This window comes from Rheinheimera pacifica, from assembly GCF_900108485.1.
Classification (GTDB): domain Bacteria; phylum Pseudomonadota; class Gammaproteobacteria; order Enterobacterales; family Alteromonadaceae; genus Alishewanella; species Alishewanella pacifica.
Genome location: NZ_FNXF01000006.1, coordinates 1 through 56,861, shown reverse-complemented (window position 1 = coordinate 56,861; position 56,861 = coordinate 1). Strand labels below are relative to the sequence as shown.

Sequence of the window (56,861 nt, the reverse complement as noted above, 5' to 3'; positions counted from 1 at the left end):
CAATCAGCCACTCGGCCATGGTTTCACCAGGGTGTTGGCGCGCGGTGATCCAGATTTTCTTTTTGCCTTCTTCCGGCTCACCGACAATTAACAGGCTCATATCACGGCCGTCAAGCGTTTCACCGAGCTCAACTAACTGACAATTGTAGTCAGACTGTGCCTGATGCAGTAAATCCATATGGCGCTCGTAGCTGTATGGCGCAAAATAAGCGAAATACACAGATTGAGCTTCCGGGAAGTGCTTAATGGTTAGCGCTTTACCATCATATTCGGTGTCTACCCGAAACCAGGTTTGCCGATCGTAAGAGGCTACTGCCTGATAATCTTTCCAGCCGTTCGGATAAGCAGAATCACCGGCATTGGTAATGGTAAGGGTATGCAGCTGTGCATGTTCAGTGCTTAAGCGAAAATGAAACCACTGGTAAAAGTCAGATTGATTGTCTTTGCGAATGGCCAGCTGAATATTATCCGGAGAATCAGCCTGTAGTACTTCAATGTTACCGCTGTCAAAATTGCTGGTAATTTTCATAAATCGGGTCCGTAGGCGTAAAGGGTGAAAGACTAACACAGGTGCTGCCTGGCGCAACTGACCTGAGCTACAGTGTAAAGGATTCTAACAGGTTAAGCGCAAAGAAAAAGCCGCTAAAAAGCGGCTTTTCGATAAAGACACAGATTAACGCGCTACCGGCAGCGTTGGGTACTTAATTCCTGCCATGTCATTCATTACCCGGATCACCTGGGTGCTGTAACCGAACTCGTTGTCATACCAAACGTACAACACACAACGATCACCATCCACAATAGTGGCCTGCGAGTCGACTACGCCAGCGTAGCGTGAGCCAACCAGATCAGAGGATACAATTTCGGTAGACGCCGTAAAATCAATCTGATCCTGCAGTTCAGAAAACAGTGACGTACGCTGCAAAAAGCTGTTCATCTCGTCACGGCTGGTTTCACGCTTTAAATTCAGCGATAAAATAGCCATAGACACATTTGGCGTAGGTACACGAATAGCATTACCGGTTAACTTACCTTTTAACTGTGGTAAAGCCTTGGCCACAGCACTGGCAGCGCCGGTAGAGGTTAATACCATATTCAGCGGTGCGGCACGGCCACGGCGCTCAGCACTGTGGAAGTTATCGATCAGGTTTTGATCGTTGGTGTACGAGTGCACGGTTTCAACATGGCCGTTACGGATACCAAACTCATCTTCCAGCGCTTTTAACACCGGCGTAATGGCATTGGTGGTACAACTGGCAGCAGAGACAATTTTGTGCTCCGGCAAAATCATATGCTGGTTTACACCATAAACGATATTAGGCACCTCACCTTTAGCCGGCGCTGTCAGCAATACCTTGGCCGCACCTTTACTGCTAAAGTGAATGCTCAGCTCTTTGTCGTCTTTCCAGATACCGGTGTTATCTACCACCAGCGCATCGCTGATACCGTATTGGGTATAATCAACCAGCTCTGGTGAATTAGCGTAAATCACTTTAATAAAGGTGCCATTGGCTTTAATGCCCTGGTTTTCTTCATCTACCGTGATGCTGCCGTTAAAAGGGCCATGGATAGAATCGCGGCGCAGCAAGCTGGCGCGTTTTTCCAAATCACCCTTTTTACCACCGCGTACCACTATGGCACGCAAACGCAGTTTAGTACTCGGGCCAGAGCGTTCCAGCATTAAGCGGGCTAACAAACGGCCAATACGGCCAAAACCGTACAGCACCACATCAACCGGTTTTACCTGATCTTCGTGATCCAACAACTCTGCCAGCTCACGTTCTAAATACTGTTCCAGCTCAGTGCCGTTAGCGGCATTTTTATAGATATAGCCGTATGCCAGCTTACCAATATCCACCCGGCCCGGTGCCAGGTTCATTTTGCTGATCGCTTCGAGCAGCGGAAAACTTTCACGTAGCCGCAGTTTTTGCCCTTCGAACCGCTCAACGCTTTTATGCGCTTTAATAATGTCGATAGTAGTGGCATTTACCAGCGGGCGGCCGTACACCACCACTTCAATGCCTTTATTACGATACAGGCGGCCAATAATGGGTTGCATATTTTCGGCATATTCCTGGCGTTCCTGCCAGCTCTTCTGATACTGCTCTGCGTGCGATAGGGTCATGTGTAGAGGCCTTTTACTTCAGTAAGATGAATTAATCGGTGATGCCAAAGCACGGTCTGCGCCGCTGATTGCTCTAACGGCGCGTATTGTAATAGAAGTTGAAAGCTTACGACAACAGTTACAAAAATTTTATTCTGTTTTGCCGCTGAAGGTTAAAGACACGGAGTTAACGCAGTAGCGGTTGCCGGTAGGTGCCGGGCCATCTGTAAATACATGGCCTAAATGCGCATCGCAGTTAGCACAGACTATTTCTGTACGCACCATGCCATGGCTGGTGTCACTCTGGTATTTTACCCTGCCCTCCAGCGCCTGATAAAAGCTGGGCCAGCCACAACCGGCATCAAATTTGGTTGCTGATGAAAACAGCTCAGCCCCGCAACAGACACAGTGATAACTGCCGGCTTGCTCATTGTGCAGTAACTCGCCGCTAAACGGATATTCGGTACCTTTAAGCCGGGTAACCCGGTATTGCTCATCGGTTAAGCGCTCACGCCATTGCTGCTCTGTTAATTTTTCAGTAAGTTTCATTGTCGCTCCTCTTGCTGCTGTTGTTTCATTTCCAGCCGCCATTCACGGGTTAACTGCATACGCCGGCGCGGATAAGGATCACCGGGTACAATCAGGCTACCAATTCTGTCCAACCTGAAGTGGCGAAATTCATTGCGCAGCTCACACCAGGCCACCAGCATACGGCGGCTATCAAAAAATGCCAGCATAATAGGCCACACAGTACGCTCGCTGGCAGTACCATCTTCACGAATATAGCTTATCTGCAACCGCCGTTCGCGGCGAATAGCCTCGCGTACCTGGCGCAAAAACGCCGCACCTTTGTCAGCAAGGGCCGGAAAAGCCAGCAAACCTATGTCATTAATACGGTCACGCAAATCTGTTGGTGCTGCAGCAGCCACTTTTGCCAGCACATTACGTGCTGCGGTTACCAGCTCATCGTCACCCTGCACCTCTACCCAGCGCAGGCCAAGAGCCAGTGCTTCCAGCTCGGCCTCATCAAACATTAACGGTGGCAGAAAAAAACCGCTGCGCAGTAAATAACCAATACCGGCTTCACCATCAATACCGGCGCCCAGAGTTATCAGTGTTTGAATATCACGATATACAGTACGCACTGATACCTGTAATTGTTCGGCCAGTACCGCTGCCGTTACCGGATGGCGGTAATGGCGTAATTTATCCATTAAACGAAACAAGCGTTCAGTTTTATCCATAACAGAGCTTTTTTTCAGTGTTTTTTTCAGTATAACCCGTCCTACTGACAGAAGGTGTCAGCATAACGCTGTAGCGTGCTAATACGTGATGACGTTATTGCGCAAATACGATAACACTATTCAGGCTACAGCAGCCGGTGCTGATTAAATTCTGTTTGCGCTGGCTCTGCTCTTAGCCTTGAGTTAGCATAAGCGCCCAGAAAAATAGCAGAGACACCTATGCTATGCGGCCACTCTACCGTCACCCTGTCAGCGTTTTACTCGCATTTTCTATCCTTGCGGTACTGAGTTATCAGTTAATTTTGCAACAATTATTGCGTCATAACCAACAGATAGCGCTGCAGCATGGCTATGAATTTAACCAATACCTGAACCAGCAAATTCAGCGCTTCAGTACCCTTACCGATACGCTGGCCAAACGGCCTGAACTACGCGGACTGTTATCAGCTCCCCAGCCTGAGCCACAGCAAAAACTCGATGTCAGCATTTTGCTGTCTGACTTTAATCTGGCCAGTGGCAGCGCTTCGGTGTATTTAATGGATAATACAGGGTTGGTACTTAGCAGCAGTAATTATGATCAACCCGTGCACTTTGTTGGTTATAACTTTGGTTTCAGGCCTTATTTTATTGAAACCTTAGCCCAGCAACGCAGCTATATTGATTATGGTTTGGGTTGGATCTCAAATGAACGTGGCATCTACTTTGCTGCCACAGTAACCGATACACAGTTAACCCAGCCCGGCGTGTTAGTATTAAAACTCAATATGGATCAAATTGAGCAGGCTTATCAGGCTATTGCCGGCCAAAGCAAATTGATTTTTATGCTGGTGGATCAACAAAAAACCGTGCTGGCCAGCAATCACAAACCCTGGCACCTTAGCCACTTTGGTACAGAGGACGTAAAACTACCCACTCACCCCGGCAGAGTGTTGACAGCGCTAAAAGTACGGCAACAGCACAATTTATGGCAACTACTGGCCGAGCCTCATAGCAAACCGGCGCAATTTACCGAATACGCCGTAGCGGCAAAAGATAACCTGCAGCTGCCCTGGCAGTTATTAATGTTACAACCGGCAGCCCCACTGCGGCTGCAGGCTTTGCAGCTTACAGTGAGTATTGGCTTGCTGTTTGCTGTCCTGGTATTGCTGGGTATTTATCTGCGTAACCGTCGTTTGCAACAACGCCAGCAAGCACGCATTTTTGCCCGGTTAGAGCAAGCAGTAGCAGAGCGGACCCAGTCGCTGCAGCACTCTAACCAGGAGCTGCGGCAAACTCAGGAGCAATTGTTACAGGCGGCTAAACTGGCCACTATCGGCCAGCTAAGTGCCTCTATTAACCACGAAATAAACCAACCGCTAACCGCCATGCACAGTTATTTGCAAACCTCGCAAAAAATGCTCAGTAAAGGCATGTACCCACAACTGGCCGACAACCTGGAGAAAATTTCACAGCTGTTACTGCGCTTAAGCCACATTGTGCAACAATTTAAAAGCTTTAGCCGCAAAGCGCCAAATCAGCCACAGGCGGTTAAGCTGGAGCAACTTCTGCTAAATGCACTGGGTATAGTGCAACCGGCTATTAATCAGCACCGGGCCAAGGTTAAGCTGCTAAACAACAGCACAGCCTATGTTAGTGTCGATCCGCTGCAACTGGAGCAAGTGTTGGTGAATTTGCTTGGCAATGCCCTGCAAGCCATGGAACATCTGGCTGAACCCTGTTTACAGGTTCGGATCAGTGAACAGGACGATATTGTTATATTACAGATCAAAGATAACGGCGCCGGTATTCAACCCCATAACATGGCTCATCTGTTTGAACCTTTTTTTACCACCAAACAAGGTAATGGCCTTGGCCTGGGATTATCTATTTCACGCCAGATTGTGCAAAGCTACAACGGCCAGCTTAGCATTGACAACCACCCAGAGGGCGGCGCTATCGTGTCGTTAACCTTACCAAAGCTGCCGGCGGAGCACCTTAATGTCACAGCATGAAGTTCTGATAGTAGATGATGAAGCCAGCGTACTGGATGCGCTGGCGCAGGGTTTACAGCTCGAAGGCTGGCGCTGCGAAACTTTCGAGCGTCCGGTGGCCTTACTGGCTAAGCTCAGCCGTAATTTTACCGGTGTAGTGCTAAGCGATCTGAATATGCCGGATATGGACGGTTTATCGCTGCTACAGGCAGTAAAAAGTATCGATGCCGATATTCCGGTGATCCTGCTTACCGGTTATGGCGATGTCAGCATTGCCGTGCAAGCTATGCAACTTGGGGCCTACAGCTTTATTGAAAAACCGGTTAACCATGCTGAATTGCTAAAGGTGTTAGCCCAGGCCCAGGAACAACGCCGCTTGTGCCTGCAAAATCGTTTACTGAGTGAGCAACTCAAACAAAGCCGCCATGGCCGGTTACAGCTTATCGGCGACAGCCCTGCAATTAATCAAATGCGCAGCATGCTGGATTTAATGCTTGATGCACCCGCAGATGTGCTGATCGAAGGTGAAACCGGCAGTGGTAAAGAGTTAGTTGCCCGCTACCTGCATGATAATTCTGCGCGCAGTGATCATAACTTCGTTGCCATTAACTGCGGCGCAATACCCGAGCAATTAATTGAAAGCGAGCTGTTTGGCACAGAAGCCTGTGCCTATACCGGTGCCGATAAAAAACGTATCGGTAAATTTGAGTTTGCCAATGGCGGCACCTTGTTTTTAGATGAAATTGAAAGCACACCGTTAAGTGTACAGGTGCGCTTACTACGGGTATTAGAAGAGCGTAAAGTCACGCCGCTGGGCGCCAATCATAGTATTGCGTTAAATATCAGAGTGATTGCGGCCAGCAAAACCGATCTGGAGCAACTGAGCCAGCAAGGTAGTTTCCGGCTGGACTTATACTACCGGCTTAACCTGCTCAAAGTAGCTATAGCCCCACTGCGGCAAAGACTGAGCGATATTCCGCTGCTGTTTAAACACTTTGCTATTATTGCCGCCTCGCGTTATCACAAGCCTTATGTGCCATTAGATCAACCTGCGCTGGCTATTTTGCAGGCTCACTCCTGGCCAGGTAATGTCCGTGAGCTGCGTAACCTTGCCGAACGTTATGTACTGCTGGGTGCAGAAGCGGCATTTATTCAACAAGGATTATCTCTGCCAGACACCGTTGGCAGTGCTATGGGCCTGGCAGAACGGGTCGCATTTTTTGAACAGATGCTGATTGAGGATGCCCTCAGCGCCACCAAGGGCAGTATAAAACACACCATGACAGCACTTAATCTGCCACGTAAAACCCTGTACGACAAAATGCGTAAGTATGGCCTTAACCGCGATAACTTTACCGACGACGACCTTAGCGACTAACTACAACAGCCATGGGTGGAATTCCACCCATGGCACTAAGCTGCTGTCACCAAAGCCACCCAAAATCAACGCTTAAAATATACCATCTGTTTGATTATTAAAGAATTAAACAAATGGCAGCCTTCTTGCTATCTGCTGTTGCCAACAATAAAAAATAATGACGAGGATTGTATGCAACAGGCAACTAAAATCGCTATTACCAGCGCCGTATTAATATGCCCGGCCGCTGCTGCCAACACCGTTTCTGTCACTGTGCCCACCGTCAGCTTTTATGGTAAAGCCGAAGTACAACTGGCCCATACCGATAAAGGTTTATTGCGCTACACCGAACAGGGCAGCCAGCTGGACACGCCGTTCAGCCGCTTTGGCCTGCGTGGCGAGCAGCAACTTAATGAACATGTCACCGCGTTTTTTACCTATGAAGTTGACGTGCGCGGCTTTGACGAGAAAAACACGCAAAGCCCGTTTGCTGCGCGCAATACCTTTATTGGTATTAAAGGTAACTTTGGCCAGCTGATTGCCGGGCGCAACGACACCCGGTTAAAAACCAGTGAAGGCGGAGTAGATTTATTCAACGAAACCAGCGCCGATATTGCGCAAATATTGCCAGGCCAGGACCGCCTGGGCGACAGCCTGACGTATATTTCACCGCTGTACAACCAATGGCAGATCTCGGTTACCTACGTGCTGGGCCAGGACAACGAGCTGCAGGACGGCAAAGATGGCGGTGCAATAAGCCTGAGCTACGGTGACAGCAAACTAAAGCAGCAACCGTACTTTATTACGCTAACTCAGGCACAGAGTTTAAATGGTTTAAACGCCAGCCGGTTAATGTGGCAGCAACAACTGGCAAATTTTACGCTTGGCGCTCTGCTGCAATACAGTAAAGAAACGGATGCACAGCGCTCTGGTACCGGCGGTTATATCAGCCTGCAATACGCTATGGGCGATTGGCTGCCCAAACTGCAGCTTGGCCGCGATACCTCGCAGTTGCGCCAGCAAGGCCGGGCTAATCATTACACGGCGGGTATCGACTACTTATTTAACAGCCAAAGCAAAGCCTACTTCTTTGTTACCCATCTTGATCTGGCAAACGATAGCGACGGCACTGTGGCTGACAGCTCTGCTACAGACACCTCTGTGGCAGTTGGCCTGCAGTACCGGTTTTAGGAGCTGACAGATGACTGTAACAACAAAAAACCTGAAAACACCGTTATTTTCTCTTTTGCTTGGCCCGGCTTTTATGCTGCTGTGCTTACTGGTGCCGGCACCTTTTGGCATGAACCAACCTAGTTGGCTGGTGCTGGGGCTGACATTCTGGATGGCCAGTTGGTGGATAAGCGAAGTAGTGCCTATTCCGGTAACGTCGTTTTTGCCCTTAGTTGTGGCGCCTTTGCTTGGCGTTAACAGCTTAAAAGCCGTGGCTGAACCTTATGCTCACCCGCTGATCTTTTTATTCCTCGGCGGTTTTATTATTTCCATCGCTATGGAGCGCTGGGCTCTGCACCGGCGTATCGCGCTGCATACCATGTTATTAGTAGGCAGCAAACCCAGCCAGCAAATCGGCGGCATTATGCTGGTAACGGCATTTTTATCGATGTGGATGTCTAATACCGCAACCACGGTAATGATGCTGCCAATAGCGTTATCTATTATTCAAATGCTAAAACAAGATCAGGCCGATAGCCAGTTCAGTAAAGCCCTGCTGTTATCTATCGCTTATGCAGCGTCTATCGGCGGCCTGGCAACGTTAATCGGCACCCCGCCTAATGCACTGATGGCTGCATTTTTAAGCGATAACTACCAAATTCAAATTGGTTTTGCCCAGTGGATGTTAGTAGGTGTGCCACTCAGTATAGTGCTGCTGTTGATCTGCTGGTTGTGGATGACCAAAGTCAGCTACAAGGTAGATGTACTTGCTGCTGTAGATACCAAAGACTTATTCCGCCAGCAACTGGCTGAACTGGGGGTTATGCAGCGCGGCGAAAAAGCCGTATTAGTTATCTTTTTACTTACCGCGTTTTGCTGGATCTTCCGGCCGGTTATCAGCTCGGTTACCGGCCTGGCACTGGACGATACGATTATTGCTATGGCTGCCGCCCTAATGATGTTTGTACTACCTATCGACAGCAAAAACACCCGCTTATTAAGCTGGGAAGATACGCAAAAATTACCCTGGGGCATTTTAATGCTGTTTGGCGGCGGTTTGAGCTTAGCGGCCATGATCAGTAAAAGCGGGCTGGCGGCTTTTATCGCCGATCAGGTCATTTTACTTGGCGCTCTGCCATTTTGGGTAATGATTGTCAGCGTTACGCTGATTATTGTATTTCTGACTGAAGTTACCAGCAACACCGCCACTGCTGCCGGCTTTTTGCCGCTGCTGGCGCCGGTGGCTATGGCTATGTCCGGTACACCGCTAACACTGGTTATTCCTGCTGCCATTGCCGCCAGCTGTGCCTTTATGATGCCGGTAGCCACACCGCCCAACGCCATAGTGTTTTCATCCGGCCAGCTGAAAATTTCCGATATGGTAAAAGCAGGTTTTGCGTTAAATATTTTCTCGGTACTGATAGTAAGTGCTTTTGCCTTAACACTGGTAAAGGTGGTGTTTAAGTATTAACCCGCCCCCCTTTGCAATGCTGTTCTGCTTTGCAAAGGGGGAATACTTTGCCTGAAAGTGGCTCAGGCGGGTTTAATGCTATCAGTGTGGTAAAGCCGCCAATACTTTTGCTACCAGTTGGTTTAATTCATCCCCGTTACCTATCCAGCGTGCCACCAGCAAAACATCGTTTTGCTGGTCAATATAAATAATATTACGCCCGGCGCCCTGAAAAGTTACTGCAGTTTCCGGTGCTGCGGGTAAGGCCTTGCGGCCCGGGTTTAAAAACCAGTTGGCATAGCCGTAGTCGGCTTTTGCCGCACTGCCGGTGCGTGCCTGCTTAATAAACTCGCGGCTTATCAGTTGCTGCCCCTGCCACTGACCGTCACGTAAAAACAGGTAACCAAAACGGGCCAGATCCCAGGCATTGATAAACATACCACCGCCCCAGTGCCCGCCACCTGATACGCTCTGAATTTTCTGGCCATCAAGTTCTATCCAGCTATTGTCGTAACCATACCAGCGCCAGTTAGCACTGGCACCAATAGGTTGCATAATCCGCTCGTTCAGTACCACAGGTAAAGGTTTACGCCATACATAGGTGGTTACCAAAGCCAGTAAATTCACACGCACATCATTATATTTGTATTTACTACCCGGCGTATGTAAAGGCCGGTTGGGCCAGTCTTTTGGCTCGCCTTCAGGGCGATCTGCCCAGTCGGGCTTTCCCCACAAAGTTCCCTGCCAGTCACTGGTTTGGCGTAACAAATGATCCCAGCTGATTTGCCGGTTGTGCTCAGTAGCAAACAAGCTGCCATCTGGCACGGCATAAGGCCAGACTAGATCATCTACGCTGTGGATTAAGCCATCCTGCAGTGCCAGCCCGGTAACAGTAGTAAGAAAGGTTTTGCTGATACTGTGTGTCATGTCCACACTGTGGGTATCTCCCCACTGCGCAATCAGCTTACCCCGGTACACAATCAGCCCGTTAGCCGCGGCGCGCACCGACATAGGGCCAATAATCTGATCATAGGGCTCGCGCGCACCAAAAGTTGTTGCCTGCACTATGGCCTGATCCTTTGCTGCCGGGTTTTCACTGGCAATGGCATAATCTAACGCCTGTTGCAGTTTTTCAGCGTTAACCCCGAGGCTTTGTGGTGCTGCTTGCTGCCACTGGCCGGCGGGAGGAAAATAATGTTCAGCAGCTACAACATTGACACTAAGTAATAAGGCAAAAACTACGGGGTACTGCATATATCTTCCTGGAATGGTTAATGGCACTAGCATTTATATACCATAGCAACAAGGGGCTCAAAGACAGGCTATTTATTGTCTTCCTGGTTCAAAACTATCATAGCGCGGCAGGTTAGCGTCTAAATCTTCCCAGTTAGCTTTAGAACTGTAAAAATTATGCGATAGCGGCCGCTCACTGATATCGCTGCTTAAAATGCCCAGCCGGATCCGGATGCGGGCCGGGTCTTGTTCGTTACTGCTGTAAACCGGTGAACCGCAGTTACTGCAAAAATGCCGTAAGCGCCCTGGTTTAAAGGCAAACTGGCTCAGCCGGTTGGCACCTTTTACTACGGTAAAATCCGCACTTTGCACAAAGCCATTGGTGGCAAAAGCCGTACCGCTGGATTTACGGCACAGCGAACAGTGGCAATGAATAATACTGCTGATAGGCCCGCTGATTTCAATTGCTACTTCACCGCACAAACAGGCGCCCTGATACATAATAATTCCCTGATCCAATACTAAATTGGTTTAACCTTATAGTAAGGTAAAATTCAGCGCGCCGTTTACGCTGTCTTTTAGTGCATTCATAGCAGCATTTATTGCTTGCTCCACCGCCACACGGCTTAGCCCGGTAACCGTAAGCAACACAGTGCGCGTGGTATTGCGCTGGATCTGATGATGCAACCTGGCTTGCTGCGGGGTAATTTCCCCCGCCAGTTGTAAGCGCTCTATCATCACCAGGTTTTCGGCCAGCTTTTTGGCTTCAACGGCGGCATAGTCTTTAATGTCGGGCCATTTATCCGACAGTTCACTGTTAAAGGCCTGCAGCATAGTAGCGCTGAGTTCTGCCACATTTAAGCTCATGCTATTTCCTTAATCTAACCGGTTATCCGCCGCGTTTTTTCGCCAGTTCAAGCTTTAAAATCGCCGTGATACTGCTGTCAAAGCTGGTACGCAGGTTATCTACCTGGCTTGGGGTAAAACAGCCCAACTGATGCAACTGCTCCAATGCAGTCAGGCTGTCTTGCAACAGCTCTACCTGCTCCACGGTTATCTCGTTGGCAGCAATAGCTTTGCTTCGCACCGCTATAGCGCTCAGATCGACTTTAGCCTGCTGATAAAAACCGATATGGTTGCTGTAATTACACTCCGGCAAACCGGCCTGGCTTTGTACCGTGATAAAAAACAACGTTACGTCTTTTTGCAGCGCCGTAACGGCATTATCAGTTTTTTCATCATAGCTGCTGATCAGCTTTACCGTGCAGCCGGATAACAACAGCAGCAACGCCAACACTGGCCATATTGCATAGCATCGCGGCGCATATGGCTTAGCCGCATAAAGCCTGTTCTGCTTAAATAAAATCACGTTATCTCCGTTAGTGGCATTGCACCTGTCTGCTGGTGTAAAAGCTCTTTATAGCGTAATGAGGGCCAACTTATCTTCGCCTTCATCATCCAGACCTTGCTCAATAAAACCAAAGATACTGTAGAAGCTTTTTGCTACCGGGTTTTGCGGGTTGTAGCAAATTTCAATTTGTTTGATACCGGCATCTTGCCTAATCTCAGCTAATGCCAGCGCCATACCCTCGCGGCCAATACCTTGTTGCTGATGCTGTTTATCAACCATAAAACGCCAGATAGATGTAAGCTCCGGCGTTTCTTTTACCCACATAAAGAAACCCACCGGCTGCTCAGCCAAATAAATTGCCCTGCAGCTATGGCCGTCGTTATAGGCCGCCTCTACCAAAGACCACATATTGCAAGCTACGTAAGGCTCTTGCTCAGTGGTAACCTCAAGCTCACACACCGCTTCATAGTTTTGCCGGTTTACTTCACGCAACGAAATGCTCACTGTTACTCCTTGTAAAATATCCGATATTTAATAGTTTAAATTGCCAGACAATTTCATCGCGCTGGTTTGTAAGCGAGACTGAATACAGTCAATAAATGCCTGCGGTTGGTCTACACCTAAATACAGATGTTTAACAGTGTCGTCTGATTGTCGCAGCTCGATAGCGAGATTAGGATGGCCTGCAAAGTTGTATCGTTTATTGTCAGCGCCTCTTGCAATATAACCACGGTGGAGCGCTACACCGGCAATGTTGTCCAGTGCTACAACCCGCGTGTTGTAAATACCGAAGCGGATGTACAGATTTTTTTTGTCCACTGATAGTGGCCTTCTTGCCATAGCGCGATATTCAGCAATAAAGAAAACCAAACTAAGCAGAGTTAATCCGCTGACAATATTCGCCGCAATTGGCGACCAGGCAAAGTGCAGTAGCAGATGGACCAGCGGAATTTCCAATGCAATAAGCAAAATAAAGCCCAAGGCATTAGTTTTAGCATCATCTTTCAGGTGATAGCTAAAATGCTGTTCACCGTGAAACTGTGCCGGACTAATATGCTTTGCGAATAAAGCGTAGGTCCAAATTCTGGTTTCAAACTCAAGTAATCCGGCCGTTACACCTTTACCTAACAGGCGATGTATCGGTTTTGATATAGCCAGCTCCGGTTCCGATTTCTGTCGCAAAGCCGCACTGATAGCCAGATACACCGTCAGCATCGCAACAAGTTCGAACAGCAGGATAAACGCCAGCAGCAGATAGCGGCCGGACTCAAGGTAGTGCCAGATAAATTTACTTTGCGCCGGAATAATGTAACTGCCTACCAAAACCGCTATGCCACACAGCAATGCCGCTTTAACCGCCGCTTGCTTTTTATCTTTAATGCAAACAAAACACAACAGCGGCAGTACCAGCAGAGCATCCAGCAAAAACAACCATTCAAAGTTTGCCGCGCCGTAGTTATTAAACCAATGCTCACCCTGATAATAAAAGCCCCAGCTAAGCGATATAGCCAGCAGAAACAGCAGAGGTAATTTTTCCTTAACAGTGATATTCATTCACACTCCAATCTGCGACTTATTCAGCATGCTTTTAGTCGCTAACGATCTAACCCGCACTTAGCATAAACAACATCGTATCAATCACTTTAAGCACTAATGCCTTATCGTCTAACGGCACATTATGGCCGGTTTTATCGGTAACAAAATGCACTGCGTTTGGGTTGTTATCAATCAGGGATGCATGTAATTGTCGCCAAACTTTTTTGCCTTGCGGGCTATGGCCAATCCACCAATTGCTCTCATTTAACCGGGAGGATGTTACCAACACAGCAGGTAGCATTTGGGTGATATTGTGATCTGCCAAAGCATTTTGCTGATAAAGCTGTTGCAGTTGCTGCCACTCAGGTTGCTGTTGCAACATTTTATTGAGACGGGAATTATCTCTGTCTGCCCAATCTTTATCTAACGCACTAAGTGCGTTCTGAAAACCTTCATGGCTCGGGTCAAGCAACACAATACCGGCAACCTTCTTAGGGTGACTGCCAGCAAAAGTGCGCACATGCAAAGCGCCAAAAGAATGCCCAAGCAGTATGAGCTTATCGTTGTCAGCGTTGATTGTTTGCAGTAACAAAGCCAGACGACGGTTTGACGCCTGCAGTGAGATATCATCAACACTGCCCGACTGGCCATTGCCGGCTCTGGAATAAATAATAGTTCTGACATTCAGCTTGGCCAAATCCGCTAACAAAGGCTGCCAGTAACCAACGCCCATCCCCACGCCAGACTCCACCAGTAAGGTGTAATCACCTGTGCCGACATCAATATATTCGAGCTTGATGTTATCGACAGTGGCAAATCTATTGTCCTGCGCGGATAAAAAAGCTGAAAACATAAAGCAGAAAAGTGCGTAGAACCTTAATTTAGAAATCAATCTACTCTCCGAATATTTACTCTGACAACCATACCAAGCCTGAGTACGGCTTGTCTTTTAATGCATCTAACCGTGTTTGCAAATTACCGCAATGAGCTTCCAGCCTATGCCCGTCTGGATCGGAAAAGTAAACCGATTGCCCTTCACTGCTGTTTTGCTTCCACTCTGCTACACCTGCTTCACGCAGTTTTGTGACAAATTCAGCGAAGTTCTGCTCTGCAATATCTAAAGCAATATGAGAATAATCCTGGCTTGGTGACGATTTACCGCAGGATAAACAAAACCAGACACCGCCAAGGCTAAGATAAGCTCCGCCATCCCAGCGCACATGCGCTTTCATACCAAGCAACCCAGTGTAAAACGCCAGCGAGCGATCTAAGTCACTAACAGCAATGGTGATATGGTTTAGTCCCTGCAGCATAGTAACTTCTTAAGTGGCATAAATATCCGGCCGGTAAATTTCCATAAAAGTTTCGGGTTTATTGAGCGCGGTAAAACCGTATTTGGCGTATAAACCGTGTGCATTTGAGGTGGCCAGTGTAAAGCGGCGCACACTCGCTACGCTGGGGTGCTGCAGCACTTCTGCCATTAACTTTGCGGCGATGCCGTGGCCGCGATACTCCGGCCAGACAATAACGTCGACCAAATTTGCAAAGGTTGCCTGGTCGGTAATAATGCGGCAAAAACCTACTTGCTGGTTTGTGGTATAAGCCCCAAGACATATGGAATGCGCAATGCTGCGCTGCACCGTATCGAACGAAATGCTTTTAGCCCAGGAGCTTTGCGTACTAAGAAAATGGTGAATTTTGTCAATATCCAATAGCGATTTATCATCGCTGATAGTAATTTCCTGCATCTGCTCTCCCACTACAACCATTCTGCTTACGGCCTTGTTAATCTGAGTATTTCAGCAGCATTTGCGTCAACGACAATCAATGTCTGGTTGTCTTTTAGCTCCAGGGATACGGCAATATAGTCACCCTGCTCAGCGGCGTACATTTTGCCATGCCAGATTGGTGGTTTTGCGCTGAGATCTTTGATTACTGTCAGACCTACTGCATCTGGTGCTTTATCATGCCGCTGCACGGTTACAACACCGGTTTGCGTATTCACGCTTAGCCAGGCCGGTTTATCGGTATGTTTCCAGGTGCCTGAAATATCAGCAGCCTGAGCACTAAAAGCGAAAACTAATGCGATAAGCTTTAAAATATGCGCCAATTGTTAACCCCTTGCCGCTTTTTGCAGGCGGGATTTTTCCAACTTTAGCATCAATATTTTATAGGTACCCCACAGCATAATGGCGGCGCCGATAACGATGATAGAGTTAACTATCGCTTGATCCTGCAGAAACGGTAGTATTGGTGTATCAGCGCCAACAAACTTACTGTAAAGCCCTACACCAAACAAAATACTACCGGGTGTTTCGATAAGGCTGATTTTTATAACCTGCTTATCAATATCTTTTATGCGCAGTTGTTTTTGTTGTTGCATACCGCTTTGCCTGTTTGTGTTATTGCGAAAAGGCTTTGATGCTAATGGATTTTATTTACAAAGTGAACAATGGCCGGCACATTAATATCAGGCCGAAATAAACTCAGATTTCAGCAAGCCAAAACACTTAAGATCATGAAACTTATGTTTCCAATACCCACACTCGCGCCTTAGCCCTTCTTCTTTAAATCCCAGTTTGTTTAGTAGCGCTTCAGAGGCTTGATTGCCGGGCAAGGTATCAGCCTGAATTCTGTGCAATTTTCCGCAGGGCAAATCACCTGAAAATGCCAGCCCGATAATCGCCCGGACAGCTTCTGAGGCATAGCCCTTTCCCCAAAAATCTGGCAGAAGATCATAGCCAATCACAGCGTTCTGCATTTTGCTGTTCCATGAATTAAAGCCACAAGTACCAATTAACTTGCCGGTTGTTTTTAATCGAATGGCCCAGCGGATCCCCACTTGCTCAGCGTAGCGTGACTTTAAAAGACTGATAAGATTGGCAGCCTGCTCAGGTTCACTGAATACCGCTAAATCGTAGTATTCGACTACAGCAGGCGTGGAAAATAGCAAAAATATTTGTTCTTTATCATCAATTTGAAGTTCTGTAAGCAACAACCGCTCAGTTTCTAACGCAGGAAAGCTCAATCCGTTCATCCTTAATACATAGCGCTATAGTAACGCCGTCAATTCACGGTTTATTTAAACCAAACATTGCCCGACACTGATTGGCAAAATCATTGAATTTTTCTTTCATGGTACGTTTCAGGTTTATCTCAAGCGAACCGAGGATGGAGTAACCCTCGATAACAATTTGTGGTGCCTGACGATCGCCCAAAGATGTCGCCTGATTATCGCAGCTACTGACAACATTAGTCATATTCGACACCACGTTAACCTGCGGCGGCACCAGAATATTCAGACTGCCAATCCAGTTATTTACCCGGATAACAATATGCTGGTGCTGGAAAACCGCTTCGGTAAAAATCCAGCTCAACCGAGCCCAGCACATTAATAATATTGATTTCAGCAGGTACCAGCCACTGGCCGCGCTGTTGATTGGATGACAGCACACATAGCATCTTTTCGTTGCGGGTGTCGTTGCCAGATTGATAACGGGGAGAAAAACTACGCTGGCGCTGCTGTTGATACTGATGGTCGGGTAGCAGGGTTAAATCGGCGACCACGTCTATCAGTTCCTGATGGCTTTTGGCGTCAGTTGCAACATCCAGCCGCCGCTCAAAGGCTTCTGCCGATATAATGCCGTGGCTGTAATTCATAATCAGCTGATCTATCGCTTCCTGCCGCACCTGATCAAACGGCCGATCTTCTATTTTTACTCCACTGGCATCAATGGCCATAACTAAGCTCCTGCTAAGATTGTTTTATCGCTAAAACGTTAGCACAGACTAAGCAGCCAGGTGGCGGTATTTGGTATCAAAATGTTAATGGCGTTTTTTAGGCATATGGTTTATTTGATATGCAGGCATTAAAAAACCACCCGAAGGTGGTCTTTTAAAACGCTTTATAGCCTTACTTAAGTGTAACGCTAAGCTTGCTAATCACGTTAAGCGCTTTTTGCGTAGCGGCTTCTACAGTATCACTTAGCGCCAGCGCGACGCCCATACGCCGCTCGCCCTGCACTTCCGGTTTGGCGAAAATACGTAGTTCAGTATCAGGCTCGGCTAAGGCTTCTGTCAGGCCATGGTACTGAATATCAGCGCTATTGCCAGGTACCAGTAGCACGGCAGAGGCCGCCGGGCCGTATTGCTTAATATGCGGAATTGGCAGGCCTAAAATGGCGCGGGCATGCAGCGCAAATTCGCTAAGTTGCTGTGAAATCAGCGTTACCATGCCGGTATCGTGTGGTCTTGGTGATACTTCAGAAAACCACACCGTATCGCCTTTAATAAACAGCTCTACACCAAATAACCCGCGCCCGCCTAAAGCTTCTACTACCGCCTTGGCGTAGCTTTTTGCCGTTTCAAAAGCCTTATCGCTCATGGCTTGTGGCTGCCAGCTTTCGCGATAATCGCCTTTTTCCTGGCGATGGCCAATAGGTGCGCAATATTGAATACCTGACACCGAATTTACCGTTAGCAGCGTAATTTCGTAGTCAAAGTCGATAAAACCTTCCACGATAACCCTGCCCTTGCCGGCGCGGCCGCCTTCCTGGGCATACAGCCAGGCAGCGTCAAGATCAGCTTCTGAGCGCAATACGCTCTGGCCTTTGCCGCTGGACGACATGATCGGTTTAACCACACAAGGGTAACCAATAGCGTTAACCGCGGCCACAAAACTGTCTTTGTCGCTGGCAAACTGAAATGGCGACGTTGCCAGTTTTAACTCTTCTGCCGCTAAGCGACGAATGCCTTCGCGGTTCATCGTCAGGTTGACAGCTTTGGCACTGGGCACCACGTTAAAGCCGCAGTCTTCCAGTTCAATTAATACTGAGGTAGCTATCGCTTCCAGCTCCGGCACTATTAAGGCTGGCTTTTCGCTGATCACCAGTTGGCGCAGCGCAGCGTTATCCAGCATCGACATCACTACCGCTTTGTCGGCTACCTGCATCGCCGGTGCATTGGAGTAACGGTCTACGGCTATTACTTCACAGCCGTAGCGCTTAAGTTCAATACACAGCTCTTTGCCCAGTTCGCCGGCACCTAATAACAGTACTTTAGTGCTGTTGGCGGTACCGGGGGTACCTATGTGTTGTATGTTATGTGGGATAGTCATTTTACTTTCACCATTGGCCGTTTCGGGTTGCTCCAGTCAACATGGAACATCTTGCCTTTAGCTTTGTCGGTACGCTCAAAGGTGTGAGCACCAAAATAGTCGCGCTGGCCCTGTAACAGGTTTGCCGGTAATACCGCAGTGCGGTACGAGTCGTAATAGCTAAGCGCCGAGCTAAGTGCCGCCACCGGAATACCGGCCAGGGTAGCGTTAGCCACGGCTTTACGCCAGTTTTGCTGATACACCGAAATTTGCTTGGCGAAAAACGGGTCAAGCAGCAGGTTTTCTAACTCGTCGTTGCGCTCGTAGGCGCCGGTAATAGATTGCAAAAATACGGCGCGGATAATACAGCCGGCACGCCAGATTTTTGCTATTTCGGCAAAATTCAGCTGCCAGCCATGTTCATCGGCGGCGGTTTTCATTAAATGGAAACCCTGAGCATAAACACAGATTTTGGCGCAGTACAACGCATCATGCAGTGCCTGAATAATCTCGTCTTTTTGCTCTGGCGAAATTAAATTTTGCGCCGGGCCAGCCAATACCGTAGCAGCTTTCACCCGCTCGCTTTTAAGCGCAGACAAAGAGCGGGCATATACAGCCTCGGCGATGGTTGGTGACGGGCTGCCAAGTTGCAGGCTGCTAACCGCTGTCCACAAGCCTGTGCCCTTCTGGCCGGCTTTATCCATAATAACGTCTACCAGCGGCAAGCCGGTTTCTGAGTCTTTGGTTGCCAGCACATCGGCACTAATGCCAATTAAATAGCTGTTGAGCGGGCCTTCATTCCAGTATTTAAACACCTCAGCAATCTCTGCTGCAGGCATGCCAAGAATGTCGCGCATAACCTGGTAGGCTTCACAAATCAGCTGCATATCGGCGTATTCAATGCCGTTATGTACCATTTTCACATAATGGCCAGAACCGCTGGGGCCAATATAGGTGGCGCATGGCTCGCCTTCGGTAACCGGGTTACCCGGCTCAAAGCGCTCTATCGGTTTGCCGGTAGCCGGGTCGACTTTGGCGGCAATGGCTTCCCATAGCGGTTTAATGCGAGTCCAGGCGTACGGATCGCCACTTGGCATTAACGACGGGCCAAACCGGGCACCTACTTCGCCACCCGATACGGCTGTAGAGAAGAAGATAAACTTACCTTCAAAATCTTTTTCCCGCGCCACGGTATCTGTCCACAGGCTGTTGCCGGTATCAACAATAATGTCATCGGCCTGAATGCCGGCGTCGATTAATTTATGACAGACATCATCCACCGGTTTACCGGCCGGTACGGATAACACCACCAAATGCGGTGCCGATAAACGTGACAGTAATTCAGTATAAGAGCTGCAGGCAATAACGCGGGCCGGCTTGTCACCGCGCTCGGCTTTGTCCTGCGCCAGCACGGCTTCCAGTTTCTGGTGGTCCAGATCAAAGGCTGCAACGCGGTAGCCGTTATCAGCCAGGTTCAGGATCAGGTTTTTACCCATTACACCGGCGCCGACAAAACCAATATCACAAAGTGCAGCTGTGTCTGTCATCTGACATTCCTTCATTATTTTTCATTTTTTGCATGCCGCCAACAGGCCAGCAGTGGCATATAAACGGCGCGCATTATACTGAAAACATGCCGATAAACCTACTGCCACACTGAGATACTATGTGCGTTTTGCTGATATTCTGTAAGCTTTGAGGTGCGGCTTTGCATCAGGCCCTTGTCTACACTGGTGTCAAACAGCAGCTGCCAGCTACGCTCAGGTAAGGTTAACGGCAGTGCTTTCGGCTCGGCATTAAAGGCAAACAATAAACTGGCCTGATTGGCTTTATTGGTAATTTTAAACACACAGCTGTGCCGTTCAGGATCATGCCAGTCGTGTTGTTGTTTCTCAGTGCCGTCAGGTAAATACCACTGCACCTGGTGTTTATCGCCGTGTAGCTGATAGCTGTCGTCCAGTAGCGATAATTGCTGTAAACAGCGGAATTTGCGGCGAAATGCCAGCATTTGCTGCACAAAATGCAGGAAGTCTTCTTCGTCGCTGTCAAGATGCCAGTCGAGCCAGCTGATATCGTTATCCTGACAGTAAGCATTATTATTACCGCGCTGGCTGTGGCTAAGCTCGTCACCACCGAGCCAGTGGATCATGCCCTGGCTAAGCAATAAGGTTGCCACCATATTGCGCTTATGCAAATAACGGCTGGCGCGCACAGACGCATCTTTACTCGGGCCTTCCACGCCATGATTACAACTTAAATTGTGGTTATGGCCATCGCGGTTTTCTTCGCCGTTTAGCCAGTTATGTTTATCTTTGTAGCTAACCAGATCGTGCAGGGTAAAACCGTCATGGTAGGTTAAATAGTTAACACTGCAGCAGGCCGGTTTGTGGTGTTTCTGGAAGATATCGCGCGAGCCCAGTAAACGGGTGGTAAATTCCGGCAGTACGCCTTTATCACCGCGCCAGAAAGCGCGAAAGGTATCACGGCACTTGTCGTTTAATTCAGACCACTGGGCCGGAAACTGCCCTAACTGATACCCACCGGGGCCAACATCCCACGGCTCGGCAATCAGTTTTACCTGCGATAATACCGGGTCTTGCGCAATAATTTGAAAAAACGCGGCATAAGGGTTAAAGCGTTTATGCTCGCGCGCCAGCGTCGTGGCTAAGTCAAAGCGAAAACCGTCTACCTGCATCTCAACAACCCAGTAACGTAGTGCGTCCATCACCAGTTTTTGTGTTGCCGGGTGCGCCACGTTTAACGTATTGCCACAACCGGTGTAGTTGCAGTGCTGGCTAAAATCGGTGATATCGGCATGGCTTTCAAACAGGTAATAGTGCTTATTAGCCAGGCCACGCAGGCTTAATACCGGCCCGTCTTCACCGGCTTCTGCCGTGTGGTTAAACACCACATCTAAAATAACCTCGATGCCAGCCTGATGATAACTGCGCACCAGGGTTTTAAACTCAGTTACAGAGTCCTGATATTGATAACGTGGCTCAGGGGCAAAAAAACTGACCGGGTTATAACCCCAGTAATTACTCAGCTGTAACTTGTTTAACCGCGGCTCACTTAAAAATGCCGCTACCGGCAGTAACTGTAAGGTGGTAATGCCCAGTTTTTGTAAGTGCTTGATAACTGAAGGATGGCATAAGCCCAGATAAGTTCCGCGTAACTCTTCTGGCACCTCAGGGTGCAACATTGTCATGCCCCGGACATGGGCTTCATAAATAACGGTTTTCTCACGCGGAATTTTTGGTTTTACGCTGTCTTGCCAGTCAAACTGCTGTTGCGCCAGTACGCCTTTGGCCAGCATATAATGGCTTTTGGCATTATATAACCGCTCGTTAAAACTCAAGGTACGGTTTAACTGCTTTACATAAGGGTCAAGTATCAGGCGGTCTTTATCAAATACCAGAGCCAAATCGCTGTCGTTCGGGCCATCTGCTTTTAACGCATACAAAGTGCCTTCTGTAATACCGGCCACTGCTACGTGCCAGATATCACCGGTACGGCCGCTAAAATTCAGCTCGCCCAGCAGCTCTTCAGTGTCGGGCTGGTACAAACACAGTGTTAAGCTGCTCGCATCAGGGGCGAATACGGCAAAATTCCAGCTACCGGCCCCTTCTTTATCAGTCGTGTAAGTTGCGCCCAGTGGCGATGCGGTACCAAATGACAGCTTTAACAAAGGAATATGGTTACTCATCGCGTTGCTCTGCTTAGGTATTAATGTTGTTTATGCTAACCGGCATCGCCCTTTTTACGCAAATACAGTGTTGCCAGTGGTGGCAATTGCAGGCAAATATGTTGTGCCAAACCATGATATGGCATGGCGATACTGTGTAAAGCGGCCCCCACTGTATAGTTGCTGCCCCAGTAATAACTGCTGTCGGTATTGAGAATAACCTCGTACTCGCCGTCCTGTTCTACCCCCAGTAAAAAGTTATTACGCGGCAACGGGGTAAAGTTACACACCACATATACTGCCTTGCCACTGCTGTCGCGGCGTAAAAAACTCAGGGTGCTGTTATCGGCGTCCTGATGATCCAGCCAGCGAAACCCCTCGTGGCTGTAATCCAACTCATACAGCGGGGCACAGCGGCGGTAGGTGTGGTTTAAGTCGCGCAGCAGTTGCTGCATGCCGCGGTGCTTGTCGTAATCCAGCAAGTGCCAGTCCAGGCTTTGGGTATGGCTCCACTCACGGCCCTGAGCAAACTCATTTCCCATAAAATTCAGTTTTTTACCCGGATGCGCAAACATAAAAGCGTAATAGGCACGTAAATTTGCCGCCTGCTGCCATTCATCGCCGGGCATTTTATTCAGCAAACTGCCTTTACCGTGCACCACTTCGTCGTGCGACAACGGCAAAATAAAGTTTTCGTTATAGGCGTACACCATAGAAAACGTCAGGTCGTTGTGGTGATAACGCCGGTACGCCGGATCTTTACTGATATAACGCAGGCTGTCGTTCATCCAGCCCATATTCCATTTAAAACCAAAACCCAGGCCGCCCATATCAACCGGGCGTGACACCATAGCAAACGAGGTAGATTCCTCGGCAATGGTCATGGTATGCGGAAACTTGCGGTATACCTCGCTGTTAAACCAGCGGAAAAAGCTGATAGCCTCGTAGTTGTGGTTGCCACCATCAACATTGGGGATCCATTCGCCCTCTTTACGCGAATAATCCCAGTACAACATTGAGGCTACGGCATCAACACGCAGGCCGTCGATATGGAAATGCTCCAGCCAGTACAACGCGCTGGCCACCAGAAACTGGCGCACATAGTCTTTGCCGTAATCATAAATACAGGAGTTCCAATCAGGGTGCCAGCCACGACGCGGATCGGCATATTCGTAAAGATGGCTGCCATCGAACCGGGCTAAGCCGTGACCATCTTCCGGAAAATGCGCCGGTACCCAGTCCAGAATAACGCCAATACCGGCCTGATGGCAGGCATCAACAAAATATTTAAAATCATCCGGTGTACCAAAACGCGATGTCGGTGCAAATAACCCCAACGGCTGATAGCCCCAGGAGCCATCAAACGGATGCTCCATTACCGGCAACAATTCAATATGGGTGTAGCCCATATCCTGAATATAAGGAATAAGCTGGACGGCAAGTTCACGATAACTCAGCGGCTGGTTGTCACCACTGCGGCGCCAGGAGCCAGCCTGCAGCTCATAGATGCTCATCGGGCTGTTAAGCGGGTTGCTCAGTTTACGGCTGCGCCAGCTATCGTCCTGCCATTGGTAACGGCTGTGGTCGTACACCAAAGAGGCATGCGACGGATACTGCTCGGCATAAAATGCCATAGGATCAGCCTTATGTGGCAGTAAATGGCCGTTGCGGTCTTTAATTTCAAATTTGTAACGCACGCCGGCGGCCACTTCAGGCACCACTAATACCCAATGACCACAATATGTGCGCTGCATCGGGTGGATACGGCCATCCCAGCTGTTCATATCACCAATCAGGCTGACACTGGCTGCATCGGGGGCAAACACCGCAAAACGGGTGGCATTGATACTTTTACCGGCCACATCCAGCGTAATTAACTGGGCACCAAGTTGGCGGTACAGGTTTTCCGGCTCATTGGCCACATAATGTACAGCGTAAAAGGCTTCATCAGTAAACTGGTAAGGGTCAAATAACGGGTACTGATAATCGCCATGTTGTACTGTCAGGCGGTAAGCTTCGGTTTTGCGCTTTTTGCGCAGCACCAGCTCAAATACGCCCGGATATTGACTGTTTGCTGTCAGCTCGCCAAGCAATTTGCCGGTTTTGGCAGAGAAAGCGCTCACAGCAGTAGCCTGTGGCAGATATACCCGCAGCAGTAACCCTGCGCTGCTGTCATCTTTCAGGGGTTGCCAGCCAAGTAACGAGAAGGGCTCTGCACAGTTAACCTGCTGTAATAACGCTAAACTCATCGTCAATCCTTGTTAGTTTTTCTGTCTCTACCTTAACAGCCATAGCCACAAAGGCTATGGCTTTTTACGCCAAAACTTAGTTTGCAGCTTTACGCTGCTTGCTGATCTCTGTAAACAACTGCCTGATATCGTGGTTCTGGCTCCACTGCTCTATAGGCTCAGACAGCTTACGCCGCCAGTTCGGGTATTCATTGCTGGTGCCGGGAATATTTACCGGCTGTGTCATTTGCAATGCGTCTTCCAGTTGTAAACATAAAAGCTGGCTGGACGTTGCTGCCAGATGCCGCTGCATGGCGTAGTTCAGCGTTTGATCCATACCCAGGTTCTCGGCGCTGCGGCTGTAATCGCCTGGCAAGCTTTGATGGCCGTGTAATGAATCAAGAATACGCTGTTTATTGGCATGGCGCTGTGCATACAACCCCTGTAACTGTGCTTGATCTTGATACAGGCCAAGCTCTTTACCCAGGCGTAAATCCTCGCAATGCCAAAAACCAATTAAGGTGGGTAAATCATGGGTTGTCAGCGTAGCCATGGCCTGCACCAGGTAATGTATGGGCGAGATATAGCCACCATCGGCTGCTGTTTCAAAAAAGAACACCCGGTAAGAATACACATTGTATGCTGCCAGCAACTCGCGGATGCCCTCAGGCACTGTACCTAAATCTTCACCGATAATCACCGCCTGATTACGCTGGCTTTCCAGCGCCAGTATGCCGAGTAAATCCATTATCGGGTAATACACATAAGCGCCGCCACCGGCGTTTTCGGCTGTTTTGGGCACCCACCATAAGCGTAGCAGTGCCATAACATGGTCGATGCGCAGTGCACCGGCATGCTGCATATTGGCACGCAGCAGATCAATAATCGGCTGATAGCCCTGTTTGTACAGCTGATACGGATACATCGGCGGCAAACCCCAGTTTTGTCCGGCCGGCCCCAGCGGATCCGGCGGCGCACCAACACTGGCATCGCGGCAGTATAAATCCGGGTTGCCCCAAATCTCGGTTGAGGCTTCACTGACACCTACCGCTAAATCACGGTACAGCCCCAGCAACATACCCGCATCCTTTGCTACTTGTTGTGCTTGTGCCAGTTGCTGCTGGGCAATAAACTGCAAATAACAGTAAAAATCCAGCTCTGCCTGATGTTTAACGGCAAACGCCTGCACAGCATCAGATTGCGGATCGCGGTATTCTTCCGGCCAATTTGGCCAGCCCCAGTACATACTATCTTGCTGATACAAATATGCATGCAGTGCGTCATACAGTGCCAGTTGCTGTAAGCTGGCAGCACCGGCTGTTTTGAACTGCTTAAAGGCGTTGCTCGTTGCTTTGTTGCTGCTACCTTTTTGTTCAACAAACCATTGATACAGGCTTTTCATTACCGGCAGCTTTAACTGCATTACGCCACTGTAATCAACAAAGTCCTTGCTGCGCTGCAGCGTAAGCTGCTGCACAAAAGCCGGTGCGGTTACCAGACTTTGCGTACGGGCACACAGGCTAAAGCCCGGCATTGCCGTAACATCAATATAGCTGACATTAAGCCAGCGCCGTGACGACGGGCTGTATGGGCTGGCGCTTTCCGGCATCGCCGGATACAGCGCATGAATAGGGTTAAGGCCAATAAAATCGGCGCCGACACCCGCCAGATAGTTAACAGTATTGCTAAGATCGGTAAAATCGCCAATCCCCCAGTTGCGTTCTGAGCGCAGACCATATAACTGTAACGCTATACCCCACTGCTTTTGGCTGTTAAAGCTTTGTGGTACAAAACACTGCCCGGGTGTAATAATCAGTTTTTGCGAAAATTCGGTGTTATTCAGGCTAAGCTGATGGTAACCCGCCGCCAACTGCTGTGGCAGCATATGCTGGTACTGATGATATTCAACCTCATCCAGCACCACTACCTGCACCAACTCCCCCTCTACCGGAGTCAGGTTAAATAGCTGTTTAGCGCCGTCTTCTGTTGTCAGGGTAAACGCAAGCTCCATATTAGCTTGCTCAAGCGTTACCTGTAGCAACAACTGCAAGGGTTCATCAATGCGCTGCACCGATACAGCCTGCAAGGGCTGTTGCCAGAAATCCAGTTGCCGTTCAAGTAATTGCAAGCGGGCGGTTTCATCATCGTCAATGTCAAAGCCTTGTGCGGCCAACAATTGCAGCTGATGCTGCTCACTTACGGTAGTGGCGTTACCCCAGGCATCATTAAATTCGGTTTCAATGCCACAAAATGCAATCAGTTCAGCCTGTAAGGTGGCGTCCATGGGAAATCCTTAATCTAGTCAGTTGGCTACCGCTCATTCTAGGCGGCATTGCGGCTAAAGTCATTGTTCATTTATGTCATTAAATTACATAAAAACCGGTTTCATGTGGTTTAAAACTTGAAAAACTCACTAAATAATGTAATTTTACTACACAACTTGTTTGTCTCATTTCAGAACATCTATTTGACGGGGTTAATATGACTATTCGTGTCGCGATTAACGGCTTTGGCCGCATTGGCCGCAATGTGCTGCGTGCTTTGTATGAAAGCAGCAAAAATTACGATATTAAAGTGGTTGCCATTAATGATTTAGGCGATGCCGCTATTAATGCTCACCTGCTGAAGTATGACACTGCGCACGGCATTTTTGCTGCCAATGTCGAGCACAATGATAAAGCTATCTATGTTAATCAGGACGAGATCCTGACATTAAGCGAGCGCAACCCGGCTAACTTACCGTGGAAACAACTGAATATAGACGTAGTGCTGGAATGTACCGGCCTGTTTACTGATCGTAAAAGCGCAGGCGCACACTTAGAAGCCGGTGCGAAAAAGGTTATTATCTCTGCCCCGGCTAAAGACGTTGACGCCACTATAGTGTACGGCGTAAACCAGCAGATTTTAACGCCGCAAATGAACATTATCTCTAACGCTTCTTGCACCACCAACTGTTTGGCCCCTATTGCCAAGCCGTTAAATGATGCGCTGGGTATTGAATCGGGCCTGATGACTACCATTCATGCCTATACCAACGATCAGCGTTTAAGCGATGTCTATCACACTGATCTGCGCCGTGCCCGTGCCGCCGCTATGTCGATGATCCCAACTAAAACCGGTGCTGCCGCTGCAGTTGGCCTGGTTGTACCCGAGCTGGTAGGCAAGTTTGATGGCTTAGCCGTGCGGGTACCTACCCTTAACGTATCACTGGTAGATTTAACCTTTATTGCTGGTCGTAACACCTCTATTGATGAAGTGAACGACATTATCCGTAAAGCCGCAGCATCCGGCACTATGGCTGAAGTACTGGCAGTAAACGACTTACCGCTGGTGTCGATAGATTTTAATCACAACCCGAAATCATCTATTTTTGATGCGACAGAAACCCGCGTTAACGGCCGCTTAGTGAAAGTGATGAGCTGGTACGACAACGAATGGGGCTTTAGCAACCGTATGCTTGATAACACCGTTGAGTTTATGAAGCACGTTTAAAGCGTTGCATACGCAAACAGCCAGCTTTATGCTGGCTGTTTTGTTTATAACTGCTTTTCGCTGCAGCTGTGCCAGCACGCAGCTTAGTTGAGGATACAATGTTAAACACTGCAATTAACCTGCAAACCGGTTTTGGCCATTTAACTGATCTGCCCTGCATTACCTTACAATTTGGCGAAGCTTCTGCTGTAGTGTCTTTATATGGCGCCCAGGTGCTGTCTTATCAGCCTGCACCGGGCGATGACATATTGTGGCTATCGCCACTGGCACAGTGGCATAACCAAACGCCCATTCGTGGCGGTGTGCCGGTCTGCTGGCCCTGGTTTGGCCCGGTTGATGCCCGGCTGAACCCAAAGCAACAATCATTACCCAACCACGGTGTAGTAAGAACCCGGCTTTGGCAGCTGGCCGAACAACACATTACCGCCGATAGTGTGTCGGTAACACTGGCGATAACTGTACCTGCTCTGCCCTATCACCCGGATGAAACCACGCTGCAGTTACAGCTAACGTTAAGCGATAGCTTAACCATCAGTTTAGTGTGCAACTCTGTTATAGCGCAGCAGGCAGCACTGCACAGTTATTTCAGTGTTGCTAATATTGACAATACCCGGGTACAGCCTCTGCCGTTGCAATATCAGGACAAAGTAAGCGGCAGCGACCAGCACAGCAGTAAGCCGGTAGCCACCTTCAAGGCTGAAGTTGACCGCATCTACGCAAAACCAGCAGCTAAGCTGCAACTGGATACCGGTGCCCAACAACTTGAGCTTGGCCAAAGCGGCCAGGATGCCACTATTGTCTGGAACCCGTGGCAGGATAAAAGCCGTAACACCAAAGATTTGGCCGACGATAGTTACCTGGAATTTATCTGTGTTGAAACCGCGCGCTTACAGCTGCAGGAAGCCGCGCCACTTCAGCTCACGCAACAAATTAAACTAACGCAATAACGTAAAATCGCCGGCTGAGTAACTACCAACGGGTGTGAAATTGCTCAGTCAGGCTACGCGTTTGGCCATCGGCAAACTGGATCTCCAGCTGTAGTTGCCACAACATATTAGGATCGCTGCAGGCGCCGAGTAAAAACTCAGCCTGCCATATTCCGTGACGCTGACTGAACCGCAGCGGCACTTTTCCCATATACATGGATACGCCGGTCAGTTCCCCGCTGACACCAAGCACATCAGTTGCAGTCAGTTGCAATAGCAGCGGAGTTTCAACCGGCGCATCGCCCGGGCTTAGTTTCAGTTGTATTGTGCTGTCGTTTAACAGTGTAAGCGATGAGACGGGCGCTTTATCAGGCGGCCTGCAACCCCAAAGGCAGCACAGCAGCAGTAAAAAAAGATAAAATACACGCATAACTAACCAGATAAATGCTCAGGGTTGCCATATTGTACGCTGTTTTGGTGAAATGCCTCAAACAGCAGCTACACTTGGTTACTTAATGAGCAGCGACTTTGTTCTAAATCATAAAACGGGCTGCTTTACCTATCTTTTTTGGGGTAAAACCCTTAAGATGCAGCCCCAAATTGGTAGGGTTAAACATAGCAAACACTGGATGTAAACCCTGCCTATAACAAGAATGGCTGCGCAAACAGCCTGTATCAGTAACCAGTATAAACTGCAGCGGAACTCAACATGAGCCAGACAAAATCGTTAAATGTTGACTACAACTATAGCGTTGTCCGCCTCTTTGCCTTAACCACCGTTTTCTGGGGGATTATTGGCATGGCGGTGGGCGTGTTAATTGCGGCACAACTCTATTGGCCGGCATTAAACTTTGACACTCCTTGGTTGACCTATAGTCGTCTTCGTCCTTTACATACCAACGCGGTAATCTTCGCTTTTGGTACCAGTGCACTATTTGCCACCAGCTACTACATAGTGCAGCGTACCTGTCAGGTGCGTTTATTTGCAGAAAAACTGGCCATGTTTACCTTCTGGGGCTGGCAAGCCGTTATTATTGCCGCCGTAATTACCCTGCCAATGGGCTTAACCAGCAGCAAAGAATACGCCGAGCTGGAATGGCCAATTGATATCCTGATCACCTTAGTGTGGGTGTCTTACGCTATCGTGTTCTTCGGCACTTTAGTTAAGCGTAAAACCAGCCATATCTATGTAGCGAACTGGTTTTTAGGCAGCTTTATTCTGACCGTGGCGGCACTGCACATTGTTAACAGCATGGCAATTCCGGTTAGTGCGTTTAAATCTTACTCAATATACGCCGGTGCTGTGGATGCAATGATCCAATGGTGGTACGGCCATAACGCGGTTGGTTTCCTGTTAACCGCTGGCTTCCTTGGCATGATGTACTACTTTGTACCTAAACAGGCTGGTCGGCCGGTGTATTCATACCGTTTGTCTATCGTGCATTTCTGGGCATTGATTGCACTGTATATCTGGGCTGGCCCGCACCACTTACACTACACTGCCCTGCCAGACTGGACTCAGTCTTTAGGTATGGTGATGTCGGTAGTGTTGTTTGTGCCAAGCTGGGGCGGCATGATCAACGGCATTATGACGCTGTCAGGTGCCTGGCATAAGCTGAAAACCGACCCTATTTTGCGTTTCTTAATTGTATCGCTGTCATTCTACGGTATGTCTACTTTTGAAGGCCCGATGATGGCTATCAAATCAGTCAATGCGCTGTCGCATTACACTGACTGGACCATTGGCCATGTGCACTCTGGCGCTCTGGGTTGGGTTGCGATGATTTCTATCGGCGCGATTTATCATTTAATTCCGGTGTTGTATAACCAGACCCGCATGTACAGCATTTCCCTGATTAACACCCACTTCTGGCTGCATACTATCGGCGTAGTGCTGTATATCGTGGCAATGTGGATCTCAGGTATTACGCAGGGCATGATGTGGCGCGCGGTAAATACCGACGGCACGTTAACTTACAGCTTTGTGCAAAGCCTGGAAGCGTCAATGCCATTTTACCTGATGCGTTTTATAGGTGGCGTATTTGTGGTAACCGGTATGTTGCTGATGGCGTACAACGTATACAAAACAGTACGCGCTAAAGACGAATCACTACAACCTGTGCCAGCGGTAGCGTAAGAGGTAAATCATGTCAAATAAGAATCATCATGACAAAATTGAAAGAAGTGTTGGCCTGCTAGCAATACTCAGTATCGTGGCCATCAGCTTTGGTACTCTGGTACTGATTACACCGCTGTTTTTTATGGATGAAACCACGCAACCGGTAGACGGTATGACACCTTACACCGCTTTACAACTTGAAGGCCGTGATATCTATATCCGCGAAGGTTGTGTCGGTTGCCATAGCCAGATGATCCGACCATTCAGAGCAGAGGTCGAGCGTTATGGCCACTACTCTGTTGCCGGTGAAAGTGTATGGGATCACCCGTTCCTGTGGGGCTCTAAACGTACCGGCCCTGATCTGGCCCGTGTGGGTGAGCGCTACAGCGACGACTGGCACCACGCTCACTTAATGGACCCGCGCTCAGTGGTACCGCAATCCAATATGCCTGCTTTCCCATGGCTGGATACCAATGTGCTGGATGGTAAATATACAGCGAAAAAAATGCAGGTGTTACAGCGTTTTGGTGTGCCATATAGCGATGAAGACATCGAAGGTGCTGCTGCGGCTGTACAGGGTAAAACTGAAATGCAAGCGCTGATAGCTTATCTGCAGTCGCTTGGCACGCACCTGAAGTAATGCCAATGGAATACGCAACGATACACAGTATTTTTACCGTCATTTTGTTCATCGCGTTTATTGCTTTTGTCATCTGGGCTTACAGCAAAAAACGTAAAACAGACTTTGATCAGGCGGCAAACCTGGTGTTTGAAGACGAACAAAAAGCACAACAAAAAACCAAACAGGAGTCGGATCATGAGTAGCTTTTGGAGTGCTTGGATCATAGTGTTAACCCTTCCGGTGCTGATCGGCTGTGCGATACTGCTGACCTGGAACCTGAAAAATTATGTTGGTGTACCTGAAGACGAAACTACCGGCCACGTTGTGGACGGTATTGAAGAGATAAACAACCCGTTACCACGTTGGTGGACTTATATGTTCATTCTGACATTGGTATGGTCGGTATTTTATCTAGCGGCCTACCCTGGCCTGGGTAACTGGAAAGGCTTTTTAGGCTGGACCAGCTCAAATCAGGGTGTTAAATCGCTGGAACAGTCGCAATTAGCCGTTGTAAAAGCGGTAGAAGAAGGCCGTAACGTTGAGTTTGACCGCGAAATGGTACGTGCTGACGAAATTTATGGCCCGGTATTTCAGCAATTTGCCAAACGTGATGTGTTAGATCTGGCTTATGATGATGACGCGATTAAAATTGGCCAGCGCTTATTTTTGCAAAACTGCGCGCTGTGTCACGGTTCTAATGCCCGTGGTCAGCATGGCTTCCCTAACCTAACAGACAATGATTGGCTGTACGGTGGCACGCCGGACAAAATCAAAGAGACCCTGCTGCACGGCCGCAAAGCGGTAATGCCAGGCTGGTTTGATGCACTCGGTGAGCAAGGCATTAAAGAAATGACAGCTTATGTACTGAGCCTGTCAGGCCGCTCGGTAAATGAACGTGACGCTGAAGCAGGTAAAGCTAAATTTGGTATGTGTGCTGCCTGTCATGGTGCTGACGGTAAAGGCAGCCTCGCACACAACCTGCCGTTTGGCGCGCCTAACCTGACAGACAATATCTGGTTATACGGCGGTTCTGCCCGTGCAGTAGAAGAAACGCTGACTAAAGGCCGTAATGGTGTAATGCCAGCCTTTAAACAGACATTGGGCGAAGATAAAGTGCATATTCTTACCGCCTATGTTTATCGTTTAGCGAATCCGGAAAAACCAGCAGATCAGCAATAACTGTAAAGCGTTGTTCTGCCTTTATAAGCCCCGTTTCGGGGCTTATTGTTATTAGCGTAAGGATCTTTATGCAGCAAGACACTAAACCCTGGTATAAGCAGCTGTGGCCCTGGATTTTAATAGCCATTCCTGTTGCCACAGCATTAAAAGCCGTGCATTCCGTATATATAATGCAGCAACATATTCCTGATCTGGTGGTTGACGACTACTACAAAGAAGGCCGGGCTATTAATATGCAACTGGCTAAATACCGTGAAGCAGCACTGCGTAACCTTGATGCCAGAGTATTAATTGCCGGCGATAGCGCCGTAGTACGTTTTGCTGAGAATAGCGTGCTGGACGGTGCAATACACCTGGACTTTTATCACCCTACTCTGGCCGAGCGTGATTTTGCGCTGGATGCTGAGCGCAGTGGCGAGCTGCTTTATGTGGCAAAATTACCCATTACCCCAACAGGCAAGTGGCAATTAGTTGTGTCTGACGCGTCCAGAGACTGGAAACTGCGCGCTACACTTGAACTGCCTGTTGAAACTGAAATTAAGCTTGGCTACTAACAGGGCGCCTAAGTGAGTGCAGTATATTGCTTTCATTGCCATGAACCAGTGCCCTCAGGCACTTCATTTCTGCTTGAATTTGATGCCCGCCAGCGCCAGTTTTGTTGCGCTGGCTGTCTGGCTGTGGCTGATACCATTATCAGCAGCAATTTAGCCGACTACTACCGCTTTCGTACTGAACCTGCCAGCCGGGCTAACGCTATACCCAAAGAGCTTGAGGCTGAGCTTAGCAGCTTTGATGCCCCCCAGGTGCTGGAAGATATCAGCAATAAACAGGGCGAGCTGACAGAGCTGGAGCTGTCTATCAGCGGTATGAGCTGCGCCGCCTGTGCCTGGTTAATTGAAAAACAGCTGCGCCAGTTGCCAGCTGTGCATCAGGTTAATGTTAATTCTACTACGCAGCGCTGCCATCTGCTGTGGCGCGCTGATACCACACCGCTTAGCGGTATTCTGAAAAGCCTTGCCAGTATAGGCTATCAGGCCAGCCCCTTTATCGCCGATCAGGAAGAGCAGGTTTTTAAACTCGAGCTTAGCCGGTATCTGAAACGTTTGGCCGTATCCGGCATTATGACCATGCAGGTAATGATGCTGGCCGTGGCACTGTATTTTGGTGAATATACCGGCATAGATGCATCACATCAGGGGTATTTGCGCTGGATAAGCCTGCTGCTAACACTGCCGGTAGTGCTTTATGCTGCCCTGCCCTTTGTCAGTAGTGCCTGGCGCAGTGTGAAGGCCCGGCAAATGAATATGGATGTACCGGTTAGCCTGGCAATTTACTACACCTTCTTTGCTTCAGCCTACGCTACCGCATTTAGCACCGGTGAAGTGTATTTTGAATCGGTATGTATGTTTACTTTCTTACTACAGCTGGGTAAGTTTTTTGAGTACCGCGCCCGCTCACGCGCACGCGATGCTACCAGTAATTTGCTGAAAATAATGCCGGTAACCGCCACCCTGCTAAAGAACGACGAACAACAGGCTGTATCAGCCAGAAGATTGCAAAGCGGTGACTGCATTCTGGTAAAGCCGGGGGAAACCATAGCCGCAGATGGCCAGATTATCAGCGGCCAGAGCTCCGCCGATGAATCAATGCTGACCGGTGAATATGCGCCGGTTAGTAAAAACATTGGTGATCTGGTCATGGCAGGCAGCATTAACCATGATGGCCTGCTGCAGGTTAATGTCAGCAAACCGCTGGCATCATCCCGGCTGGGGCAGATTATTGCGCTGCAACAACGCACATTAAGCCAAAAGCCCGCCGTGCTGCAGCGCACCGACCGGCTGGCAAAATACTTTGTTGAACGCTTGCTTATTATAGCCGCTGCCACTTTTGTATTGTGGTACTTTTGGCTCGATGCCGACCGCGCATTTTGGGTAACGCTGTCAGTACTGGTGGCAACCTGTCCCTGCGCGCTTAGCCTGGCTACCCCCACAGCCATTACCTGTGCACTGGCCCGGCTTAACCGTAGCGGTATTTTGATCAAAAACGCTCAGGTGCTGGATGTCCTGCCCGAGCTGACCCATATTGTTTTTGACAAAACCGGCACCCTGACCGAAGGGCGGTTTTCTGTATCTGACGTTACGCTGTTTAGCAGCGATTACAGCGAAGAGCAGGCCCTGAACCTGATAGCCAATCTGGAAGCGTATTCCGAGCACCCTATTGGCCGGGCATTTAGCTCCAGCCTGAGCACAAAACTGGCACTTGAGCAGGTAAACATTGTTGTCGGCAGTGGTATCAGTGCACAGTTTAACAGCAGGCAAATCAAAGTGGGCAGCGCGGCCTTTTGTGCCGTAACACCCCAAGCTAAGGCAATGGTATATCTGTGTGCAGATAACCAGCTTATTGCCGCAGTTAGCTTGCATGATGCCCTGCGCCAGGAAGTGCCGGCGCTTGTCAGTCAGTTGCAACAACAAGGCTATCAACTGCTGATGCTAACCGGCGACAGCTCAGATCAGGCTGATAAACTGCAGCAACAGCTTGGGTTCAACCAGATGATTAAAGGCTGCTCGCCTGAGCAAAAAGTGGCTGAAATAACGAACCTGGTTAGCGCCGGTCATAAAGTGCTGATGCTCGGTGATGGAATAAATGACAGCCCGAGCTTTCATGCTGCCCATGTTTCTGTGGCCATGCAATCGGGTACAGATTTATCTAAAAATCAGGCCGATGTGGTATTGTTACAACATGATATCGGCTTAATTGCCACTTTACTGCAGGGCAGCAAGGCGGCACAACGCGGTATCAGGCAGAATCTGGCCTGGTCGGTTGGTTATAACCTGATCATTATTCCGCTGGCAGTTGCCGGTTTTGTTTCACCTTATATCGCTGTCATTGGTATGTCGTTCAGCTCGTTGCTGGTGGTATCAAATTCGTTAAGGCTGCTCAAATAATGAGTGTTATTTATGTTCTGATCCCGATTGCTATTTTGTTTGTGCTAATTGGTCTGGCGGTATTTTTCTGGGCGGTTCGCAGCAGACAGTTTGAAGATCTGGATAAAGAAGGCTTCAGCATACTGTTTGATGAAAAAACCGTAGCCAATAAAGATAAACAAGACCCTCCTGCGCCATGAGCAGTGATCTGCTTGCAGCGTTACTGATAGGTTTTCTGGGCAGCGGCCATTGCCTGGTGATGTGTGGCGGCATTGTCGGCGCTTTGCAACTGGCCATGCCAGCACAAAGTACGGCGAAAAAGTTTTTACTGCAACTGACATTAAGCGCAGGCCGGCTTACTACCTATGCCATATTTGGCGCTGTAGTCGGTTATGCCGGCGTCAGTGCCATGCAAATGGCGGGTGCTTCAATGCTATGGCTGCGCTTAGTGGCCGGTATTTTATTGATTATGATGGCACTGTATATCAGCCGGTTATGGTTTGGTTTATTGCTGCTGGAAAAAGCCGGCCAAAAACTGTGGCACTATGTGCAGCCTCTCTCACGGCGTTTTTTGCCATTAGATTCCATAACCAAAGCTTATGCCTATGGTTTATGCTGGGGGGCACTGCCCTGCGGGCTGGTATACAGTGCTTTAGGCTGGAGCCTGGCCAGTGGCAGTGCTGGCAACGGCGCTATTTTAATGCTGGCTTTTGGCTTGGGCACCTTACCGGCTATTTTACTGACTGGCAGTGCCGCACAGCTGATGAACAAGGTTAAAAGCCACACTGCGGTGCGATATGCCGCAGCGGCCATGCTGGCAATTTACGGCAGTTATACAATATGGCTTGCTATAAAACGTATGGTTTTTTAAGCTGTCACTATTATCTATAAAGGCAAGGATACTGTTATGCAACGTTCCGCCATTAACTGTCAGGACTGCGGTTTCAGCCAGCTATGTTTACCCTTTAGTTTAAACGACAACGAGTTAACCCGGCTGGATGACATTATTCAGCGCAAAAAACCGATGCACAAAGGTGATATGCTGTTTGAAGCCGGCCAGGCGCAGAAATGCCTGTATGCTATTCGTACCGGCTCTTTTAAAACCTTTACCCTGACCGATCAGGGTGAACAGCAAATTACCGGTTTTCATTTGCCGGGCGATATTGTTGGTTTTGACGGTTTAAGCAAACAACTGCACCCAAGCTACGCAGAAACACTGGAAACCGCCATGGTATGCGAAATTCCGCTGCCAAATCTGGAAACCTTGCTCGACCAGCTACCAAGGTTACGCCAGCAGATTATGCGGCTGATGAGCGAAGATATTCAGGCTGATCAGCAAATGATGTTGCTGTTAAACCGCAAAACCGCAGAACAAAAACTGGCAACCTTTTTATCTCAGCTGGGCCAGCGCTATGCCAGCCGCGGCTTTTCAGCCAATGACTTCCGTTTAACCATGACCCGCAGTGACATTGGTAATTATCTGGGCCTGACAGTAGAAACTATCAGCCGTTTACTGAGTAAACTGGATAAAGAGCAACTCATTCAGGTAGACGGTAAACTGATTAGTATTAAAGACCAGGCCGCTCTATCCAAACTGGCCGCCCTGACGGCTCATTGCTGACATGCGTAGCCTTTAACTTGCGCCAGCGCAAGTTAAAGGCAGGCAAACAGTGTTAATTTGACTACACTTAAAGACAAAATCGCAAAGTGGAGCAGTTTATGTCAGCTTACAATAATGTGTTAGTTGTACTGGACCCCAGTGTAGAACAACAAAAAGCACTTAACCGGGCCATAGAGTTAATCCGCTTACAAGGCGGCAAGCTTACCGCTTTTTTATCGGTTTACGATTTTTCCTACGAAATGACCACCATGCTGTCTGGCGAGGAACGTGAATCTATGCGCCAGGCGGTTATTAAAGATCGCGAAATGTGGATCAGCGAGCTTACTGAACGCTATCGTGCCGCTGGCTTAAATATCGTCATTAAAGTAGTTTGGCACAGCCGCCCGTTTGAGGCCATAGTGCATGCCGTGCTGGAAGATAACTACGATCTGGTGATTAAAGGCACTCATGATCATGATGTACTTAAATCAATGATTTTTACCCCGACCGACTGGCATGTACTGCGCAAATGCCCCTGCCCGGTATTACTGGTTAAAGATCACGACTGGCCGCAAGGCGGCAATATTATTGCCGCAGTTAACGCAGGCAGCGAACAGGAACACCATTTATCGCTAAATCAGCGTGTTATTGCCAAAGCCATGCAGATGGCAACCATGCTAAGCGCTAAAACACATTTGGTGAATGCTTTTCCCGGTACTCCGGTAAATATTGCGATAGAAATTCCGGAGTTTAACCCGCAGGAATATAACAGCACCATGAAACACCATCATGCAGATGCCGTAACCGCGCTGGCAAAACAGTTTGATATCGACAGCCAGCACTGCCATGTTATGGAAGGCATGCCTGAAGACGTATTACCGCAAATAGCCTCTAAACTGGACGCCGAAATGGTGGTTATTGGTACTATTGGCCGCACCGGACTATCGGCTGCCATTATTGGCAATACCGCCGAGCACGTTATAGATCGGCTGGACTGTGATGTACTGGCGGTAAAACCGGCCAATTTTGTTTGTCCATTGCAGAAAGACTGAGTTTTATCCTGCAGCACAGCTTTGGTATTGGCGCACCTTTGGCTATAATGTGCGCCATTTTTGTTTCTGGTAGTAGTGTTTATGACTCACGCAGCGCAAGCTAAAGCCCAATATAATCTGAATAAACTGCATAAACGTCTGCGTCGTGGTGTTGGTCAGGCTATAGCCGACTTCAACATGATTGAAGAAGGCGACAAAATTATGGTGTGTTTATCCGGCGGTAAGGACTCCTACACCCTGCTGGATATTCTGCTAAACCTGCAACAGTCTGCGCCCATCAACTTTTCTGTGGTTGCGGTAAATCTGGATCAGAAACAACCGGGCTTCCCGGCTGATGTTTTACCGGCTTATCTGACCGGCATAGGTGTTGACTATAAAATTGTCACTGAAGATACCTACTCTATTGTTAAGGACAAAATCCCGGAGGGCAAAACCACCTGCTCGCTGTGTTCCCGCCTGCGCCGCGGTATTTTGTACCGCACTGCCAAAGAGCTTGGCGCAACTAAAATAGCGCTGGGCCATCATCGTGATGATATGCTCGAAACCTTATTTTTAAATATGTTTTATGGCGGCAAAATGAAGTCAATGCCGGCTAAACTGGTGAGCGATAATGGTGAGCATATCGTGATCCGGCCGCTGGCTTATTGCCGGGAAAAAGACATTGAAAAATATTCAATAGCGCGCCAGTTTCCGATTATTCCGTGCAACCTTTGTGGCTCGCAGGACGGCCTGCAGCGTCAGGTGGTAAAAGAGATGCTACAAGACTGGGACAAACGCTTTCCGGGGCGGATTGAAACCATGTTTCAGGCCATGCAGAATATCGTGCCCTCCCATATGATAGACAAAAACCTGTTCGACTTTGCCGGCCTGAGCAAAGATACTGAGTTGCAGGAACGTGATACCGCCTTTGATAAACAAAGTGTACCGGCTATTCCTGTAGGGCTGATTAATGATGAATATGACGAGCAAAACAGCGATAACAGTGTTCAGGTTATCGCGTTAAGTTAAACTGCAGTGCTTAGCTTACTTAGTGCTGCTGTTGATCAGGGGTAACAGGTAACTGGGCCGCTGGTTAAACAACCAGTGGCTGTTTTCCGGCAGCGTGCTGTTGAGGTGAATAAGGCAGCGTTTTGCCTGACACTGAGTTGCCGCCAGCGTGGCGGCATCCAGTTGCGGCATCGTAACGTCATCAGCAAACTCTACTATCACGCCGGTAACGTCTGGTAACCAGTATTTACTTAGCCCTGCCATATCATCCAGCAGTAAATCAAACTGGCTGCGGTAGTGCTGTAATTCCGCCAAACTTAAACCATTCGCCAACCGCATACGTGAGCGCAACCGGAACTGCACCTGGCAGGGTTCGCCGTTATCGGCCTGTAATACTTCGAGTATTGCATTGCTGTCTTTTAGTGCTTCATCGTACGGCAAATTGATTTCACCATTGCCGGCAATATCCAGCGCTATATCATGCCGATCACTTTTCAGGCCCAGGCTATAGAATTTACAAGCCTGGCCGCTGCGCTCTCCTGTCAGGGCAAATGCCAGTGTAATATCGCTGTACTGTGGCTGCTGCAGCTTTTTCATCCGGTTGTAGAAGCCATTATAGTTTAACAACAAATCGGCAGATGCCGGGGCACTAAGCACCAACAACAAAGGCATCAGGTTACGCATATTATTCTTCCAGTAGTGTGCGGTTAAAGCGGATCATACCGCTGATTTCAGCGATATATTCTTCTCCGCGTTCTGAATATGCACCAAGGCCGGCGGCAAGGGTTTCACCACGCACCGGCTTGCCTTCATGGCGTAACCGGGCCCGGATAGCCCGCAGCGGTTCATAAGTGTGAAAGGCGTTTAAGTTATAAAAATAGCTATTGATGCTTGCCGCCGGGCTGTCAAACTTTGTTACTTCGTGGGTTTGGCCTTCCAGCCGTGATTGGGGCACCAGGCCACAGCCTTCACGAAAACACCACTGGCCAAAAAAGTTATAGCCTTCTACGGCAAAACGGCTGGTACCCCATGCCGACTCATTTGCTGCCTGCATTAATACCAGGCTCTCTGGGATCACATCTACCCGCCGTAGTAATTCCTCAAGCATATTTTCATCTGTTTCTGTGACTTCCATGCGAAATTCATCGTACAGGCTGTATAAAAAAGCATATTCCTCTACCGACATACGCAGGTGTTTTTGCTTTTTATCCTGAATTTCCAGCAATTGCTGGCGCAACGCGCGCAAGCGGGCATTTTCACGTTTAACATAAGGACGTAAGTAATTAAAAAAGCTGCGTTTTCGCTCCGTAGTGTCAGCAATCCGGTTAAAATCTGGCAAGCCTTTAAAAGCCGGTAACGGCTGGGTATATGCCAGGCGCTGCAGCACTTTTTCCTGATCAGCCCGGTTTAACGCCGTAATACGGCTGGGCTTTTGCCATTCTTCCAGTGAATCCAGCTGTTTTACCGGTGCAAGCTCAGTAAAAGGGCTCAATACGGCCATAAAAACCAACAGCCAAAAAGCTGGAATAATGATTTTTTTCAATAACATCTATCACCTGTGGGTTACTCTTCCTGCATAGCACCTTTGCTATGGCAGTAACCGGTTTGCTACAACAAGACGGCGACATTTTACCTGCACAGCCGACTTTATACGATGAAAAACTTAATTGGCTTAATTTATTTCTGTAAACGCCGCTGTAGCCATTGCAAAGTGGCGATAGTTATGTAAAAACAGTGTTCCACAGCAATTTAGCTGTCTGGACGGATAAAACGGAGACATTAAGGTCGTTGTTATGAAACCCATTGAGCGCTCATCAAAGTTAGACGGAGTCTGTTACGATATCCGCGGCCCTATAGCCCAGGAAGCCAAACGCATGGAAGAGGAAGGCCACCGCATCCTCAAACTTAACATAGGCAACCCTGCGCCTTTTGGTTTTGAAGCACCCGACGAAATTCTCAAGCATGTTATTCATAACCTGCCCACCGCACAGGGTTACTCAGACTCACAAGGTATCTACCCTGCCCGGGTAGCAGTAGCGCAGTATTATCAGCAGCGCGGCATTCTGGGCGCAGACGCTGACGATGTTTATATTGGCAATGGGGTGTCCGAGCTGATTTTAATGTCGCTGCAGGCGTTACTGAATAATGGTGATGAAGTGCTGGTACCCTCGCCCGATTATCCGCTGTGGACAGCCGCAGTTAATCTGGCCGGTGGCAAGGCACTGCATTATCGCTGTGACGAGCAACAGGACTGGTATCCTGATCTGGCTGATATTAAAGAAAAGATCAGCAAAAAAACCAAGGCCATTGTACTGATCAACCCGAACAACCCAACCGGCGCAGTGTACGACAAAGCCTTTTTGCTGGAGCTGCTAAAAATAGCCCGCGAGCACCGGCTGGTGGTACTTAGCGACGAAATATACGATAAAGTGCTGTACGACGGCACTGAGCATGTCAGCACAGCGTCGCTGGCCGACGACTTAGTTATGCTGACCTTTGGCGGTTTATCTAAAAATTACCGTATTGCCGGTTTTCGTGTGGGCTGGTTATTTATCTCCGGCGCCAAACATTTAGCCCGCTACTATATTGAGGGGCTGAATATTCTGGCTTCAATGCGGTTGTGTGCTAATGTGCCCTGCCAGCATGCCGTGCAAACTGCCCTGGGTGGCTATCAGAGTATTAACGAGCTGGTAGTGCCAGGTGGCCGTTTATATGAACAGATGGACCTGGCGCACAAGCTGGTAACACAAATTGACGGTATCAGCTGCGTACGGCCCAAAGGCGCGATGTATTTGTTTCCGAAGATTGACCGCAAAAAATTTCGTATTAAAGATGATGAGTTGTTTGTACTGGACTTTTTGCGTCAGCATAAAGTGTTGCTGGTGCATGGTAGAGCCTTTAACTGGCCGGAGCCGGACCACTTTCGTATTGTGTTTTTACCACATAAAGAGCAACTGGAAGCCGCTATTGGCAAGCTGGCGCAGTTTTTACCGGGCTACAGCCAGTAACATTAACAAAGGCAGCTTACGCTGCCTTTGCTTGTCCTATTAATGCTGCCGGTTAGTTCAGGTCTTTATCAACCCAGAACTTGGTGCCTTTTAATGTTGCCTGCAAGGCCAAACCTGCTTCAGTAAACTGATAAATAGTGACATCATCAACACTGGCTTCAGCACCTACAGCACCACCTTTATCACCGGCTTTTGCCGCGGCATCAGCCTGAGCACCGAAAGCCCAGCCCTGATCAATAAAGCGTTGCATCGCCTCAGCGGTATGAAACACTATTACCAGACGAAAATCTTTTACTCCGGCACCTAAACCCAGCCCAACTTCACCCATCTTCATATAAGTGTCGGTGCCACTGCGGTTATCACGCACTACACCATAGCCGCCACCAAAGCTGGCCAGAATGACATTAACATTGGCGTTACTGAACGTGGCGTAACCCGGTGCGCTTTGTAATTCAGCTCTGGCACTGGCTTTTTGCCGGTACAGCTCGGTAAGTACGTCGCTACGCATCTGGGTTATGGCATTTTTTTGCTCTGTTGCGCTGGCATTTACGCCACCGGCGCAGCCTTGCAACATAAGTACCGAGCTTAATACTGCCGCTGTAATATATTTCCACATAGCTTGCTCCTGTCAGAAGTTCAGACTGAGTGTAGCCTGCAATACTGAAATTTCACTTAACAGCCTCACTCCTTACCCGCTTGCTAAGCATCGCGGCAGATTTCTCCGCTTAGTTCAAATTCAACCGTAGTGTGGCTCAAGCTGTACGGCGCCAACAATTGGGCAATACGCTGCTTATAGTGCAACTGCTCGGCCAGGGCTGCATCGGCGGTCAGTTCTACATGCATGGTTAGTACGTGTTGCTCACCATCGAGCGACCATAAATGTAAGTGATGCACCGCTTTTACAAACTCCAGCGCATTTAGCTCTGTGGTAATTTGCTGCTGCAGCACTGGATCAGGTGTTACCTGTAAAAACAATGCCAGTGTTTGGCGCAGGCTTTTTAAGACATTAAACAGAATAAATACGGTAAAACCGATACACAGCACCGGATCAAGCCAGGCCCAGCCGGTAAAGTACATCAGAATAGCGCCCAGCATCACCGCAACCCAACCCAGCACATCTTCCAGCAGATGCCAGCTGAGTACTTTTTCATTTTGCGTTTTGCCACGGCGTAAACGTAGTACGGCGGCGCCATTTACAGCTATGCCGAAAATCGCCAGCACAAACATGCCACCGGTGTGCGGCAATTGCGGTTGCCACAACCGTGGAATGGCCTCTGACAATACCCAGCCCGAACCAACTAATAAAATAAGGCCGCTGATCAGCGCGCTTAACAGCGACCAGCGCCGGTAACCATAACTGTATTTTTGCGTGGGCTGTCGGGTCGCAATTTTGCTGGCCACCCAGGCAAAACCTATTGCCAGGCTGTCTCCCAGGTCATGAATAGCATCGGCAATAATGGCCACACTGTTGGTTAGTATGCCGCCGACAATCTCAATTAAGGCAAAGCCAAAATTCAGCCAAAAAGCCAGCGCAATATTACTGCTTTCACTATGGTGCGCGTGCTGATGTCCATGACGATGGCCCAAAAGGTGCCCATGCTGATGGCCATGGCTTTGATGCGAAGTATGTTGGTGTTGCTCTGACATAAGGTTTAACCGGGTAAATGCAGATGGCATGAGTACTGAGCATAAGAGTAATTCAGCGCCGATACAATCATTGCCCGCGGGCTTTTAGGTAAACGCTTGTTTATGCGCTAATAACACAGTAATCTTGCAGCAATAATTAGCCGTCCATACCGCTGAAGTTAATAAATGAATAGCGACTTTTCCTTTCAGCAGGCATTTGAAAGCCTGACAACGCAGCTTGCCGCCATCGTATTTTATGCCTTTGATATCAATGGCGTAAGTATCCCTATGGTACTGATCTGGCTGGTGAGCGGTGCGCTGGTATTTACCTGTTATCTTGGCTTTATTAACGTGCGAGGTTTTGGCCATGCCTTTAGTTTGTTAAAAAACAATAAACGTACTGGTGCCAATGGTGAAATCACGCCGTTTCAGGCACTGAGCACGGCACTTTCCGGCACCGTAGGTACCGGTAATATTGCCGGCGTTGCCGTTGCAATCAGCCTCGGCGGCCCGGGAGCAACGTTCTGGATGATAGTGGCAGGCTTGCTTGGCATGTCGACCAAGTTTGTTGAATGTACGCTGGCGGTAAAATACCGGCAAATAAATGCTGACGGCAGCGTGTCTGGCGGGCCGATGTATTACATTAAAGCCGCGCTGGATAAATTTAACCTGCCGGTGCTGGGTAGCATACTGGCAATGGCGTTTTCGGTATTTGTGATCTTTGGCTCAGCTGGTTTTGTGCACGTTAACCAGGGTTTTGTACAGGTAAAAACCGTAACCGGTTTTGACAACGCCTGGCTGTTCGGTGCCATTTATGCCTTTTTAGTTGGTGCAGTAATTATTGGCGGGTTAAAAAGTATTGCCCGTGTTACCAGCAAACTGGTGCCACTGATGTGTGGAATTTACCTGTTAGCGTCAGTGTTGGTTATGCTTACCCATGCCAGTGCTATTCCCTCAGCGTTATGGCTGATAGTACAAGGTGCCTTTACACCGGAAGCAGGTTACGGCGGCTTTATTGGTGTGCTGATCCAGGGTTTTCGCCGTGCGGCTTACTCGAACGAAGCCGGTATTGGCTCTTCACCTATCGCCCATGCCGCCGCCCAAACGAAAGAGCCGGTAAGCCAGGGGTTTATTGGTTTACTGGAGCCCTTTATAGATACAGTGGTTATTTGCACCATTACAGCATTGGTGATTATTCTTACCGGTGCTTATCAAACTCCGGGGCTGGACGGTGTGCAAATTACCTCAGGCGCCTTTGCCTCGGTATTTAGCTGGTTCCCCTGGGTATTAATGGTTGCATTGCTGTTATTTGGTTTTTCTACCGTTATTAGCTGGTCTTACTATGGCATGACCGGCTGGCGCTATCTGGTGGGCCAGGATAAACACCTGACTCAACTTTATAAAGTACTGTTTTGTTTTATTGTATCTATGGGCGCCGTACCGGATGTAATGGCGGTGTTCGACTTTATAGATTCAATGATTTTTTTAATGGCGGTACCCAATATACTCGCGCTGTACTTGCTGTTACCCGAAGTAAAGGCCGATCTTAAAACCTATTGGCAAAAACAACAGCAGGCCCGTTAAGCGGCCTGCTCTACTGCAGCAATCTTTGCTTTAGTGGTTTTTTCGTTTTTATCTGCCTTAGGCGCAGGCTTTTTGGCGCCCAATGCAATCAGCAAGTCGTCTTTCTGCTGTGCCATATACAGTGCCAGCGCTTCAGCCTGCTGCTCATCAGTAACTAAGCTGCTGGCAGCTAAAAAGCGGGCCAGTTCGTCAGCAGTGTCCAGCATTTTGTCATAAGCGTCAGCTTCTGCTTTAGACGTAAAAGTCATTTTTTCTGCTCCGTTACGTTCTACTACATACTTAATAATTACAGCCATGGCATTTCCCCCCCAATTAAATTACTGTTATTTTATACAGTATAATTTTTTACTTGTCGAATGCTTTTTTGCAGATAAATCCACCAATGACACTGTAACCGGGCTCGAAGTTTAACCACAGTTGGCGTACTATAGCCCGGCAGATATATTTAACACCATACTGGTTGCTTTGCAGTTTAGTTATTTGAATTAAAAAGAGTTGTTGGAATTAACAAGGAATACTATGCCTCACCCTCTTTGGTCTGAGCGTCGCTCTGGTATTAGCAACAGCAGGCCTGGCGATCAGCGTACCCCCTGGCAGCGTGACCGTGCCCGTATTCTGCACTCGGCAGCGTTTCGCCGCCTGCAATCAAAAACCCAAATTCTGGGTATTGGCCAGAACGACTTTTACCGCACCCGCCTGACACATTCACTGGAAGCGGCACAAATTGGTACCGGCCTGGTGAGCCAACTACGCAGTAAAGTGGATGCGGCACAATTAGCCTTTTTGCCTGAAGACAGCCTGATGGAGGCCTTGTGTCTGGCACATGATATTGGCCACCCGCCTTTTGGCCATGGTGGCGAAACCGCCCTGAATTATAAAATGCTGCACGCCGGCGGTTTCGAAGGTAACGGCCAAACCCTGCGCATAGTAGCCAAACTGGAACCTTATACGCTGCAGCACGGTATGGATTTATCGCGCCGCACTCTGTTGGGGTTACTAAAATACCCGGTACTGCAACCCGATTTACGCCATGAAGTTGTCGCTGCCACTAATCCGCTTAACTTAACGCCATGGAAACCGGCAAAAGCCATTTTTGCTGCCGATGCTGATATTCTTACCTGGATCCTGGCACCGTTAAGCGAAGCTGACCGCAGTTTATTCCAAAGCACCGACACGCTGGATAAATCACCCTACCTGAAATCACGCTATAAATCGCTGGATGCTTCTATCATGGAGCTGGCTGACGATATCGCCTACGGCGTGCATGATTTAGAAGATGCCATAGTGCTTGGCAATATTAGCCAAACCCAATGGCAGCAACATACTCAGGCAAACTGGGATGCATTACCAGGCGAATTACGACAACTGATGCAACAAATCAGCGCAGCGCTGTTTTGCCATCAGCATCACTTGCGCAAAGATGCGATAGGCTCGCTGGTAAACCTGCTGATAAGCTCCGTTACGCTGTATGAAGCCTTACCGCAGGCACAAGAGCCTCTCATCCGCTATAACGCAGCATTAGCTGCCGCGCCACAGGCAATTTTGCATTGTTTAAAACAGGTGGTATACCGTTGCGTAATCTCAAAACCAGAGATCCAGCAATCCCGTTTTCGCTGTCAGAATATGCTGATGGCCCTGTTTGATGCGTTCAGCTCTGATCCGTCACGGCTACTGCCAGCCAATACCCAGCAACGCTGGTCAGATGCCCCCGACGAATTGAAACCCCGGGTGATATGCGATTATATCTCCGGCATGACTGATGATTACGCCGAGCATATGTACCGCCGGCTGTATGCTACCGTTTAACCGTTAAGTAACAGGTATTTACCGTTTTGAGCAAAACAGCACTACGTATACTGGCCGGGCCCACAGCCTTTAACCATATTCAGCAACATGGCCTGCAACAGGCTGATTTCAGCGTCATGGTAGGTGCCAGCGGCGGCCCCAAGTGGTTTTGTCTGTTCGGCTTGGATCAATACCTGTTTGGTGAGTTTTTTGCCGGCCGTAGCACGCCACTGCATATTTTAGGCAGCTCCGCCGGAGCATGGCGCTTTGCCTGCTTTGCTCAGGCGGATCCGGTGGCGGCCTCACAACGTTTTTGCCACGCCTATTGCCACATTACTTACCCCAAAAAGGCCGATACCCGGCTGATAACCGAAATCTCGGCACGTATTATTGATGATGTTTTTCCAACTGAACAGCATTTGCAGCAGGTTATAGATAACCCCTTGATTAAGCTTAACCTGGTTGTGGCCAAAGCGCGCCGGTTGTCTGCAGCGCGCAGCAAGCTGCTGCAAGCCGGTGGTTTAACACTGGCTGCCGGCGCCAACCTGCTTAACCGTAAACATTTACAGTATTTTTTCCAGCGCGTGCTGTTTCATACTCCCGGTGAGCCATCGCCGTTTCATTATGCCGGCCTGCTACCCACCCAACACACTGAACTAAGTACCGCTAACTTACGCCAGGCCGTGCTGGCCAGTGGCTCTATACCGCTGGTATTAAACCCGGTAGAAGACATTGCCGGCGCAGGTGTTGGCCGGTATTACGACGGCGGCGTCACTGATTACCATTTTGACCTGCCCTTTACCGATAATGGCCTGGTGTTATATCCGCATTTTTACCCAAGCCTTACCCCGGGCTGGTTTGATAAAGCGCTAAAATGGCGTAAAGCCAATCCGGCTTATTTACATAATGTGGTGTTGCTTTGCCCGTCTGATAGCTGGGTAAAATCATTGCCCTTTGGCAAAATACCTGATCGTAAAGACTTTAAACTGCCCGACGACATAAGGATCCCCTACTGGCAGCAGGTTATCGAACGCTCGCATGAGCTGGCTAACGCCTTAAAACAAGACGACTTTACCTTTGAACCGCTTTAAATTTTACATTTTTGAGCAAAAAACAAGCACTTAAACGTACCTGATACCCAACCAGCTGTAATCACAACCGGGTTTCAGGTTACACTTGCGTCACTTTTTATTCACTACAACAAGGACGTGTTATGCCCGCCCGCGATCCACTAACCAATACCGTACATATCAATGAAACTACACAACATCAGAAGCCCAAAAAAGCTATACCGCTGGAGCAAGGCGAAATATCAAATCTGAGTTTCTGGGTAAGCCAGATTTCCATGATCATTGCTACTGTGCTGGGTGTTTATCTGGCAGCACAGCAAGGTTTACAACAAGCTGTATTGTTTGAACAAATTCAAAGTGATAAGAATAACTATTACTTACGCCAGTCGTTACAGCACGAGCTAAGCGACAACCTTATTCTGATAGAAAAGTATACTGAACAAATTAAAGATATTAGCGTGCACGCAGTAAAACGTTACGCGTTAGTGTTAGATACCTTTGTCTGGGAAAGCATGAAATATTCCCCGGCCACGCTGGAAACCCCTTCTGCCCTGCTAAGCGAAAGCCGCAAATTCTACCGCGAAGTGAATGATATCCACGGCAAAATTCAAACCAGCTTTTACAGTGCTCATTATGGTACCAAGCTATTGCTGGAACAGGTCGAGCATATGAAAACGGTAGTATTGCCTATGTTTGAGGCTGACACCAATCAGCTAAAACAAGCCCTGGCACAGCAGGATGTCGAGGTAGATTAAGATGACCAAACCGCAACTATATTGCCCGTGCTGCAAAGACCAAACTCTGCAAACTATAGAACTGCATGGCCAGCAGGTTGACTGTTGCCAGCGTTGTAATGGCCTCTGGTTTGACGATAGAGAATTAAGCGACGCTATAGCACACAGCAGTGAGCTGACTGATCCATACTGCATAAAACAAAGCTTTGGTGAAAAGCTGGAGCAACATCAGTACCACTGCCATCGTTGCAATCAGAGCATGCAACAATTTCACCTGCTAAAAGACTACCAGGTTACCGTAGATAAATGCGGCCACTGCAAAGGTATATGGGTTGACGGTGATGAAGCAGAACAGGTATTGGCAGCACCTAAATTACAGGCAGCGTTAGCCCAGCTGAATCAAAAAGTGTGTGCCAAAAGCTGGTTGTTTCAGTTTTTTACCCAGATGCCCAAAGAGTACAATATTAAACCACACCGCACGCCCGTGATGACATGGGCTTTGCTGGCACTGAATATTCTAATCTTTGTGTTGTATGGTTTTGACGACACCAGCACAGAGTGGGTATTTGACCATTTCGCGCTGGATTCCATCTCAATACTGGATGGCCAGCAATGGTGGACCCTGCTCAGCTATCAGTTTTTGCATGGCGGCTTAATACATCTGGCTGGTAATATGTATTTTCTGTGGATTATCGGCGACAACCTGGAAGATGCTTTAGGGCCATGGAAGTTTCTAGCCGTTTATCTGCTCTGTGGTGTCGTTGCCGCATTAGTAGAAATGCTGATGTGCTACCTGGTAGATCGTGATTTATTAATGGTAGGTGCCAGTGGTGCCGTTGCCGGTCTCTTTGGCATGTACTTGCTGTGGTTCCGCCACGCCAGCCTGACATTTATGTTTATTGTCTGGCAGAAAAAGCTTAACCCGGCCTGGTATTTTGCTATCTGGGCCGCACTTAATATTTTGGGCTTGTTATCAGAAGATTTAAGCGTGGCATACTGGGCGCACTTAGGCGGCCTGGCTGCAGGTATAGTGGTTGGGGCCATGCTAAAACAACAGGTGCTGGCACAAAACCCGCTATTGCAACTGCTGCAACGGCCTGAAGCCAGAATACTGCGCTAAAATAAGCAAGGCAGCCAACTGGCTGCCTTTTGTTAATCCATTTTCTGTCTGCACTGCATCAACCAAGAGGTTAGTTATGCTCGACTCATTATTGCTTAGCCTGTTTATTACCATGTTATTGCCTTATCTGGCTAAAGCCCCGCTGGCCTTTGCTATGCAAAAATCCGGTGGCTACGACAATCACAACCCCAGAGCACAGCAGGCTGCATTAAAAGGCTTTGGCCAGCGCGCCAACGCCGCGCACTACAATAGTTTTGAAGCTCTGGTCATATACGCTGCAGCCATCATCATAGTGGTTGCCACCGGCACCGCCGATAGCACCACTGTAACGCTGGGCTGGTTATTTGTTGCAAGCCGCGTAGCCTACTTAGTTTGCTACTGGCTGGACTACGCCACCATCAGATCAACAGTATGGGCAATAGGTATGATACTGGCGTTTAGCATCGCAGGACGGGCGGTATTGGGGTAATTTGCACCTTAGCGATAAGCATCCACGCCCTGACACAACTGCGTAATACCGAGTAAAGTGCGGGGCGTGGTGCGGTAAATAAAATCGGCATTAACACTTAAATACTGGTTTTTTTTCACTGCAGGCAAAGCACTGAACGGCCGCCAGTAAGAGAAATCGGCAAGGACTTTTTCTGCCACCGGCTGAATAATCACCTCAGGCTGGGCCTGGATCACCTGTTCAATACCTACCTGAGGATAGTCACCTTTGCTGCTGGCAAACGGATTATTAACCGCGCATAACTGCAGTATTTGCTGTGGCCAGGCCTGGTTAGCAATAGTGCTAAGAGGTGCTGTGCCCATAGCAAAAAAAGCTGTTACCGGTTTTTTATGCTGATATTGCTGGCGCAGTTGCGCCAATTGTTGTTCAAACTGCAGCGCTTGTTGTTCGCCCTGCTCCGGATAACCGCTAAGCTGGCCGATTAGCCGCAGCTCTGCGCCTATATCATCCAGCGTTAATGGATCAGAAAACGCCACTTTAATGCCGAGCTGCTGCAAGCGGGCAATATCAGCAGCCGGATTACCGCTACGCCAGGCAATAACTAAATCAGGTTGCAGTGCCAGTACAGCCTCAAAATTAATACTGGCGTAACTGGCAATACGTGGTAACGCTTGTGCTGCTATAGGGTAATCACTGTAATCACTTACGGCCACAACCTGCTCACCGGCGCCAACGGCAAACAATAGCTCGGTAATATGCGGTGCCAGTGCAATAATGCGCTGCGGTTTAGCCTGTGCCGGTAATACCTGCAATCCGACGAGCAAGAGTAATAATGGCCAATACCGTAGGTTCACCAGTCAATCCCCCGCTGCGCTTTAATGCCATGATCAAACGCATGTTTTACATTCTGTACTTCGCTAACAGTATCAGCAAGTTCAATTAAGCGCCGGTGGCAGGCACGGCCGGTAATCACCACATGTTGTGTTGCCGGGCGTTGCAGTAATGCCTGTTCGATACGTTCCAGCGGCAGATAATGATAACTTAACATATACGTCAGCTCGTCCAGCAGCACCACATCTATGGCAAGATCGGCTAAAAACTGCTCAGCCTGCTGCCATACCTGCCCGGCAGCGGCAATATCGGCGGCTTTATCCTGAGTATCCCAGGTAAAACCGGTGGCCATTACCGCAAACTGTACACCATGTTGCTGTAGCAAGTTGCGCTCGCCGCAATCCCAGCTGCCTTTTATAAATTGCACTACGGCGGCGGTGTAACCATGGCCAACAGCACGGGCCACGGTACCAAAGCCAGAGGTAGATTTACCTTTGCCGTTACCAGTGATCACCAGTAACAAACCTTTTTCATCAGTTGCCGCTGCTACTGCACTATCAACCTGTGCTTTCAGCCGTTGCTGACGCTCGCGGTGGCGCTGTTGTTTAAGTTCATCTGTTGCCATTACACATCGCTATAGCCGTTGCCGGCGCATAATAAGTAAAAAGAACACACTACCCACTAACGAGGTAATAACCCCCAGCGGAATTTCCTGTTGCGGCAGCACGGTACGGGCCAGGTTATCTACCCAGATCATAAACAGCGCTCCCACTACCGCACAACCCAGTAGCAGCCTGGCGGAAGTCACCCCAAAAAAATGCCGTACTATATGTGGGATCATCAGGCCAACAAAAGCAATACCGCCGCATTGCGACACAATACAGGCCGTCAGTAATGCTGTCGCCAGCAGTAATATCAGCCGCAACCGCCCGGTATTAACCCCCAGTGTACGGGCGCTTTCATCACTTAGCAGCAGAGCATCCAGTTGACGGCGCAGTGCCAATGCCAGCAGTAGTACCAGCACGACAACCGGCGCCAGTAACATTACACTGTACCAGTCGGTGCGGTTTAAACTGCCCATTAACCAGAATATCACCCGGTTAGCGGCAAAAGGCTCGGCAAAGTACAAAATAAAACTGCTGATGGCACTTAACATAAACGACACCGCAACCCCAGCCAGCAGGGTAATTTCAACTTTACGCCAGTGTTGCCCGGCACACACGGCAAACACCAGGGCAACAGCAAATAAAGCCCCGGCAAAGGCGCCCAGCGCCAGGCTGATCAGCTGTGGCGGCAGCACTACGCTAACCAGGGTAGCGCCCAAACCGGCACCGGCCATTAAGCCAAATAAGTAAGGATCAGCCAGCGGATTACGGCTGGCATTTTGCAGCACTGCACCAGACACCGCAAGCCCGGCGCCTACCAGCACAGCACAGACTAACCGCGGCAAGCGAATTTGCCAGACAATGGTTTCGGCCAGTGGCGAAACACTTGGCCTGCCAAACAATACACTGACAATATCCGCCAGGGTTAGGCTGGCACTGCCCAGTGTCAGACTCAGCAGCATGCTAAACAACAGCAATAGTAAGGCAACAGACATTGCCAGCGAATAATGCCGTTTTAACATACAGGCTCCAAAGAAGCTGGCATAAAGGTAACTTGTAGTTTATGCAAACGCGGGTGCAGCGCTATCTCGCACGGCAGGCCAAATACCTGTTGCATTAATTGCGGTTGCAATACCTCAGCGGGTGAACCAAATGCCACCTGTTCGCCCTGGTTTAATAACAGCAGCTTGTCACAATACATGGCAGCCAGGTTTAAATCGTGCAGGCACGCCAGCAGCGGTATGCCCAGCGCTTTTACCAGTTGTAGTATCTGATGCTGGTACTGCACATCTAGATGATTGGTCGGCTCGTCCAGCAGTAATAATGAAGGTTGCTGCACCAGCGCTCTGGCAATATACAGCCGCTGTATTTCACCACCGGATAAGGTGTCAACCACGTCTGAGTACTTGCCAGCAAGCCCTACCTTTTGCAGCGCCAGCCTAACCTGGGCACTGTCATAGCTGCTGTTCAGTTCAAACCAGCTTTTGTGTGGCAATAGCCCCATGCTGGCCACTTGCTCTACTGTCAGAGCGAACAGCGGAGCGGCTGTCTGGCTTACTACGGCCAGGGTTCTGGCAAGCTCTGCTGTAGCAAAGCTGGAGAGCTGCCGCTGCTTTAACAAAATTTGCCCGCTTTGGGCACTAAGTGCGCCCTGGATCAGCCGCAATAATGAGCTTTTACCAGCGCCGTTAGGGCCGATAATGCCAATAAACTCACCTTTTTGCAGTGAGAAACTGATGTTATGCAGAACCTGTTTTGCACCAAAGCGCAAACACACTGCTGAAAGTTCAAGCAACACTGACTCCTGGCAATAGCAGCAGCCAACTTGCTGAAAACAGTAAGTTGCCACTGCTGTGAATTCCCGCACGCAGGTAAAAAGACATTAAGCTAAGGCAGGTCTCCTGACTTAAAGCGGTAACCCACAACCGCCTTCCCGGAGTATTACCAGTGGCATTTGATTGCAGCGCTTATTACAGTTGCGGGTACAGTGCGGGCTTTACACCCACTTCCCTTTTCAGCGGGAGTTATCCCGCACCAAAGCAGGCGCAGTGTAGCAGATCTGACGAGGGGCAATCAAAATGAAACCGCCAGCATCATGCTGGCGGTGGCAAATATATTATTCCAGTGCACTGAGCAGGGTTTTGTCCAAACCATCCTCTGTCAGAATTTTTACAATAGCCTGACAATGCTCCACGGTAAAATCACCGTCTGCGATCTGGCCGTTTAGCATGGCACGGCGCTTCATGACAATATCAGCGATCATTTTCTGGTTAGCACCTTCAGCGCCCCCCATTTTGCCGTACAGTTTATCCAGATGAGGATACAACGTCTTTTCGGCATCATAAGCACTCTGGCGCACCGGCGGATGAAAATCCTGACAAGCATTCAGGTTTAACAGATAAAAGTTTAAATAACCGGCCACGGTTATCAGTTTATAATCTTGTGCATTAGCAGCGGCGGTTGTTGACATTGCCACCGCAACAATAGCGGCGCTCACCCATTTTTTCATTATGACTTCCTGTTATTCCACTTTCATTGCTATTCAATCTAAACAGAAAGTGGCGTTTTTGCAATGTTAACAAGCTAAAAAGCAGCGGCCTGCAATACCGGCAGTGGTATTGTTACCGGCAGCACAGCACAGCCGCTTTTGCCGCACTTTTACCAAACTTTTTACCGCTCCTTTTACCGACCTAAGGCGTTATATCATCCGTTACAGCTAACACCAGTAAATCATTCAATTCCGGCCCACCACCGCGGTTGCCACTACCGGCTGCAATATACAATGCGCCGTTATGTAAAGTTGCCTGGGTGCCATGCCGTCCTGATGGTAAAGCTGGCCACTTTTGCCATTGCTGCGTCGCCGGATTATAGGCTTCAACTTCATTATGCGCGCTTACCTGGCGCAGGCTTTCACCACCGATAATCACCAACTGCCCCTGCACTACCGCCGCAGCAGTGCCAGCCCTTGGTGTGGGTAGCGGCGTATCCAGCGTATGCCAGCGCTGGGTTTTAATATCATAAACATCCACCGCAGAAACGGTCAGTGACATCGTCTCGCCGGTATCATGTGATGACATGCGCCCCGCCGCCGCATAGATTTGATCATTGATAACAGCGGCATGAAAATGATCGCGGGCATGTGGCGCGTCGGCCAGCTCTGTCCACTGCCCGGTTGCCGGGTTAAACACATCCAGCCAAGCCACAAAACCGCTCATATGGCCGCGGTTATTACCGCCAATAAGATAAATAAGCCCGCTATGCACTACCACGCCACTGCCACCGCGCTGCCGGTGCGCCGGGATCTCGGGCCCGGTTTGCCAGGTATCAGTAGCCGGGTTGTAAATCAGTATATTGGCAATAGATTTTTCTTCCGGGAAACCACCGGTTAAGGCGCCTAATACATACAATTTGTCATCATAGGCCACAGCTTGCATATGGTGCAGCTCAACCGGTGGTTTTGCTCCTTGCTGCCATTGACCGGTAGCCGGATCGAAAATATCTAAAGGCCGCTCGCCCCGCCCGCCCAGCAAAAACAAGCGCCCGGCCACAGCAACAAAGCCATTTTCATGGCGGGCAGCAGGTGTTCCCTGAGTTTTTTGCGTTTGCCACTGCGCTTGGGCCGTTACAGGCTGCGGGCTGTTAAGCGCCTTCTTGCCAGCATCTGCAGACGCAGCAAAGGGCAGCAACGCCCAGAGAGCCAGCCATAGATAACGAAAAGGTGTACGTGCATTATTAACAACTAAGTGGCTATTAAGCATAGTTCCTCCGTTCCTGAAACCTATATCATAGTTGAGATTAACCACGCAGCCCGCCAGTATTATTTACTTACTTCATTACTTTTTTACGTTTTCACCACCTGCGTACACATAGCCATGGTTACTACTGCGCGACCTCTTTAACATTCTCTAATGGCACCCAGCCAAAATCTGTACTAACCATTTTTTCACACCATAGCCAGCCATTTAAAACCCTAGAACCAGTCAGCAGCTCTCCTTCCTGCACATTTAGCTCTTTTGCCGTGTAATCATCAAGTGCTTTACCATGTGAGTTTTCGCAGCGCCCGATAATCTGACCAGGAACCCAACCAGGCTCTTGGCCGGGCGTAGTGCACAGGTACCAGTTATCCCAGCCTTCAGCACCTTTGTATTCTTCACCAACAAGCAGAGGATCACCTTTTTTAATGGTTATTGGCTTAGGAAACTCACTCTTATGTGAGCTGACAACGATATATCTCTTAGGGCTCACAGGACTTTCATACTTTGGCGAAAGTTTTGCACCGCGGAAAAGTGCGGGAATGTGTGAGTGGGTCAGTTTTACCCATCGTAAGCTTCCACCGCAGCAGGAATAGCCCCAATCACAACCGCGCCAACTGCAGGCAAGCCAACAAGAACAGCACTTAATGAGGGTGTTCAATATTCTGTGTCAGCTTGGTCACAGGTCGATATGAGCGTCTAAGCGCCCCTCGAAGTGTATCGACAGCTGTGACAGCGTCAGATTCCAGTTTTGCACCGGGTGTGTCCAACGCTCAGATGCCTGCAAGATACCGGCATAAAGCAGCTTAAGCAAACTGTTTTCATTGGCGAATCCGCCCTTGGTTTTGGTCAGTTTACGGAACTGGCGATGCACGGCTTCCACGGCATTGGTGGTGTAGATAGCCGTTCTGACGTAGTCAGGGTATTTAAAATAGGCTGATAGCGTTTGCCATTTGTTGCGCCAGGATTTAATC

Annotated in this window: 61 protein-coding genes and 1 riboswitch (1 of these 62 running past the window's edge); of the genes, 24 read left to right on the top strand and 37 right to left on the bottom strand. The window is 48.9% G+C overall.

What is annotated here, in order from left to right; genetic code table 11:
• The 4 genes from BLW68_RS09675 to BLW68_RS09660 all read right to left on the bottom strand — a co-directional run.
• A protein-coding gene (locus tag BLW68_RS09675; protein ID WP_092792764.1) for a M14 family metallopeptidase crosses the window boundary here: on the bottom strand, positions 1–529 show its start. The gene continues 599 nt to the left of window position 1, outside the view; only the first 529 of its 1,128 coding nucleotides appear in the window; the start codon lies at positions 527–529; its stop codon lies beyond the left edge, outside the window.
• Positions 530–673: 144 nt separating this feature from the next.
• Complete coding sequence (locus BLW68_RS09670) at positions 674–2,125, bottom strand: glyceraldehyde-3-phosphate dehydrogenase (protein ID WP_092792762.1); 1,452 nt, start codon at positions 2,123–2,125, stop codon at positions 674–676.
• Between the two features lie 129 nt (positions 2,126–2,254).
• Complete coding sequence (gene msrB / locus BLW68_RS09665) at positions 2,255–2,653, bottom strand: peptide-methionine (R)-S-oxide reductase MsrB (RefSeq protein WP_092792760.1); 399 nt, start codon at positions 2,651–2,653, stop codon at positions 2,255–2,257.
• Positions 2,650–3,348: a helix-turn-helix transcriptional regulator gene (locus BLW68_RS09660; protein ID WP_092792758.1), complete on the bottom strand. Its 699-nt coding sequence runs from the start codon at positions 3,346–3,348 to the stop codon at positions 2,650–2,652. Before BLW68_RS09660 ends, msrB begins: the two co-directional genes overlap by 4 nt.
• Before the next feature lie 224 nt (positions 3,349–3,572).
• On the opposite strand from BLW68_RS09660, the gene BLW68_RS09655 reads away from it, so the two are divergent.
• The 4 genes from BLW68_RS09655 to BLW68_RS09640 all read left to right on the top strand — a co-directional run bounded on the left by BLW68_RS09655 (position 3,573) and on the right by BLW68_RS09640 (position 9,316).
• Entirely contained in the window at positions 3,573–5,339 is a 1,767-nt protein-coding gene (locus BLW68_RS09655) for a sensor histidine kinase (protein ID WP_092792756.1), read from the top strand.
• Positions 5,326–6,696, top strand: a complete 1,371-nt coding sequence (locus tag BLW68_RS09650) for a sigma-54-dependent transcriptional regulator (protein ID WP_092792753.1) — start codon at positions 5,326–5,328, stop codon at positions 6,694–6,696. The genes BLW68_RS09655 and BLW68_RS09650 overlap by 14 nt, the downstream gene beginning before the upstream one ends.
• 171 nt (positions 6,697–6,867) lie before the next feature.
• Positions 6,868–7,866 carry a porin gene (locus tag BLW68_RS09645; protein ID WP_092793033.1) on the top strand — a complete coding sequence of 333 codons (999 nt, stop codon included), beginning with the start codon at positions 6,868–6,870 and terminating at the stop codon, positions 7,864–7,866.
• Between the two features lie 10 nt (positions 7,867–7,876).
• Entirely contained in the window at positions 7,877–9,316 is a 1,440-nt protein-coding gene (locus BLW68_RS09640; protein WP_092792751.1) for an SLC13 family permease, read from the top strand.
• An 81-nt stretch (positions 9,317–9,397) separates the two neighbouring features.
• Here the strand turns inward: BLW68_RS09640 and BLW68_RS09635 are convergent, their stop codons facing one another.
• The 19 genes from BLW68_RS09635 to malQ all read right to left on the bottom strand — a co-directional run bounded on the left by BLW68_RS09635 (position 9,398) and on the right by malQ (position 26,707).
• Positions 9,398–10,549: a serine hydrolase domain-containing protein gene (locus BLW68_RS09635; protein ID WP_092792749.1), complete on the bottom strand. Its 1,152-nt coding sequence runs from the start codon at positions 10,547–10,549 to the stop codon at positions 9,398–9,400.
• Positions 10,550–10,621: 72 nt separating this feature from the next.
• The gene (locus BLW68_RS09630; protein ID WP_177172199.1) at positions 10,622–11,029 is read right to left on the bottom strand and encodes a GFA family protein; all 408 of its coding nucleotides are present in this window, start codon (positions 11,027–11,029) and stop codon (positions 10,622–10,624) included.
• Between the two features lie 36 nt (positions 11,030–11,065).
• A complete protein-coding gene (locus tag BLW68_RS09625; protein WP_092792746.1) occupies positions 11,066–11,395 on the bottom strand; it encodes a hypothetical protein in 330 nt (109 codons plus the stop codon).
• Positions 11,396–11,417: 22 nt separating this feature from the next.
• Positions 11,418–11,825: a hypothetical protein gene (locus BLW68_RS09620; protein ID WP_143039940.1), complete on the bottom strand. Its 408-nt coding sequence runs from the start codon at positions 11,823–11,825 to the stop codon at positions 11,418–11,420.
• Between the two features lie 120 nt (positions 11,826–11,945).
• Positions 11,946–12,383 carry a GNAT family N-acetyltransferase gene (locus BLW68_RS09615; RefSeq protein ID WP_092792741.1) on the bottom strand — a complete coding sequence of 146 codons (438 nt, stop codon included), beginning with the start codon at positions 12,381–12,383 and terminating at the stop codon, positions 11,946–11,948.
• Positions 12,384–12,410: 27 nt separating this feature from the next.
• The gene (locus BLW68_RS09610; protein WP_177172198.1) at positions 12,411–13,433 is read right to left on the bottom strand and encodes a hypothetical protein; all 1,023 of its coding nucleotides are present in this window, start codon (positions 13,431–13,433) and stop codon (positions 12,411–12,413) included.
• Between the two features lie 49 nt (positions 13,434–13,482).
• On the bottom strand, positions 13,483–14,268 hold the full coding sequence (locus BLW68_RS09605; RefSeq protein ID WP_092792739.1) for an alpha/beta fold hydrolase: 786 nt from the start codon (positions 14,266–14,268) through the stop codon (positions 13,483–13,485).
• Positions 14,269–14,323: 55 nt separating this feature from the next.
• The gene (gene fos / locus BLW68_RS09600; RefSeq protein WP_092792737.1) at positions 14,324–14,728 is read right to left on the bottom strand and encodes a fosfomycin resistance glutathione transferase; all 405 of its coding nucleotides are present in this window, start codon (positions 14,726–14,728) and stop codon (positions 14,324–14,326) included.
• A 9-nt stretch (positions 14,729–14,737) separates the two neighbouring features.
• A complete protein-coding gene (locus BLW68_RS09595) occupies positions 14,738–15,163 on the bottom strand; it encodes a GNAT family N-acetyltransferase (protein WP_092793030.1) in 426 nt (141 codons plus the stop codon).
• Between the two features lie 26 nt (positions 15,164–15,189).
• Complete coding sequence (locus BLW68_RS09590; RefSeq protein ID WP_092792735.1) at positions 15,190–15,525, bottom strand: DUF2147 domain-containing protein; 336 nt, start codon at positions 15,523–15,525, stop codon at positions 15,190–15,192.
• 3 nt (positions 15,526–15,528) lie between these two features.
• Complete coding sequence (locus BLW68_RS09585) at positions 15,529–15,798, bottom strand: hypothetical protein (protein ID WP_092792733.1); 270 nt, start codon at positions 15,796–15,798, stop codon at positions 15,529–15,531.
• A gap of 87 nt (positions 15,799–15,885) precedes the next feature.
• Positions 15,886–16,452 (bottom strand): GNAT family N-acetyltransferase, encoded by a 567-nt coding sequence (locus BLW68_RS09580; RefSeq protein ID WP_425438498.1) that lies wholly within the window; start codon positions 16,450–16,452, stop codon positions 15,886–15,888.
• Between the two features lie 34 nt (positions 16,453–16,486).
• Complete coding sequence (locus BLW68_RS21380) at positions 16,487–16,792, bottom strand: hypothetical protein (protein ID WP_245728310.1); 306 nt, start codon at positions 16,790–16,792, stop codon at positions 16,487–16,489.
• Complete coding sequence (locus BLW68_RS21375; RefSeq protein ID WP_245728309.1) at positions 16,731–17,156, bottom strand: DUF1707 SHOCT-like domain-containing protein; 426 nt, start codon at positions 17,154–17,156, stop codon at positions 16,731–16,733. Before BLW68_RS21375 ends, BLW68_RS21380 begins: the two co-directional genes overlap by 62 nt.
• A 172-nt stretch (positions 17,157–17,328) precedes the next feature.
• Entirely contained in the window at positions 17,329–18,531 is a 1,203-nt protein-coding gene (gene purT / locus BLW68_RS09570; protein ID WP_218141347.1) for a formate-dependent phosphoribosylglycinamide formyltransferase, read from the bottom strand.
• A complete protein-coding gene (gene gndA / locus BLW68_RS09565) occupies positions 18,528–20,057 on the bottom strand; it encodes an NADP-dependent phosphogluconate dehydrogenase (protein WP_092792730.1) in 1,530 nt (509 codons plus the stop codon). Before gndA ends, purT begins: the two co-directional genes overlap by 4 nt.
• A gap of 98 nt (positions 20,058–20,155) precedes the next feature.
• The gene (gene glgX, locus BLW68_RS09560) at positions 20,156–22,216 is read right to left on the bottom strand and encodes a glycogen debranching protein GlgX (protein ID WP_092792729.1); all 2,061 of its coding nucleotides are present in this window, start codon (positions 22,214–22,216) and stop codon (positions 20,156–20,158) included.
• A gap of 35 nt (positions 22,217–22,251) precedes the next feature.
• Entirely contained in the window at positions 22,252–24,444 is a 2,193-nt protein-coding gene (gene glgB, locus BLW68_RS09555) for a 1,4-alpha-glucan branching protein GlgB (RefSeq protein WP_092792727.1), read from the bottom strand.
• 76 nt (positions 24,445–24,520) lie between these two features.
• Positions 24,521–26,707 carry a 4-alpha-glucanotransferase gene (malQ, locus tag BLW68_RS09550; protein ID WP_092792725.1) on the bottom strand — a complete coding sequence of 729 codons (2,187 nt, stop codon included), beginning with the start codon at positions 26,705–26,707 and terminating at the stop codon, positions 24,521–24,523.
• A 197-nt stretch (positions 26,708–26,904) separates the two neighbouring features.
• On the opposite strand from malQ, the gene gap reads away from it, so the two are divergent.
• Positions 26,905–27,915: a type I glyceraldehyde-3-phosphate dehydrogenase gene (gap, locus tag BLW68_RS09545; protein ID WP_092792722.1), complete on the top strand. Its 1,011-nt coding sequence runs from the start codon at positions 26,905–26,907 to the stop codon at positions 27,913–27,915.
• Between the two features lie 98 nt (positions 27,916–28,013).
• A complete protein-coding gene (locus tag BLW68_RS09540; RefSeq protein ID WP_092792720.1) occupies positions 28,014–28,862 on the top strand; it encodes a D-hexose-6-phosphate mutarotase in 849 nt (282 codons plus the stop codon).
• Positions 28,863–28,884: 22 nt separating this feature from the next.
• Here the strand turns inward: BLW68_RS09540 and BLW68_RS09535 are convergent, their stop codons facing one another.
• On the bottom strand, positions 28,885–29,271 hold the full coding sequence (locus tag BLW68_RS09535; RefSeq protein WP_092792718.1) for a hypothetical protein: 387 nt from the start codon (positions 29,269–29,271) through the stop codon (positions 28,885–28,887).
• Positions 29,272–29,550: 279 nt separating this feature from the next.
• On the opposite strand from BLW68_RS09535, the gene ccoN reads away from it, so the two are divergent.
• The 11 genes from ccoN to ttcA all read left to right on the top strand — a co-directional run bounded on the left by ccoN (position 29,551) and on the right by ttcA (position 39,345).
• The gene (gene ccoN, locus BLW68_RS09530; protein WP_092792716.1) at positions 29,551–30,978 is read left to right on the top strand and encodes a cytochrome-c oxidase, cbb3-type subunit I; all 1,428 of its coding nucleotides are present in this window, start codon (positions 29,551–29,553) and stop codon (positions 30,976–30,978) included.
• 10 nt (positions 30,979–30,988) lie between these two features.
• Positions 30,989–31,600 (top strand): cytochrome-c oxidase, cbb3-type subunit II, encoded by a 612-nt coding sequence (gene ccoO, locus BLW68_RS09525; RefSeq protein ID WP_092792713.1) that lies wholly within the window; start codon positions 30,989–30,991, stop codon positions 31,598–31,600.
• Between the two features lie 5 nt (positions 31,601–31,605).
• Complete coding sequence (locus tag BLW68_RS09520; RefSeq protein ID WP_092793025.1) at positions 31,606–31,785, top strand: cbb3-type cytochrome oxidase subunit 3; 180 nt, start codon at positions 31,606–31,608, stop codon at positions 31,783–31,785.
• Positions 31,778–32,761 carry a cytochrome-c oxidase, cbb3-type subunit III gene (gene ccoP / locus BLW68_RS09515; RefSeq protein WP_092792711.1) on the top strand — a complete coding sequence of 328 codons (984 nt, stop codon included), beginning with the start codon at positions 31,778–31,780 and terminating at the stop codon, positions 32,759–32,761. The genes BLW68_RS09520 and ccoP overlap by 8 nt, the downstream gene beginning before the upstream one ends.
• A 68-nt stretch (positions 32,762–32,829) precedes the next feature.
• A complete protein-coding gene (locus tag BLW68_RS09510; protein ID WP_092792710.1) occupies positions 32,830–33,315 on the top strand; it encodes a FixH family protein in 486 nt (161 codons plus the stop codon).
• Positions 33,316–33,327: 12 nt separating this feature from the next.
• Entirely contained in the window at positions 33,328–35,706 is a 2,379-nt protein-coding gene (locus BLW68_RS09505; protein ID WP_092792708.1) for a heavy metal translocating P-type ATPase, read from the top strand.
• Positions 35,706–35,885, top strand: coding sequence for a cbb3-type cytochrome oxidase assembly protein CcoS (ccoS, locus tag BLW68_RS09500; protein WP_092792706.1), 180 nt, complete (start codon positions 35,706–35,708; stop codon positions 35,883–35,885). The genes BLW68_RS09505 and ccoS overlap by 1 nt, the downstream gene beginning before the upstream one ends.
• Positions 35,882–36,556 (top strand): sulfite exporter TauE/SafE family protein, encoded by a 675-nt coding sequence (locus BLW68_RS09495; RefSeq protein WP_092792704.1) that lies wholly within the window; start codon positions 35,882–35,884, stop codon positions 36,554–36,556. The genes ccoS and BLW68_RS09495 overlap by 4 nt, the downstream gene beginning before the upstream one ends.
• Before the next feature lie 36 nt (positions 36,557–36,592).
• Positions 36,593–37,306, top strand: coding sequence for a fumarate/nitrate reduction transcriptional regulator Fnr (gene fnr / locus BLW68_RS09490; RefSeq protein ID WP_092792701.1), 714 nt, complete (start codon positions 36,593–36,595; stop codon positions 37,304–37,306).
• A gap of 98 nt (positions 37,307–37,404) precedes the next feature.
• Positions 37,405–38,337, top strand: a complete 933-nt coding sequence (gene uspE, locus BLW68_RS09485; RefSeq protein ID WP_092792699.1) for a universal stress protein UspE — start codon at positions 37,405–37,407, stop codon at positions 38,335–38,337.
• A gap of 81 nt (positions 38,338–38,418) precedes the next feature.
• Entirely contained in the window at positions 38,419–39,345 is a 927-nt protein-coding gene (ttcA, locus tag BLW68_RS09480) for a tRNA 2-thiocytidine(32) synthetase TtcA (protein ID WP_092792697.1), read from the top strand.
• A 15-nt stretch (positions 39,346–39,360) separates the two neighbouring features.
• Here ttcA and BLW68_RS09475 read toward each other — a convergent pair whose 3' ends face one another.
• Positions 39,361–40,008 (bottom strand): DUF2987 domain-containing protein, encoded by a 648-nt coding sequence (locus tag BLW68_RS09475; protein ID WP_092792695.1) that lies wholly within the window; start codon positions 40,006–40,008, stop codon positions 39,361–39,363.
• Between the two features lies 1 nt (position 40,009).
• Positions 40,010–40,825 carry a glucosaminidase domain-containing protein gene (locus BLW68_RS09470; RefSeq protein ID WP_245728308.1) on the bottom strand — a complete coding sequence of 272 codons (816 nt, stop codon included), beginning with the start codon at positions 40,823–40,825 and terminating at the stop codon, positions 40,010–40,012.
• Positions 40,826–41,117: 292 nt separating this feature from the next.
• Between BLW68_RS09470 and BLW68_RS09465 the strand changes: the two genes are divergently transcribed.
• Entirely contained in the window at positions 41,118–42,332 is a 1,215-nt protein-coding gene (locus tag BLW68_RS09465; RefSeq protein ID WP_092792690.1) for a pyridoxal phosphate-dependent aminotransferase, read from the top strand.
• 52 nt (positions 42,333–42,384) lie between these two features.
• Here the strand turns inward: BLW68_RS09465 and BLW68_RS09460 are convergent, their stop codons facing one another.
• Together BLW68_RS09460 and BLW68_RS09455 are read right to left on the bottom strand one after the other, a co-directional pair.
• Entirely contained in the window at positions 42,385–42,948 is a 564-nt protein-coding gene (locus tag BLW68_RS09460) for a lipid-binding SYLF domain-containing protein (RefSeq protein WP_092792688.1), read from the bottom strand.
• Positions 42,949–43,031: 83 nt separating this feature from the next.
• The gene (locus BLW68_RS09455; RefSeq protein ID WP_177172197.1) at positions 43,032–43,979 is read right to left on the bottom strand and encodes a cation diffusion facilitator family transporter; all 948 of its coding nucleotides are present in this window, start codon (positions 43,977–43,979) and stop codon (positions 43,032–43,034) included.
• A 165-nt stretch (positions 43,980–44,144) separates the two neighbouring features.
• Between BLW68_RS09455 and BLW68_RS09450 the strand changes: the two genes are divergently transcribed.
• Positions 44,145–45,542, top strand: coding sequence for an alanine/glycine:cation symporter family protein (locus BLW68_RS09450; protein WP_092792683.1), 1,398 nt, complete (start codon positions 44,145–44,147; stop codon positions 45,540–45,542).
• On the opposite strand, the gene BLW68_RS09445 is transcribed toward BLW68_RS09450, so the two are convergent.
• Positions 45,539–45,838, bottom strand: a complete 300-nt coding sequence (locus BLW68_RS09445) for a YebG family protein (protein ID WP_092792681.1) — start codon at positions 45,836–45,838, stop codon at positions 45,539–45,541. The genes BLW68_RS09450 and BLW68_RS09445 overlap by 4 nt on opposite strands.
• A gap of 223 nt (positions 45,839–46,061) precedes the next feature.
• Here BLW68_RS09445 and BLW68_RS09440 point away from each other — a divergent pair, with 223 nt between their 5' ends.
• The 5 genes from BLW68_RS09440 (at position 46,062) to BLW68_RS09420 (ending at position 50,720) form a co-directional block, all read left to right on the top strand.
• Positions 46,062–47,348 (top strand): anti-phage deoxyguanosine triphosphatase, encoded by a 1,287-nt coding sequence (locus BLW68_RS09440; RefSeq protein ID WP_092792678.1) that lies wholly within the window; start codon positions 46,062–46,064, stop codon positions 47,346–47,348.
• 26 nt (positions 47,349–47,374) lie between these two features.
• Positions 47,375–48,418: a patatin-like phospholipase family protein gene (locus BLW68_RS09435; protein WP_218141346.1), complete on the top strand. Its 1,044-nt coding sequence runs from the start codon at positions 47,375–47,377 to the stop codon at positions 48,416–48,418.
• Between the two features lie 122 nt (positions 48,419–48,540).
• Entirely contained in the window at positions 48,541–49,152 is a 612-nt protein-coding gene (locus BLW68_RS09430; RefSeq protein WP_092792676.1) for a hypothetical protein, read from the top strand.
• Position 49,153: 1 nt separating this feature from the next.
• Positions 49,154–50,251 (top strand): rhomboid family intramembrane serine protease, encoded by a 1,098-nt coding sequence (locus tag BLW68_RS09425; protein WP_092792673.1) that lies wholly within the window; start codon positions 49,154–49,156, stop codon positions 50,249–50,251.
• A gap of 76 nt (positions 50,252–50,327) precedes the next feature.
• On the top strand, positions 50,328–50,720 hold the full coding sequence (locus BLW68_RS09420) for an MAPEG family protein (protein WP_092792671.1): 393 nt from the start codon (positions 50,328–50,330) through the stop codon (positions 50,718–50,720).
• Positions 50,721–50,728: 8 nt separating this feature from the next.
• Here BLW68_RS09420 and BLW68_RS09415 read toward each other — a convergent pair whose 3' ends face one another.
• The 8 genes from BLW68_RS09415 to BLW68_RS09380 form a co-directional block, all read right to left on the bottom strand.
• Entirely contained in the window at positions 50,729–51,553 is an 825-nt protein-coding gene (locus tag BLW68_RS09415; protein WP_245728307.1) for a cobalamin-binding protein, read from the bottom strand.
• Entirely contained in the window at positions 51,550–52,155 is a 606-nt protein-coding gene (gene cobO, locus BLW68_RS09410; protein WP_092792667.1) for a cob(I)yrinic acid a,c-diamide adenosyltransferase, read from the bottom strand. Before cobO ends, BLW68_RS09415 begins: the two co-directional genes overlap by 4 nt.
• A 9-nt stretch (positions 52,156–52,164) precedes the next feature.
• Positions 52,165–53,157 carry a FecCD family ABC transporter permease gene (locus tag BLW68_RS09405; protein ID WP_092792665.1) on the bottom strand — a complete coding sequence of 331 codons (993 nt, stop codon included), beginning with the start codon at positions 53,155–53,157 and terminating at the stop codon, positions 52,165–52,167.
• Positions 53,151–53,930, bottom strand: a complete 780-nt coding sequence (locus BLW68_RS09400) for an ABC transporter ATP-binding protein (RefSeq protein ID WP_092792663.1) — start codon at positions 53,928–53,930, stop codon at positions 53,151–53,153. Before BLW68_RS09400 ends, BLW68_RS09405 begins: the two co-directional genes overlap by 7 nt.
• A 79-nt stretch (positions 53,931–54,009) precedes the next feature.
• Positions 54,010–54,189, bottom strand: a riboswitch (cobalamin riboswitch).
• Positions 54,190–54,251: 62 nt separating this feature from the next.
• Positions 54,252–54,644: a hypothetical protein gene (locus BLW68_RS09395; RefSeq protein WP_092792662.1), complete on the bottom strand. Its 393-nt coding sequence runs from the start codon at positions 54,642–54,644 to the stop codon at positions 54,252–54,254.
• 181 nt (positions 54,645–54,825) lie between these two features.
• Positions 54,826–55,893: a Kelch repeat-containing protein gene (locus BLW68_RS09390; RefSeq protein ID WP_092792660.1), complete on the bottom strand. Its 1,068-nt coding sequence runs from the start codon at positions 55,891–55,893 to the stop codon at positions 54,826–54,828.
• 121 nt (positions 55,894–56,014) lie between these two features.
• Positions 56,015–56,380 carry an SH3 domain-containing protein gene (locus BLW68_RS09385; protein WP_092792659.1) on the bottom strand — a complete coding sequence of 122 codons (366 nt, stop codon included), beginning with the start codon at positions 56,378–56,380 and terminating at the stop codon, positions 56,015–56,017.
• 186 nt (positions 56,381–56,566) lie between these two features.
• On the bottom strand, positions 56,567–56,861 hold a 295-nt coding region (locus tag BLW68_RS09380), incomplete at its 5' end, for a transposase (protein WP_143039918.1).

What these genes read in the sequence shown, in the direction of transcription:
- BLW68_RS09670 (WP_092792762.1), bottom strand. Translation starts at nt 2,125, where the DNA reads ATGACCCTATCGCACGCAGAGCAGTATCAGAAGAGCTGGCAGGAACGC.
- msrB (WP_092792760.1), bottom strand. Translation starts at nt 2,653, where the DNA reads ATGAAACTTACTGAAAAATTAACAGAGCAGCAATGGCGTGAGCGCTTA.
- BLW68_RS09660 (WP_092792758.1), bottom strand. Translation starts at nt 3,348, where the DNA reads ATGGATAAAACTGAACGCTTGTTTCGTTTAATGGATAAATTACGCCAT.
- BLW68_RS09655 (WP_092792756.1), top strand. Translation starts at nt 3,573, where the DNA reads ATGCGGCCACTCTACCGTCACCCTGTCAGCGTTTTACTCGCATTTTCT.
- BLW68_RS09650 (WP_092792753.1), top strand. Translation starts at nt 5,326, where the DNA reads ATGTCACAGCATGAAGTTCTGATAGTAGATGATGAAGCCAGCGTACTG.
- BLW68_RS09645 (WP_092793033.1), top strand. Translation starts at nt 6,868, where the DNA reads ATGCAACAGGCAACTAAAATCGCTATTACCAGCGCCGTATTAATATGC.
- BLW68_RS09640 (WP_092792751.1), top strand. Translation starts at nt 7,877, where the DNA reads ATGACTGTAACAACAAAAAACCTGAAAACACCGTTATTTTCTCTTTTG.
- BLW68_RS09635 (WP_092792749.1), bottom strand. Translation starts at nt 10,549, where the DNA reads ATGCAGTACCCCGTAGTTTTTGCCTTATTACTTAGTGTCAATGTTGTA.
- BLW68_RS09630 (WP_177172199.1), bottom strand. Translation starts at nt 11,029, where the DNA reads ATGTATCAGGGCGCCTGTTTGTGCGGTGAAGTAGCAATTGAAATCAGC.
- BLW68_RS09625 (WP_092792746.1), bottom strand. Translation starts at nt 11,395, where the DNA reads ATGAGCTTAAATGTGGCAGAACTCAGCGCTACTATGCTGCAGGCCTTT.
- BLW68_RS09610 (WP_177172198.1), bottom strand. Translation starts at nt 13,433, where the DNA reads ATGAATATCACTGTTAAGGAAAAATTACCTCTGCTGTTTCTGCTGGCT.
- BLW68_RS09605 (WP_092792739.1), bottom strand. Translation starts at nt 14,268, where the DNA reads ATGTTTTCAGCTTTTTTATCCGCGCAGGACAATAGATTTGCCACTGTC.
- fos (WP_092792737.1), bottom strand. Translation starts at nt 14,728, where the DNA reads ATGCTGCAGGGACTAAACCATATCACCATTGCTGTTAGTGACTTAGAT.
- BLW68_RS09595 (WP_092793030.1), bottom strand. Translation starts at nt 15,163, where the DNA reads ATGCAGGAAATTACTATCAGCGATGATAAATCGCTATTGGATATTGAC.
- BLW68_RS09585 (WP_092792733.1), bottom strand. Translation starts at nt 15,798, where the DNA reads ATGCAACAACAAAAACAACTGCGCATAAAAGATATTGATAAGCAGGTT.
- BLW68_RS09580 (WP_425438498.1), bottom strand. Translation starts at nt 16,452, where the DNA reads ATGAACGGATTGAGCTTTCCTGCGTTAGAAACTGAGCGGTTGTTGCTT.
- BLW68_RS21375 (WP_245728309.1), bottom strand. Translation starts at nt 17,156, where the DNA reads ATGGCCATTGATGCCAGTGGAGTAAAAATAGAAGATCGGCCGTTTGAT.
- purT (WP_218141347.1), bottom strand. Translation starts at nt 18,531, where the DNA reads ATGACTATCCCACATAACATACAACACATAGGTACCCCCGGTACCGCC.
- gndA (WP_092792730.1), bottom strand. Translation starts at nt 20,057, where the DNA reads ATGACAGACACAGCTGCACTTTGTGATATTGGTTTTGTCGGCGCCGGT.
- glgX (WP_092792729.1), bottom strand. Translation starts at nt 22,216, where the DNA reads ATGAGTAACCATATTCCTTTGTTAAAGCTGTCATTTGGTACCGCATCG.
- glgB (WP_092792727.1), bottom strand. Translation starts at nt 24,444, where the DNA reads ATGAGTTTAGCGTTATTACAGCAGGTTAACTGTGCAGAGCCCTTCTCG.
- malQ (WP_092792725.1), bottom strand. Translation starts at nt 26,707, where the DNA reads ATGGACGCCACCTTACAGGCTGAACTGATTGCATTTTGTGGCATTGAA.
- gap (WP_092792722.1), top strand. Translation starts at nt 26,905, where the DNA reads ATGACTATTCGTGTCGCGATTAACGGCTTTGGCCGCATTGGCCGCAAT.
- BLW68_RS09540 (WP_092792720.1), top strand. Translation starts at nt 28,014, where the DNA reads ATGTTAAACACTGCAATTAACCTGCAAACCGGTTTTGGCCATTTAACT.
- BLW68_RS09535 (WP_092792718.1), bottom strand. Translation starts at nt 29,271, where the DNA reads ATGCGTGTATTTTATCTTTTTTTACTGCTGCTGTGCTGCCTTTGGGGT.
- ccoN (WP_092792716.1), top strand. Translation starts at nt 29,551, where the DNA reads ATGAGCCAGACAAAATCGTTAAATGTTGACTACAACTATAGCGTTGTC.
- ccoO (WP_092792713.1), top strand. Translation starts at nt 30,989, where the DNA reads ATGTCAAATAAGAATCATCATGACAAAATTGAAAGAAGTGTTGGCCTG.
- BLW68_RS09520 (WP_092793025.1), top strand. Translation starts at nt 31,606, where the DNA reads ATGGAATACGCAACGATACACAGTATTTTTACCGTCATTTTGTTCATC.
- ccoP (WP_092792711.1), top strand. Translation starts at nt 31,778, where the DNA reads ATGAGTAGCTTTTGGAGTGCTTGGATCATAGTGTTAACCCTTCCGGTG.
- BLW68_RS09510 (WP_092792710.1), top strand. Translation starts at nt 32,830, where the DNA reads ATGCAGCAAGACACTAAACCCTGGTATAAGCAGCTGTGGCCCTGGATT.
- ccoS (WP_092792706.1), top strand. Translation starts at nt 35,706, where the DNA reads ATGAGTGTTATTTATGTTCTGATCCCGATTGCTATTTTGTTTGTGCTA.
- BLW68_RS09495 (WP_092792704.1), top strand. Translation starts at nt 35,882, where the DNA reads ATGAGCAGTGATCTGCTTGCAGCGTTACTGATAGGTTTTCTGGGCAGC.
- fnr (WP_092792701.1), top strand. Translation starts at nt 36,593, where the DNA reads ATGCAACGTTCCGCCATTAACTGTCAGGACTGCGGTTTCAGCCAGCTA.
- uspE (WP_092792699.1), top strand. Translation starts at nt 37,405, where the DNA reads ATGTCAGCTTACAATAATGTGTTAGTTGTACTGGACCCCAGTGTAGAA.
- ttcA (WP_092792697.1), top strand. Translation starts at nt 38,419, where the DNA reads ATGACTCACGCAGCGCAAGCTAAAGCCCAATATAATCTGAATAAACTG.
- BLW68_RS09475 (WP_092792695.1), bottom strand. Translation starts at nt 40,008, where the DNA reads ATGCGTAACCTGATGCCTTTGTTGTTGGTGCTTAGTGCCCCGGCATCT.
- BLW68_RS09470 (WP_245728308.1), bottom strand. Translation starts at nt 40,825, where the DNA reads ATGGCCGTATTGAGCCCTTTTACTGAGCTTGCACCGGTAAAACAGCTG.
- BLW68_RS09465 (WP_092792690.1), top strand. Translation starts at nt 41,118, where the DNA reads ATGAAACCCATTGAGCGCTCATCAAAGTTAGACGGAGTCTGTTACGAT.
- BLW68_RS09460 (WP_092792688.1), bottom strand. Translation starts at nt 42,948, where the DNA reads ATGTGGAAATATATTACAGCGGCAGTATTAAGCTCGGTACTTATGTTG.
- BLW68_RS09455 (WP_177172197.1), bottom strand. Translation starts at nt 43,979, where the DNA reads ATGTCAGAGCAACACCAACATACTTCGCATCAAAGCCATGGCCATCAG.
- BLW68_RS09450 (WP_092792683.1), top strand. Translation starts at nt 44,145, where the DNA reads ATGAATAGCGACTTTTCCTTTCAGCAGGCATTTGAAAGCCTGACAACG.
- BLW68_RS09445 (WP_092792681.1), bottom strand. Translation starts at nt 45,838, where the DNA reads ATGGCTGTAATTATTAAGTATGTAGTAGAACGTAACGGAGCAGAAAAA.
- BLW68_RS09440 (WP_092792678.1), top strand. Translation starts at nt 46,062, where the DNA reads ATGCCTCACCCTCTTTGGTCTGAGCGTCGCTCTGGTATTAGCAACAGC.
- BLW68_RS09430 (WP_092792676.1), top strand. Translation starts at nt 48,541, where the DNA reads ATGCCCGCCCGCGATCCACTAACCAATACCGTACATATCAATGAAACT.
- BLW68_RS09425 (WP_092792673.1), top strand. Translation starts at nt 49,154, where the DNA reads ATGACCAAACCGCAACTATATTGCCCGTGCTGCAAAGACCAAACTCTG.
- BLW68_RS09420 (WP_092792671.1), top strand. Translation starts at nt 50,328, where the DNA reads ATGCTCGACTCATTATTGCTTAGCCTGTTTATTACCATGTTATTGCCT.
- cobO (WP_092792667.1), bottom strand. Translation starts at nt 52,155, where the DNA reads ATGGCAACAGATGAACTTAAACAACAGCGCCACCGCGAGCGTCAGCAA.
- BLW68_RS09405 (WP_092792665.1), bottom strand. Translation starts at nt 53,157, where the DNA reads ATGTTAAAACGGCATTATTCGCTGGCAATGTCTGTTGCCTTACTATTG.
- BLW68_RS09395 (WP_092792662.1), bottom strand. Translation starts at nt 54,644, where the DNA reads ATGAAAAAATGGGTGAGCGCCGCTATTGTTGCGGTGGCAATGTCAACA.
- BLW68_RS09390 (WP_092792660.1), bottom strand. Translation starts at nt 55,893, where the DNA reads ATGCTTAATAGCCACTTAGTTGTTAATAATGCACGTACACCTTTTCGT.